The organism is Methylobacterium sp. 17Sr1-1, assembly GCF_003173775.1.
In the GTDB taxonomy this organism is placed as follows: domain Bacteria; phylum Pseudomonadota; class Alphaproteobacteria; order Rhizobiales; family Beijerinckiaceae; genus Methylobacterium.
Genome location: NZ_CP029552.1, coordinates 1,386,644 through 1,440,145, shown reverse-complemented (window position 1 = coordinate 1,440,145; position 53,502 = coordinate 1,386,644). Strand labels below are relative to the sequence as shown.

Genomic DNA, 53,502 nt, shown 5'->3' with positions numbered 1-53,502 from the left:
GGCGATGCCGGCGGCCGGGTGGCCCATGATGGCGGCCGAGACGCCCGATTCCTCGATGATGCCGTTCTGCGACAAGGTCGCGCCGATCCAGCGCACGTCGACGTCGAAGGGCCGGACCGTGCGCCCGCCGACCACGATCGCCCCGAAGGCGGCGTTGTCGGCGATGGTATCGACGATCGCCCGCGGCACCTCGGTCCGGTAGTCGATGATCTCGAGGGCCGGGACCACGAACTCGGTCGCCCGCATCACGTCGTAGATGCGGCAGCCCGGCCCCGACAGGTCCTCGCCCATGATGAAGGCGAGCTCGACCTCGAGCCGCGGCTTGATGAACAGGTCGGTGCGGATCTGCGCCCCGTCGTTGAAGAGTGCGTCGTCGAGGATGCGGCCGTAATCCGGCTCGGTCATCTTCGAGGCCATCTGCATGGCGCGCGAGGTCAGGCCGATCTTGTGGCCGGCCAGCCGCGCGCCCGAGGCGATCCGCGCCTCGGCCCAGAGGTCCTGGACGCGGTAGGCGTCCGCGATCTCCATGCCTGGATAAGTCTTGGAGAGAAGCGGGCAGGGCACCCGCTCGCGCTCGGCCTTGAGGATGGCCTCGGCGGCCTTGCGGTGATCGTCGTCGCTCAGCACGGCTGTTCGCTCCGGAATGTCACTTGCAGAATTTCACTTGATCGGCGGGCGCGGCAGCACGGCCTCGCCAGGCTCCATGACGTAGGTGTAGTCGAGGGAGTACCAGGGCGCCGACGCGTCCGGGGCGTCCGGATGCGGCTCCTCGTGGCGCACGAAGTCGCCGACGAGGGCCTTGGTCACGCCGAACTGCACGTCGGACTCGATGTGCGGGTCGTTGGCGTCGTAGACCTGCGAGATCAGCACCTTGAAGCCCGGCTTGACGATCAGGGCGTGCAGGTGGGCCGGGCGCATCGGGTGGCGCCCTTGAGCCGCCAGGAGCCGGCCGACGACGCCGTCGGTGGGGATGGGGTAGCCGATCATCATCACCGTGCGGAACCAGAACCGGCCCGCGTCGTCGGTGGTGAACTTGCCGCGCAGGTTCATCTCGGCCTGCTCGGGATCCTGGTTCTCGTAGAGGCCCACCGGTGAGGCGTGCCAGACGTCGACCCCCGCTCCCGCGATCGGCCGGCCCTCGCCGTCGAGCACGCGGGCGCTGACGAAGAGCGGATCGCCCGGCGTGTCGGAGCGTACGATCGTGCCGCCATTCTCGACCCGCGGCGCGTTGAGGCGCCAGAACGGCCCGAGCAGCGACTGCGAGGTCTCGGTGTTGCCGTGGTCGCCGTTGTTCAGGAGGCAGACGAGGGACGACACGCCGAGCGAGCCGGCCATCAGCACGAACTCGTTGTGGGTGTCGGAGGCGAGCGCCCCGATCTCGTTGAGGATCGCGGTGGCGTCGCGGAACTCGGCCTCGGTGAGGCGCACGTCGCGAACGAAGCCGTGCAGGTGGGTGATGAGCGAGGTCATGATCTCGCGCAGGCGGGGGTCGCGTGTCCGCGCCATCACCTCCAGTACGGCCGGCGTCACGTCCTGCTGGCGCTCGATGCGCATGGCTTCCGCCTCCCTGAAACCGCGTCCTGGTCCCATATCATCGATTATTCGTCAAGAAGCGATTGTTGTTGTAGGGTGGGAGGCGGTGCCAGCGTGTCACGACGGCTGGTACGGAGGCTCCCTAGGGAACGAGATTTTCACTGAAAATCTCGCTAACACCGCGTTTTTGCGGGGTTATAGCATCTGGAGAAGGCTCGTCCGTGTCCAGGATCCAGGCGCATTCCGGCATTCCCGGTACGGACTGCGCCGTCGCGATTGACAAGAAAAATCGTTTCTCATACGGATCGTCGACGGCGTGCCATGCCGCATTTCTTGGGAGGGAAACCGCCTTGACCGAGGCCAGGAGCCGACGCGCCGCGGCCGACCGGGACGGGGTTCGGCCTCCCCCCGCACCGGCCATGCCGGGCCTCGCCCTGGTCGATGACGGCAAGAACACGATGGCGAGCCAGCTCGTCGACCGGCTGCGCGAGGCGATCGTCTCCGGCCAGCTCGAAGCGGGCAGCAAGATCAACCTGGAGCGCGCCCGCGCGAGCTTCGGGGTCTCGCTCAGCCCGCTGCGGGAGGCGCTCGCCCGGCTGATCTCCGACGGTCTCGTGGTGTTCGAGGACAATCGCGGCTACCGCGTCGCGCCGGTCTCGCTCTCGAACCTGGCGGAGATCACCCGGTTGCGCGAGGAGTTCGAGATCCTGGCCCTGCGCCAGGCGATCGCGATCGGCACCGTGGACTGGGAGGGCGACGTGATGCGCGCCCTCCACCGCATGAACCGGGTCGCGCGGGACCCGGAGCAGCCCGACACGCTGGAGCGGTGGGAGGCGTATCACCGGGAGTTCCACCTCACGCTGATCGCCGGCTGCCGCATGCCGCTGCTGCTCAACTTCTGCGGCGTGCTGCTCAGCCTGAACGACCGCTACCGGCGCTCGTTCCTGCGCCGCCCGCCCGGCGGCGACCGGAACGTCGCCCAGGAGCATAGCGAGATCGCGCAGGGCGCGGTCGCGCGCGACGCCGACTTCGCCTGCGACCGCTTGCGCGAGCACATCCACCGCACGGGCACCAACCTCCGGCGGCACCTCGCCGACACGCTCGCCCCCTGAGCGGACGAGGATTTCCGATCTGTCCACGCGCGACCGCGCCGCGATCCTTCGAGCGATTCCCACCTTCGAGCGATAACCATGCACGCCTCGTCCGACTGGCCGCTCGGCCTCGCCCACTTCACCTGCATCGGGGTGCCGCCCGTCGATCTCGTCCGGCTCGGCGCCCGGACCGGCTGCGCGTCGGTGGGCCTGCGGCTCTACCCCGCCTTCCCGGGGGCGCCGTCCTACGCGCTGCCGACCGGGAGCGACGCGTTCCGAGAGATGCGCCGGGCGCTCGCCGACGAGGGATTGCGCGTCCACGACATCGAGTTCGTCACGCTGTCTGAGGATTTCGTTCCGGCCTCGCTCGCCGGCATCCTCGAATCAGCCGCGGGGCTCGGCGCCCGGCGCCTGAGCGTGTGCGGCGACGACCCCGATCGCCCGCGCCTCGTCGCCCGCTTCGCCGAGCTCTGCGACCTCGCGGCCGGGTTCGGCCTGAGCGTCGACCTCGAATGCATGGCCTGGCGGCAGGTTGCCTGCCTGCCCGATGCCGTCCGGGTGGTCGAGGCCGCCGGCCGGCCGAATGGCGGCGTCCTCGTCGACGCGCTCCACCTCGCCCGGACCGGCGGCTCGCCCGAGGATGTACGCGCCGTGCCGCCCGGCCTGATCCGCCACGCGCAGCTCTGCGACGCTCCGGCCGAGGCGCCGCGATCGACGGACGCGATCATCCAGGAGGCCCGGGCCGGGCGCTTGGCCCCGGGAGACGGGGCGCTGCCGCTGCGGGCGCTGGTCGCGGCGTTGCCGGCAACGGCGTCCCTGTCGATCGAGGTGCCGATCACCGGCACCACCGCGCCCGAGGACCATGTGCGGGCGAACCTGGCGGCGGCCCGGCGGGTCCTCGCGGGCTGAGAGCCCGCTGTCTGTCCTTGTTGCAACCGTCGACGAACAGTTCTCGATCTGGCGCGGGGAGAGGGCCGAGCCGCCGTCCAGGTGGCTCGGCAAGCCCGAGCAGCGAACCGCAGGTTCGCCGCGAGGGTGAGGGGTGTTTCCGGAGGAGCCTTATCCGGCACCACCCCCTCACCCTCGCTCCGGCTGCGCCTGCGCTTGCTGCATCCCCTGGACGGTGACGCAGCCCTCTCCCCGCCCGCGGAGAGAGGGGAGATCCCGCGCTCAAAAACTTGACTGTAAAATCAGCCGCTTGAGATCGGATCTCTGTGGATGTCACCGGCAGCGCCGGACGACGATCCGGACGCGGCGCGGTGCGGCACCTCAGGCGGCACGATGGCGGGACCGCGCGAGGCTCTGCCACGCCGGCACCAGAACGAAGCCGGTGATCGGGATCAGGAGACCGCCGACGACCAGCCCGACGAGCCCTGATGCCGTCGCCGTGACCAGCCACTCCACCAACCCCCCGGCCGCCGGAAACAGCGCTGCGACGTATGTGGCGGCCCCGTGGATCGCATGGGCCGGACCCGACAGGCCGTAGCCTTCCAGGCCGTGGATCAGGATGCCGCCGCCTACCCAGATCATCGCGGCCGTGCCGACGACAGCCAGCAGCTTGAGCAGGCCGGGCATGCCCTTCACCACGGCGCGTCCGACGCCCCGGCTGAGGCGTCCGAGAGGCGAGGGCGAGGCATTGCCGGCGAGCGCGAGGCCGGCATCGTCGGCCTTCACGATCAGGGCGACGGTGCCGTAGACGGCCGCGGTGATGCCCACGGCCACGATCGCCAGGACGGCGGCCCGCGTCCAGAAGCTCCCCTCCGGAATGGCCGCGAGGGTGATCGCCATGATCTCCGCGGAGAGGATGAAGTCGGTCTTGATGGCGCTCGCGACGCGCCGGTCCTCCAGCGTCCGGTCCGCTCCCGGGCCGGCTCCGAGCTGGTCCTCGTGGGCATGGGCCTGGTGGGGGACGAGGGCTTCGTAGACCTTCTCGGTGCCCTCGTAGCAGAGATAGGCGCCGCCCAGCATGAGCAGCGGGGTGATCGCCCAGGGCGCCAGGGCGCTGAGCGCGAGCGCGCCGGGCAGCAGGATCAGGAGCTTGTTGCGCAGGGAGCCCACCGCGATCCGGCCGACGATGGGCAGTTCCCGGTCGGCCGCGAAGCCGACGACGTAGCGCGGCGTGACCGCGGCATCGTCGATGACGACGCCGGCGGCCTTCGCGCCCGCCTTGCTGGCCTGCCCGGCGATGTCGTCGAGGGAGGCCGCGGCCGTCTTGGCGAGGGCCGCGACATCGTCCAGCAGGGCGATCAGTCCGATGCTCACAGGTGCTCCGTGGCGTGATGGCGTCTCTGAGGTGACGTGCGAGAGCCTCGTTTAATCCCGGATTCCCGGAACGGCGCTGCCGGACGACGTCGCGAGCGGTGCGCCGGCGCCGCTGACGGACCCGCTGCGTCCCTGTGGGCACTGAGCAAGGCGCGACGCATTTCGGTATCCTCGGACATGATCGTCCTCCCGGGCGGCCCGCGCGTCGGCCCTTCGGTCCTCCTCCGGCGGCCCGGGGGCGGACCCGTCGCGACGACGATCCGGCCCGCCATCCGTTCCGGAGATCGCCGCTGATGTCGAAACGTATCCAGTCGGTGGTGCGCGCCGCCGCCGAGGTCGGCGTCGGCCTGTGGGCGGCCTGCAACCGGCTGCGCCTGCCCGGCGCGCGACATCCCTTCGTGGTCGGCGTCCACGAACCGATGCGCGAGGAGCTGACGCTGCAGGACCTGCCCGTCGCCGGGACGATCCCGCCCGGCCTCGACGGGCTCTACCTCAAGATGGGGGCCAATCCCGTCCGTCCGGCGCGGCGGGGCCACGACTGGTTCCTCGGCGACGGCATGGTGCACGGTCTCGCGATCGAGGGCGGCCGGGCGCTGTGGTACCGCAACCGCTGGATCGGCTCGCGCCACGCCGCCGCGGCGCTCGGACGGCCGGCCGCTCCCGGGCCGCGGCGGGGCGACGACACCGTCAACACGAACGTCGTCGAGATCGGCGGCCGGATCTTCGCGGTCGTCGAGGCCGGCAGCACCCCCGTCGAGCTCTCGCGGACCCTGGAGAACCAGCGCTACAACCCGTTCGACGGGACGCTCGCCGGCTCGTTCACCGGGCATCCGCACTGCGATCCCCTGACCGGCGAGACCCACGCGATCGCCTATGACGGCCGCGTCTGGGACCGCGTCCGCCACGTCGTCATCTCGCCGGCCGGGCAGGTCGTGCGGGACGTGCCCGTGGCGGTCGAGCACGGCCCCTGCATCCACGACTGTGCGATCACGGCGCGCTTCGCGATCGTGCTCGATTTGCCGGTCACGTTCTCCTTCGGGGCGCTGCTCGCCGGCTACCGCTTCCCGTTCCGCTGGAATCCCGGCCACCGGGCCCGGGTCGGCCTGCTGCCCAGGCGGGGCGACGGCGCCGACGTCGTCTGGTGCGAGGTCGAGCCCTGCTTCGTGTTCCACACCGCCAATGCCTACGACGCCGCCGACGGGCGGGTGATCCTCGACGTCGTCGCCTACGACACGGTGTTCACCGCGGCCGGGGGCGGGTTCGACGGCCCGGGCCGGCTCGAACGCTGGACGATCGACCCCGCGACGCGGCGAGTCGTGCGGCGGATCCTCGATCCGGCGGCGCAGGAATTCCCCCGCATCGACGAGCGGCGCCTCGGGCAGCGCCACCACCTCCTCTACACGGTCAGCGTCCCGGCCGACGGCAACACGCAGCTCGCCGGGGCGACGCAGCTCTACCGGCACGATCTGGAGACGGGCGAGCGCCGGGTGCACGATTTCGGTGCCGACCGGATCCCGGGCGAGTTCGTCTTCGTGCCGGCGAACCCTGAGGCCGGCGAGGACGAGGGCTGGCTCGTCGGGCTCGTCATCGACACCGCACGCGACACGACGGACTTCGTCGTCCTCGACGCGCGAAGGTTCGAGGCCCCGCCCGTCGCCACGATCCGCCTCGGGCACCGGATCCCGCCGGGGTTCCACGGCAACTGGTTCCCCGCCCGCGCTCCGGGCGAGAGGGCAGGGCCCGACGGCGCCGGCCCGTGACGCCCGCGCGGTCCCTTGCGCCGGGGCCGGGGTTCCTCAGGCCGCCGGAACCCGGCCGATCACCGCCGTCATCGGGTCGCCGGGACCGCCCTCGGGCCGCAGCGCCCATCCCTCGATGCGGGTGAAGCCGGCGCGTTCGAGATACAGGCCGACGAGCTGGACCTGGCCCGCGACGTCGAGCCCGTGCCAGACGGCCACCGCCTTGGTCGGGAAGCAGCGGTTCGAGAACGAGATCACCACCGGGGCGCCGGGGCGCAGCACGCGGGCGACCTCGGAGAGGACGGCCACCGGCCGCTGCAGGTACTGCACCGAGACGCAGATCAGGGCGGCGTCGACGCTCGCCGCGTCGAGGGGCAGGTGCGGCGCGGCGTTGAGATCCTGCACGAAACGCCGGGTCAGGCGCGGATTGGCGGCGAGTTCCGCGGCGTTCAGGCCATGGCCGACGACGCTGGCATAGGCGACCTCGTCCGGCAGGTGGCTGACCCAGCTCGACATCAGGTCGAGGACGTCGCCGCCCGGCGGGACCACCTCCCGGTACAGGTCCGTCACCGCCGCGATCGCGGCGGCGTCGATATGGGTCACGAAGCGGGGGTGTTCGTAGAACAGCGGATCGGGCGTGCGGTCGCGCTTCGCGAACGCTTCCGGCGGCAGGTCCGGCAGATCCCGGTCCGGGGGGTCGTGATCCGGTGCATTGTGGGCCATCGTCGGGTACGCCTCCGGGCCGGGCGGTGCGCCGGCCGCGGGGGCCGGTGCGAGCATTGCGGGTCGGGACGAGGGTAGGGGGCGCCCGGCGAACTCCCAGTGCGGGCGTCGACGGTGCCGCATTCCCACGATGACGCAGACGGGGCCGGCCTATGCCGGGAGATCCGGTTCGGATGCGCGTTTCCCGGGGCGGACGACCGCCGGCGCGCCGGCGTGGCCTCCTGCGCACTCGGCCACGGCCGGGCTGGCGTGGATAGCGCACACGCTCCGGTTTCAACCCCGCCAAAAAAGCTATAGAGACAAAAGAAGTAGGCCGAGAAGCGCCAAGGAGCGCGGGTGCCGTGGTGGGGAGTGCGTTGGGTTCCGAGACCACCATCGTCGTCGCGGACGACCACCCGCTCTTTCGCGGTGCGCTGCGCGGCGCCGTGACGGCGATCATGCCCGGCGCCCGGATCATCGAGGCGAGCGGGCTCGAGCCGCTGACGGCGATCCTCGACCGGGAGCCCGAGATCGATCTCGTGCTGCTCGATCTCACGATGCCGGGGGTGCAGGGCTTCTCCGGCCTGATCTACCTGCGGGCGCAGCACCCGGCGATCCCCGTGGTGATCGTCTCGGCCAACGAGGACCCGGTCGTGATCCGCCGCGCCCTCGATTTCGGTGCCGCCGGCTTCATCCCGAAATCCCTCGAGGTCGACCGCATCGGCGAGGCGATCGGGCAGGTGCTGGCCGGCGGCAACTGGTCGCCGCCGGACATCGAATTGTCGGCCTCCGAGGACAAGGAGACGGCCGACCTGATGCGCCGCCTCGCCACCCTGACGCCGCAGCAGGTGCGGGTGCTGATGATGCTGTCCGAGGGCCTGCTCAACAAGCAGATCGCCTACGAGCTCGGCGTGTCGGAGGCGACCGTGAAGGCCCACGTCTCGGCAATCCTGCAGAAGCTCGGCGTCGAGAGCCGCACCCAGGCGGTGATCGTCTCCTCGCGCATCGGCGCGACGCTCAAGCCCCCGGCCGGGGTCGAGTAATACGAATTCCGGACGATTCCTTCCGGAATTCGTATCATCAGCTCACGCGGCGTCTGAGCGAAGCCGAAATCCGCATTGCGTGAGCGATCCGACAGGATCGCCTGAAGCGACCGATCGGATCTCGTATGAGGTCTCCCGGCCGGTCCCGCCGGCGATATCCCGCGCGCTGCGTGTGACGTTGCGCGTCCGGCAAGGCATCGACCCGCCTGCGCGGGTGGCCCTCGCCGGCTCGGCCGGGCCGAGGCGGCGCGCGGCGAGGTGGGCGTAGATTCCCAGCAGGTGCAGCCCGGCCCGGGCCTCCTCCGACAGGTCCATCCGCGGGGCACCGAACGAGGCGACGCTCTCGGTGCCGTCGACGTCGTGGATCGGCACGCAGAAGCCGTCGCCGAGGCCGAAGGCGCGCGCCTCGTCCATGATCCGCCGGGCCAGGACCGCGCCGTGCTCGATCGCGACCTCCGACCACAGGAACGGCGTGGTGGTGCGCCGCACATGCGCCGCCACCGGGTCGTGCCGGATATAACCCTGCGCGACGTAGCGCGCCGCCCATTCCGCCGGCCAGTGCATCAGCAGCAGGTCGGGCAGGGTCTCGCCGGTGCTCCGCGGCAGGCCCGCGATGGCGAAGTGCTCGTAGCCGAAGATCCCGCCGGCGCGGATCAGGATCGCCGCGATCTCGGCCGTGCTGTGTGCCGCCTTCACCGCGTGGACCAGGTCCAGCGTGACCTGCCCGATCACCGTCATGTCGCCGCGTAGTCCATTCCGACACAGGTCAAGCAACGACCCGCGGGAGCGCGGGCGAGCCTCCTCGTCTATCAGGAAAAGGTACGGGCGGCGACGATCCGCAGGGTCGGGGCCGTGTCGGATCGTCGCCGTGGGCATGCGGCTGGTCAGGCCGCCCGCTTCTTGAACACGCCCACCAGCACGGCCGTGATGACGGTGCCGGCGACGAGGGCCACCACCGCGCCGAGCACCGGGGTGATCGCGTTCGGGATCGGCAGCACGAACAGGCCGCCATGGGGGACGCGGAGCGCCACCCCGAGGGTCATCGACAGGGCGCCCGCCACCGCCGAGCCGGCTACCAGGGCCGGGATCACCCGCAGGGGATCGGCGGCCGCGAAGGGGATCGCCCCCTCGGTGATGAAGGCCGCGCCCAAAACCGCCGCGGCGCTGCCGGCCTCGCGCTCCGCTTCGCTGAAGCGGCCGGGGAAGAGCCGGGTGGCGAGCGCGATGCCGAGCGGCGGGGTCATGCCGGCGAGCATCACGGCGGCCATCGGGGCGTAGATGCCCGAGGAGATCAGCGCGGCGGAGGAGGCGTAGGCCGCCTTGTTGATCGGCCCGCCCATGTCGACCGCCATCATGGCGCCGAGGATCAGGCCGAGCAGCAGCGCGCTCGCGCCCTGCATGCCCTTGAGCCAGCCGGTGAGCGCGGCGAGGAGCGCCGCCACCGGCACGCCGACGACGTAGACCATCAGCAGGCCGGTCACGAGCGTGCCGAGGAGCGGCAGGATCAGGACGGGCTTGAGGCCCTCCAGGTTCTTCGGCAGACGGATCGTACGGCTCAAGGTGGACACGGTGTAGCCGGCGATGAAGCCCGCCACGATGCCGCCGAGGAAGCCGGCGTTGAGATTGGCCGCCAGCATGCCGCCGATCATCCCCGGCGCGATGCCCGGCCGGTCGGCGATCGAGTAGGCGATGTAGCCGGCGAGCGCCGGCACGATCAGCGCGAAGGCCGCCTTGGCGCCGATCTCGCCCATCGCGAAGCCTAAGCTCCCCTTGTTCTCCGGCGACATCGCGTCGATGCCCCCGAAGGCGAAGGCGAGCGCGATCAGGAGGCCGCCCGCCACCACGAAGGGCAGCATGAACGACACGCCGGTCATCAGGTGCTTGTAGGCGCCGGCCTTTTTCTCCGCGGCGGCCGGGCGGGCGGGGCCGGCTTCGGCCGCGGCCTCGCCCTGCCGCTCGGCGTCCTTCAGGGCGGTGGCGATCAGCCCCTTGCCGTCGCGGATCGCCGCCTTGGTGGTGGTGGCGTAGACCCGCTTGCCGGCGAAGCGCCCGCGATCGACCCCGGTATCGGCAGCGATGAGCACGATGTCTGCCGCCGCGATCTCGTCCGGCGTCAGGGCGTCGCGGGCGCCGACCGAGCCTTGCGTCTCGACCCGCACCGCGTGGCCCAGCGCCTGGGCGGCGGCCTGGATCCCTTCCGCCGCCATGAAGGTGTGGGCGATGCCGGTCGGGCAGGAGGTGATGGCGACGATGCGCTTGGGCCCGCTCGTCTCCGGCGCAGCGCCCGGCTTCGCGCCGGGGCTTCTGCCCGCGAGCGCCCGGTCGATCACCCCGTCGACGTCGGTGAGCACGTCCTCGATCGCCGCCTTGGCGCGGCTCAAGCGCCCGAACCGGCCCTCGCCGAGATCGCCGGTCCCGACGAGGAGCACCGCGTCGGCGCCCTGGATCGCGCCCTCGCTCAAGGGCGCGCCGGTCGCGCCGCGGCCGCGCAGTTCGAGGTCGAGGCGCTGGTTGCGCCGCCCCGCCGCCCGGCGCAGGGCCTCGGCCGCCAGCACCGCGTGGGTGCTGAGATCGCCGCCGACGACGGCCACCAAGTGGGTCATGGGGTGTTCCTCCTGGGATGTGTTGTGGTTGCCGAACGAAGCAGTCTTCGGTTGGCCCGAAACCAATCCTTCCATCCCACCCTCGACCTCATTCTGAGGTGCGACCGTAGGGAGCCTCGAAGGAGGCCTCCAGAAGCCGCGGAGATCCCTGGAGCCCTCCTTCGAGGCCGCTGCGCGGCACCTCAGGATGAGGTCGCGAGTGGAACGGTAACGACCCGTGTCACGCCTCCAGCGCGCGCACCGCGATGTCCTTCGCTATTACCTCGACCGCCTCGCGCCCCGGCAGGTTGGCCCCCGCCCGGGTCAGCTTGCCGGCCGCGAAAGCCAGCGCCAGCCGGGCGGTGTCGGCGAGGCTCGTGCCCGCGCACAGGCCCGCCACCAGCCCGGCCACCAGGGCGTCGCCGGCCCCGACGGTGCTCGCCACCTCCATGCCGGGCGGGAGCGCGTGCAGCGCTTCCCCGTCGCGCACGAACACCGCACCGTCCGCGCCGAGCGACACCACAACGAGCGGGATGCCGCGCGCCACCAGGCCGCGCGCCGCCGCGACCACGTCGGCGAGGGCGGGGAGGGGGCGGCCGGCCCATTCCTCCAGCTCGTGCCGGTTCGGCTTGACCGCATCGGGCAGCACCTCGGCGGCGAGGGCGGCGGCGAGCGCCGGGCCGGAGGCGTCGAGCAGCACCCGGGCGCCCCGGGCCTTCAGCTCCGCCGTCAGCTCGGCATAGAGGCCGGGCTCGGCGCCCGCCGGCAGGCTGCCGGCCAGCACCGCGATTGTGTCCGGGCCGGCGGCCTCGGCGAGGAGCGCCCGCACCGCCCGCAGGGTCGACGGGTCGAGGGCGAGGCCCGGCAGGTTGACGTCGGTGGTGCCGGCGGGATCGACGAGCTTCAGGTTGGTGCGGGTCTCGCCCGGTACCCAGACGAAGCGGTCCTCGATGCCCTTGGCGATGACCAGGGCCTCGAAGGCGGCGGCGTTGCCGGAGCCGAGCACGCCGGCGGCGGCGACCGAAAGACCCCAATCGGCGAGGCAGCTCGCCACGTTGATGCCCTTGCCGCCGGCATCGTCGCGGACCGCGCGGGCGCGGTGGACCTCGCCCGGCGCCAGCCGGTCGAGGGTGACGGTGCGGTCGATCGCCGGGTTGAGGGTGAGGGTGAGGATGCGGGTCACCGGTGAGTCTCCGAACGGTCGAGGGCTCGCACCGACGCGGCGTCCGCTTGCGCGCAGGCCTCATCCGCCAAGGCTTTCAGCTCGTCGAGCGAGGCGGCGCGCAGGCGCGCCTTCACGGCCGGCAGGTCGCGGGGCGTCATCGAGAGCTCGTGCACGCCGAGGCCCGCGAGCAGCCCGGCCCCGAACGGGTCGCCGGCGATGCCGCCGCAGACCCCGACATAACGCCCGTGCCGGGCGGCGCCCTCGCAGGTCATCCGCACCAGGCGCAGCACCGCCGGGTGGAGCGAATCGGCCTCCGGCGCCAGCTCGGTGTTCTGGCGGTCGATGGCGAGGGCGTACTGGGTCAGGTCGTTGGTGCCGATCGAGAAGAAGTCGCAATGGCGGCTGAGCGCATCGGCCTGGATCGCCGCCGCCGGTACCTCGATCATGATGCCGATGGGCACTTGCGGCGCGCCGATCTCAGCCCGGATCCGCTCGCAGGCCGCGCGCAGGGCCGTGACCTCGGGGACCGAGGTGATCATCGGGAACATGATCGAGAGCGGCGCGTCCTTGCCGGTCGGGGCGTCCGCCGGCACGCAATCCTTCGCGGCGCGGTAGAGGGCGCGCAGCTGCGGCTCCATCAGGTCGGGCCGGCGCAGCAGCAGCCGGGCGCCGCGCACGCCGAGGAAGGGATTCTCCTCCTTCGGCAAGGCGAGGTGGGGCACCTGCTTGTCGCCGCCGATATCGAGGGCGCGCACGATCAGCGGGCGGCCGGCGAGCGCCTCCAGCATCGCCCGGTAGGTGGCGTACTGGTCGTCCTCGTCCGGGGTGTCGCCGCGCTCCAGGAACAGGAACTCGGTGCGCATCAGGCCGACGCCCTCGGCGCCCTGCGATAGGGCGAAGGGCACCTGGTCGGGCGTGTTGACGTTGGCGCCGATGGCGAGGGCGTGTCCGTCGCGGGTGCGGGCCGGCAGGCCGCGCTCGCGGGCTTCCGCCTCCTGCGTCGTCCGCAGGGATTCGCGCCAGGCCTGGGCCGAGGCGAGGTCGCGCTCGCTCGGGTCCAGGTAGAGCCGTCCGGCGGTGCCGTCGAGGATCGCGCGTTGCCCGGCCGGCAGAGCGAGCAGGCCGGGTCCGGCCGCCACCACCGACGGAATCCCCAGCGTCCGGGCGAGGATCGCGGTGTGGGAGGTCGGGCCTCCCTGTGCCGTCGCGAGCCCGAGCACCCGGGCCGGATCGAGCCCGGCGGTGTCGGAGGGCGCGAGGTCGGGACTGAGCAGGATGCAGGGCTCGTCCGGCAGGGCGTGGCCGGATCGGAGCGCGGGGTCGATCTGCGCCAGCACCCGGCGGCCGACGTCGCGCAGGTCCGCCGCGCGGGCGGCGAGCACCGGGTTGCCCAGCGCCGAGAGCTGGCCGGCCATCCGCTCCACCGCCCGGTGCCACGCGAAGGCGACGCCGTGGCCCTCGACCATCAGCTGGCAGGCGAGCGTGATCAGGTCGGTGTCGGCGATGAGGTCGGCTTGCGCCTTGAAGATCCCCGCATCGGCCTGGCCGAGGCGCCGGCCGGTATCGTCGGCGAGGGCCTTGAGCTGGGCCGCCGTCGATTCGAGCGCCGCGTGCAGCCGGTCGCCGCCGCGCGTCAGCGGCTCGGGCTCGTCCGGGACCGCAACCTCGGTGGGGCCGAGGACGTGGATCGGCCCGATGGCGAGGCCCGGGCTCGCGCCGATGCCGGGGATGACTTGGCAGGGATCGGCCGGGTTCCAGCCCGCCACCGGGGCGGCGGCCTTGGCGGCGGCCTCCGCCGCGCGGGCGGCGGCCGCCTTCTCGCCGGCCGAGAGGCCGGTGACCACGGCCTTGAGCCGGGCGAGAACCGCTGGCGCGTCGTCGCCCTCGGCGGAGATCACCGCCTCGTCGCCGGCGCGCAGGCCGAGCTGGAGCAGCGAGATGAGGTTCTTGGCATCCGCCACCTCGGCGCCGTGGCGGACCTGGATCCGGGCGGAGCTGGTGCGGGCCGCCTCGACCCAGGACGAGGCCGGGCGGGCATGCAGGCCGGTGGGATAGTCGACGGTCCAGGTAAAGCTCTGGGCGAGGTCGGCGGCCGGGCCGGCGCTGCCGGAGGCGGCGGCGTCCTCGGCGAGCGCCGCGGCGATCTCGGCGGCGTCGGTCGTGGTGCGCAGGCGCTCGAGCCGGGCCTCGTCCTGGATCAGCCGGGTGAGGCGGCGCAGGACCGTGATGTGGGTGTCGGACTGGGCGGCGATCGCCACCACCAGATGGGCGTCCTGCCCGTCGTGCCAGGCGACGCCGCCGGGCACCTGGAGCACGGCGAGGCCGCTCTCGCGCACCAGCGCCCGGTCGTCGACCATGCCGTGCGGGATCACCACGCCGTGGCCGAGATAGGTGTTCGCCACCCCCTCCCGGCGCAGCATGCTGGCCTCGTAGGCCGGGTCGATGCAGCCGGCAGCGACGAGGAGCTGGGCCGCCTCGCGGATGGCGGCCTCCTTGGTCGCGAGCGTGGCGGCGGTGCGGATCAGGATGCGCGGCGTCAGCGGCGGTGTCGGCGCGAGCATGGCGGGCTTCCTCCCGGAAAGCGTTCGGGTTTTCCTTGGCGCCTATGAAAACGTTTTCAGTCGTTGCGTCAAGGCGCAATCTGCGGCCCGCCCCTATCGCGGTCCGTGTCAGGACTTGCACAGGGCGCGCCCGGCTGTCACAACTGATGTGACGAGGCTGAAAACGTTTTCGAGGCGATGACCGTCGGCATCCGTGACGTCGCCCGCGCGGCGGGCGTTTCCACCGCGACCGTGTCGCGGGCTCTGGGCAAGGGCCCGGTCAGCGACGCCCTGCGCGAGCAGGTCGAGGCGGCGGTGCGGGCGACCGGCTACCGCCCGAACCTGTCGGCCCGCCGCCTGCGCTCGCAATCGGCCCAGACCATCGGGCTCATCGTCGCCGACATCCGCAACCCGTTCTTCACCGCGGTCAGCCGGGCGGTCGAGGACGCGGCCTACCAGGCCGGGATGCGGCTGATCCTGTGCAACACCGGCGAGGATGCCGAGCGCGAGGCCCTGTACCTGCGCCTGATGCAGGAGGAGCGGGTCACCGGCGTCGTCTTCGCGCCGACCCGCCGCACCGCCGAGCGGCTGCGGCCGGACGATTTCGCGTTCCCTCTGGTGCTGATCGACCGCACCGGCCCGCCCGGCGGCCATGACGGGGTGGTGCTCGACAACGTGGCGGCGGGCGCGGCCCTCGTCGACCACCTGGTGGAGCAGGGCTATTCCCGCATCGCCGGGCTGTTCGGCTCCACCAGCTCGACCGCGGAGGAGCGCCGCGACGGCTACCTCGCGGCGATGCGCCGGCACCGGCTCGCACCGCAGATGCGCAACGTGCCGCCCGAGGCCGAGCCGGCTCAGGCCGAGGTGGCGCGCTGGCTCGCCGAGCCGGCGAGACCCGAGGCGCTCATCGTCTCGAACGGCCTGATCCTGATGGGGGCGGTGCGGGCGGCCCGTGCGGCGGGAGTCGCCTGGCCCGGCGGGATCGCGCTCGCGGGGTTCGACAACGAGCCCTGGACCGAGCTGGTCGAGCCCGGCCTGACGGTGATCGAGCAGCCCGTCGCCGAGATCGGCGCCCAGGCGATCGGGCTCCTGTTCGACCGGCTGAAGACCCCCGGCCAGCCGGTGCGCAAGGTGGTGCTCAGCGGGCGGCTGATCGCCCGGGGCTCGACGGCGCGGCGGTGATGGCGGGCGGCCTCAGCCGCCCTGCGCGCCTCCCGGCACCGGCCCCAGGCGCCGCGCCAGCCGCTCGATCCGCTCCGCCGTGCGCTGCACGGTCTCGGCGAGGCGCGCCTCGGAGGCCTCGCGCTCGGCGCTGCCGGCATCGGTGGATTCGCGCAAGGACGCGGTCTCCCGCTCCATCGCCTCCATCCGGCGCTTGGTCTCGGCCAGCTCGTCGGCGAGGGTGAGCGCCGCCATCACGTGCAGGCGCATGTCGCCGATCTCGCCGAAGGCCTTGCGCATGTCGCCGATGCGGGCGTCGAAGCTCGCGGCCAGCCCTTCGAGGTGGCGCTCCTCGCCCTCGCCGCAGGCCATGCGGTAGGTCTTGCCGGCGATGGTGACGGTCACTTGAGGCATGGGGTCACCTTGGGCACGGGTACCGTCGTCGAACGCGGGGAATGCCGGTGCGGGAGGGGCGGGTTGCGGGCCGTCACCCTTCGCCCCGCTCGCCGGTGCGGCCGAGCACGCCCTCGACGGTGCCGATGGCGCGGCCGAGGCGATGGTCGACGTCCTCGGTCACCGACTGCATCTCGGCGAGGCGCGCCGTCGCGCCGTCGAGCTCCGCCGCGAGCCGGGCCCGGTCGTCGCGCATGATCTCCAGCTCGGTCTCGAGGTCGCTGTGGCTGCGCTCCGCATCGAGCCGGCGCGCCACCGCGGATTCGAGCAGGGCCACCGAGGCTTCGAGGCGGCGCAGCGCTTCCTCCACCGCTGCGGTCATGCTCACCTCCGAAAAAACGCCGCGACGAACGCCGACTGAGAACCACGGATACTCCGCCGAAACCCTAAAGGTCCGGGGCCCGCGTCGCAATCGCCGTGCCGGCCGGCCCGGCGGGAACGGGGACGCCGCCCGGGTGTGGGCGGGAATAATGGGGAGTGCGGGGACGATCAGGCCGCCGCCGCGACCTCCAGCCGGTTCCGGCCGGCGGCCTTGGCCCGGTAGAGGGCACGGTCGGCGGCCGAGAGCAGGGCGAGGAGGTCGCCGCACTCGGTCCGCGCCGCGGCGAGCCCGATGCTGACGGTCGCCGGGATGCCGGGCCCGGCGCGGTCGAGCGCCGCCTCGGCGAAGCGGCGGGCGACGCCCTCGCCGACCTGCCGCGCCGCGGCGACGTCGAGCCCCGGCAGCAGGGCGGCGAATTCCTCGCCGCCGAGCCGGGCGACGAGCGCGTCCGGCCCGGCGGCCCGGCGGGCGGTGTCGGCGAAGAGCCGCAGCACCGCGTCGCCGGCGGCATGGCCGTGGCGGTCGTTGATCGCCTTGAAGTGGTCGAGGTCGAAGGCCAGCAGCGCGGCGGGGCGCTCGGCGAGGAGCCGCGCGCCGTCTTCGAAGAAGCCGTGGCGGTTCTGCAGGCCGGTGAGGTGGTCGGTGCGGGACGCCGCGACGGCCTGTGCCTGCGCCTCCTCGCGCACCAGAGCGATCAGCCCCATCGGCATCGCGACGGAGTAGAGCACGCCCTCGTACATCGTCATCTTGCCGAAGACCGGCAGCAGCCCCTCGCCGTAGATCGCCACGAGGGCCGGCGTCGCGACCCCCCGCACGATATAGAACAGGGCGTGCCCGCCCGCCACCGCGACCGCGAGCTGCCGCGCGCGCAAGGTCCGGGCGGTGCGGCTGCGCAGGAGCCGCCAGGCGGTCAGCCCGCAGGCCAGCGCGATCGGCAGCGAGCCGAGATAGTTCCAGAGCATGCCGGGGGCGCGCACCCCGACCGTGATCCACAGGAGGGCGAGGCCGGCGAGCACGGCGAGCGGCAGGCGCAGCCGCGCCCGCCCGTCGAGGAGGGCGACGCCGTGCAGGATCATCAGGTAGCCGGACACGATCACCAGGTTGGCGAGCGCCGATCCCAGGACGCCCGGCAGGGCGGCCCGGTTGATCGCCACGACCAGGCCCGCCGCGAAGGCCAGGAAGGCACCGGCCCAGATCCCGAGTTCACGGGCCCGCCGCGGCTGGGCCTGGCGCTCCCAGAGCATCGCCGCGCCGGCGATCAGCACCGTGCCCACGATCAGGCAGTAGAGGGTGTGAAGATCGATCTGCATCGCTGCCGTCACCTATGCCTCCCGGCATACAGGTCGGTGGATGCAATTTTCGTTACGGGTCCGACTGTCTCCCGCCCGTTGCGCGAGCATGGTTAAAGGTCTCTCACGCGATGGTCCGGGATCCTTGCGGGCGACGTCGACGCGGCGAACGGATGACGATCACGCGCGTCGCACGGGCGAGAACGGCGTGTCATCCACCGCAAAACCGCGCGATGCTGCCGGATCGCGACCGCGGACGGGGCGGTTTTCCCCAAGGCCCCGCCCGGGTTTGACACCTCCCGGCGCCATGATAGGAAGCCGGCGCCCCCGCCGGGCGGCTGTCGCCGGCGGATTGACAGAAATACGAGCCGCCGTGACGCTTCCCGTGCTCCCCGCCAGTGCCGTCCCCGCCGGGACGGCCGGCGTGTCCGGGACCACGGGCGGCGCGGCGGGCCATGCCGGCGAAGGCCGGCTCCTCTTCAACGTACATGCCGGCGAAGGCCGGCTCCTCTTCAGCGTACATGCCGGCGAAGGCCGGCTCCTCTTCAGCGTCGACACGCGCCGCGCCCGCCGCGCCGCCCGCTCCGCTGCGGGGTCGTCCGGCCCCCATCCCCTCCGCCACGCCAACCCCACGGGAGAGAACACATGACGGTCAAGGTCGCCATCAACGGCTTCGGACGCATCGGCCGCAACGTCCTGCGCGCCATCAAGGAGGCCGGCCGCACCGACATCGAGGTCGTGGCCATCAACGATCTCGGCCCGGTCGAGACCAACGCCCACCTGCTGCGCTTCGATTCGGTGCACGGCAAGTTCCCCGGCACCGTCTCGGTCGAGGGCGATCACATCGTGGTCGACGGCCAGCGCATCCGCGTCACCGCGATCAAGAACCCGGCCGAGCTGCCCCACCGCGAGCTCGGCGTCGACATCGCGATGGAATGCACCGGCATCTTCACCTCGAAGGACAAGGCGAAGCTGCACCTCGAGGCCGGCGCCAAGCGCGTCCTCGTCTCGGCCCCCGCCGACGGCGCCGACCTCACGGTCGTCTACGGCGTGAACCACGACAAGCTGACGGCCGACCACCTCGTGGTCTCCAACGCCTCGTGCACCACCAACTGCCTCGCCCCGGTCGCCAAGGTGCTCAACGACGCCGTCGGCATCGAGCGCGGCTTCATGACGACGATCCACTCCTACACCAACGACCAGCCCTCGCTGGACCAGATGCACAAGGACCTCTACCGGGCCCGCGCCGCGGCCCTGTCGATGATCCCGACCACGACCGGCGCCGCCAAGGCCGTCGGCCTGGTGCTGCCGGAGCTGAACGGCCGCCTCGACGGCACCTCGATCCGTGTGCCGACCCCGAACGTCTCGGTCGTCGACTTCAAGTTCAATTCCAAGCGCGCCACCTCGGTCGCCGAGATCAACGAGGCGATCAAGGCCGCGGCGAACGGCCCGCTCAAGGGCGTGCTCGGCTTCACCGAGGCTCCGAACGTCTCGATCGACTTCAACCACGATCCCCACTCGTCGACCTTCCACATCGACCAGACCAAGGTCATGGACGGCACCTTCGTGCGCGTGCTGACCTGGTACGACAACGAGTGGGGCTTCTCGAACCGCATGGCCGACACCGCCATCGCGATGGCGAAGCTGATCTGACGCGGCGGACGCGACGGGCCGGCTCCGAAGGGGCCGGCCTTCGTTCCCGGGCGGCCCCGTCGCGGGGCCGCCCGCTCTACCCTTGTAAGGATTCGCCCCCGAGGATCCGCCGATGACCGACGCCGCGCCCGCCACCCGCCCCGCGAACGCCGCCGACACCGCCCTGCTCCAGGGACAGGTTCCGACCCCGGCGCAACAGGGGGCGACCCCCGCCGTTCCGGCGCCAGTGCCCCCTGTGCAAGTGCCCCCCACGCAAGGTCCTTCGACGAGTGTGGCTGCGCCGGCCGGCGGTCCCGCTCGGGTCGCCGTCGCGCTGCCCGCCGGGGTCGCCGACCAGCTCGCCCGCATCGAGGACAAGGCCTCGCGGATCGAGGACAAGTACGCCCGCTCCGAGGCTCTGCTCGCCCGCGTCGAGGACCGGGTCGATGCGGCCGGCGCCCGCATGAACGAGGCCGCCCGCCAGGCCGATCTCGCGGCCCTGCGCAACGAGGTCCGGGCGCTCAGCGAGCGCACCCGCCGCCTGCCGGGCGCCGGCGCCCTGATCGTCACGGCCGTCGTCACCGCCGTCCTGACGGTGGCGCTGACCCTGGTCGCGCAGCGCCTCAACCTCCAGGGCCTGATCCCGCTGCGCTGATCTCGACAGCGCCCTTCCCCCCTCGCGACAAGGTGCCCCCGCCGATGACCCGTTTCCGTACCCTCGACGATGCCGGCGACCTGAAGGGCAAGCGCGTCCTCGTGCGCGTCGACTTCAACGTGCCGATGGACCAGGGCCGCGTCACCGACGCCACCCGCATCCTGCGCGTCGTGCCGACCCTCAACGAGCTCTGCGAGGCCGGCGCCAAGGTGATCCTGCTGGCGCATTTCGGCCGCCCGAAGGGCAAGCCGGTCGCCGCCGAGTCCCTGCGCCCGATCGCCGAGGCCACCGCTGCGGCGCTCGGCCGCCCGGTCGCCTTCGCGGAGGATTGCATCGGCGAGACGGCCGCCTCGGCCGTGGCGGGCCTGAAGGACGGCGACGTCCTGATGCTGGAGAACACCCGCTTCCACGCCGGCGAGGAGAAGAATGACGCCGCCTTCGTCAAGGCGCTGGCCGCGAACGGCGACGTCTACGTCAACGAGGCCTTCTCCGCGGCCCACCGGGCGCACGCCTCGACCGAAGGCCTCGCCCACGTGCTGCCGGCCTATGCCGGGCGCCTGATGCAGGCCGAGCTCGACGCGCTGACCAAGGGCCTCGAGGCCCCGGCCCGGCCGGTCGTGGCGATCGTCGGCGGCTCCAAGGTCTCGACCAAGATCGACCTCCTCAAGAACCTCGTCGCCAAGGTCGACGCCCTGGTGATCGGCGGCGGCATGGCCAACACCTTCCTGCACGCCGCCGGGCTCGGCGTCGGCAAGTCGCTGTGCGAGCGCGACCTCGCCGGCACCGCGCAAGGAATCATCGAGGCGGCGCGGGAGAACAACTGCGCCATCATCCTGCCGGTCGACGGCGTGGTGGCGGAGGAGTTCAAGGCCGGCGCGCCCCACCACACCTACGGGGTCGATGCGATCCCGGAGACCGGCATGATCCTCGACATCGGCAGCCTGTCGGTCGACCGGATCGCGGCTGCGATCGACGACGCCAAGACCCTGGTGTGGAACGGCCCGGTCGGTGCCTTCGAGATCGCGCCCTTCGACCAGGGCACGGTGGCGGCGGCGCGTCATGCCGCTTCCCGCACCAAGGCCGGCAAGCTCGTCTCGGTGGCGGGCGGCGGCGACACGGTGGCGGCGCTCAATCATGCCGGCGTGTCGGAGGACTTCACCTACATCTCGACCGCCGGCGGCGCCTTCCTCGAATGGCTCGAGGGCAAGCCGCTCCCGGGCGTCGACGCGCTGCGCCGGCAAGCTTGAGGATTCCGTTCAGGTCGGCAGGGCTATGACGCCCGCCGGCCCGTCCGCTACAATGCGGCAACACTGACGATCCCGGAGGATACGGATATGGCGCGCATCACGCTCAGGCAGCTCCTCGACCACGCCGCCGAGCACGGCTACGGGGTGCCGGCCTTCAACATCAACAACATGGAACAGGGCCTCGCCATCATGGCGGCGGCCGACGCCACCGACTCGCCGGTGATCCTGCAGGCGAGCCGCGGCGCCCGCGCCTACGCCAACGACGTCGTGCTGGCCAAGCTGATCGACGGCCTCGTCGAGATCTATCCCCACATCCCGGTCTGCATGCACCTGGATCACGGGAACAACGAGGCGACTTGCGCCACAGCGATCCAGTACGGCTTCACCTCGGTGATGATGGACGGTTCGCTGAAGGCCGACGGCAAGACCCCGGCGGACTACAACTACAACGTCGAGATCACCCGCAAGGTGACCGAGATGGCGCACTGGGCCGGCTGCTCGGTCGAGGGCGAGCTCGGCGTGCTCGGCTCGCTGGAAAGCGGCCAGGGCGAGGCCGAGGACGGCCACGGCGCCGAAGGCACCCTGTCGCACGACCAGCTCCTGACCGACCCGGCCGAGGCGGAAAAATTCGTGGCGGCCACCAAGGTCGACGCGCTCGCGGTCGCGATGGGCACCTCGCACGGCGCCTACAAGTTCACCCGCAAGCCCGACGGTGCGGTGCTGGCGATGAACGTGATCGAGGAGATCCACCGCCGCCTGCCCAACACCCACCTGGTGATGCACGGCTCCTCGTCGGTCCCGCAGGACCTGCAGGACATCATCAACCAGTATGGCGGCGAGATGAAGCCGACCTGGGGCGTGCCGGTGGAGGAAATCCAGCGCGGCATCAAGCACGGCGTGCGCAAGATCAACATCGACACCGACAACCGGATGGCGATGACCGGCCAGATCCGCAAGATCCTGATGGAGAACAAGGCCGAGTTCGACCCGCGCAAGTACCTGAAGCCCGCGATGGACGCGATGACGAAGCTCTGCAAGCAGCGCTTCGAGGAGTTCGGCACGGCGGGTCACGCCGGCAAGATCCGGCCCGTCGCCCTGTCCGAGATGGCCAAGCGCTACGCCGCCGGCAAGCTCGACCCGTCCTTCGCCGCCACGAAGGCCGCTGCGGAGTAACATCCCGGCACCGGCGATGCGGCCCGCGCCGCATCGCCGCCCCACTCGCGATGCACCAGGGCGGGCGGCCGAGGGGCCGTCCGCCCCGTGCGTTTTCACCCTTGGCGTTTTCACCCCCGCCCGTTCGCCCCGAAGGCTCGACGATCCCGATGGCCGATCCCCAGACCCGCCTGATCCTCCTCACCGCCCCCGAGGCCGGCCCGGACCTTAAGGACCGTCTCGCCCGCGCGGTCGCGGCCGGCGACGTCGCCGCGGTGATCCTGCGCCTGCCGTCGGGCGACGAGCGGGCGCTCGTCAACGCCGTCAAGGCGGTCGCTCCGGCGGTGCAGGAAGCCGGCGCGGCGCTCGTGCTCGCCGGTGGCGGGAGCATCGATCTCGCCACCGTCGCCTCGCGCAGCGGCGCCGACGGCGTCCACGTCCAGGCGACCGAGGCCGAGGCGGGCCGGGCGGAGGCGGAATCCGACGGGGACGACGAGGAGGAGGACACGGGCAAGGGGCCGCTGCACGGCTTGCGCGAGCGCCTGCGCGACGGCCGTATCCTCGGCGTCGGCGGCATCCGCAGCAAGCACGCCGCGATGCAGGCCGGCGAGTCGGGCGCGGACTACATCCTGTTCGGCGACGATCCCGGGCTGCCCCTCGACGACCTCGTCGCGCGGCTGACCTGGTGGGTCGAGATCTTCGAGACCCCCTGCATCGCGCTCGCCCACGATCTCGCTTCCGTGCCCGATCTCGTGGCGACGGGGGCCGAGTTCATCGGCCTCGACGCGGCGCTCTGGGCCGGGGAGGGGGACGAGGCCGCGGTCGCCGCGGCGCAGGCGCATATCCTGAACCGCCCGGCAGGCGGGGAGGGGTGAGGATGCGCCGCTCCCGCCTCGCGACGCTGGCGCTCATCGGGACGTTGTCCTTTGGACTGGCGAGCCTTGCGGCCGGGCCGGCCGCTTCCCGGTCCGTCCCGTCCACGACCGAGCCCGCCGCCACCCCGCCGGGTGCCGCCGCGCCCGGGTTCGGCTCCCCCAACACCTTCGGGGCCTCCAAGTCCACGACCCTGCCGGGCGCCGCCACGCTGCCGCCCGCGCCGTCGAACGACCCGAATGCCGACCTCGCCTACGGCGCCTACCAGCGCGGCTTCTACGTCACGGCGTTCCGCGAGGCGACGAAGCGGCTGGAGAAGAACAAGACCGACTTTCCCGCCATGACCCTGCTGGCGGAGCTCTACAGCCAGGGCCTCGGCGTGCGCCAGGATCCGGCGCGGGCCGCCGAGTGGTACCGCCTGGCGGCCAATCTCGGCGATCCCCACGCTGCCGCGACCCTCGGCATGATGCAGATCGAGGGCCGCGGCGCGCCGAAGGATCCTGCCGCCGGCCGCGCCCTCCTGGAAAAGGCCGCCGCCCGGGCCGACGCCGCCGCGAGCTACAATCTGGCCCTGATCCTGCTCGGCAGCGGCGCGCCCGCCGACCTGACCCGCGCGATCGAGCTCCTGCGCCAGGCCGCCCATCAGGAGCTGGCCCCGGCCCAGCACGCCCTCGGCGTGCTCTACCTCCAGGGCCGTGGCGTGGCGAAGGACACCACCAAGGCCGCCGGCTGGTTCCGCCGCGCCGCCGACAACGGCGACCTCGCCGGCGAGGTCGAGTTCTCGATCCTGCTGTTCAACGGCGAGGGCGTGCCGAAGGACGAGGCCCGCGCCGCCCGCTACTTCCGCCACGCCGCCTTCCGGGGCAATGCGGTGGCGCAGAATCGCGTCGCCCGGCTCTATGCCAGCGGCCGCGGCGTCCAGAAGAACCTCGTCGAGGCCGCCGCGTGGGACATGGCCGCCCGGGCGCAGGGTCTCTCGGATGCCTGGCTGACCCAAGCGGTGTCCGGGCTCACGCCCGAGGAGAAGGCGCGGGCGGAACGGCTGGCGGCGGACCGGGCGGGGCCGTGAACAGGGGCACGGATCGCCCTCGGACCTCGACTTGGCCAGGCCGCACCGCGCCCGTGCAAGGCTGCGTCACCCGAAAAGTGGTTTCCTCGCCTCGGGTTGATGCTCTAGAGCCAATCACCAGCGAGGCGCCCCGCTCGGATGCGGGTGCGCGCCTCTCCTTGCGTTCATCTCGCGCGGGCGCCTCCGCCCGCCCTCGAAGGATCGTTCCATGACCCCGACCCGCATTCCGGGAGCCGCCGCCCGATGATCGTCTCCCCCCTGATGACCGTGATGGTCGACGCCGTGCGCAAGGCGGCGCGCGGGCTCAAGCGCGATTTCGGCGAGATCGAGAACTTGCAGGTCTCGCGCAAAGGGCCGGGTGACTTCGTCTCCGCCGCCGACCGCAAGGCCGAGGCGACCTTGCGCGAGGCGCTGATGAAGGCGCGGCCGGGCTACGGCCTCGTGATGGAGGAGAGCGGGATCATCGAGGGCCAGGACAAGACCCATACCTGGCACGTCGATCCCCTCGACGGCACCACCAACTTCCTGCACGGCGTGCCGCATTTCTGCATCTCGGTCGGCCTCGAGCGCGAGGGCACGATCGTCGCCGCGGTGATCTACGAGCCGATCAAGGACGAGCTCTACATCGCCGAGCGCGGCAAGGGCGCCTTCCTCAACAACAAGCGCCTGCGGGTCGCCGGCCGGCAGGACCTCGCCGACAGCCTGGCGCTCTACGGCTCGCCCTATCTCGGCCGCGGCAGCCATCCGCGCCTGCTCAAGGAGCTCGCCGCGGTGATGGCGGTGACCGGCGGCGTGCGCCAGACCGGCTCGGCCGCCCTCGACCTCGCCGCCGTGGCCTGCGGCCGGGCGGACATCTACTGGGAACGCGACATCAAGACCTGGGACATGGCGGCCGGCCTGCTCCTGGTGCGCGAGGCCGGCGGCTTCGCCACCAGCGCCGACGGCGGTGCCGACCCGATGACGGCCGGCTCGGTCGCCTGCGGCAACGAGGTGCTGCAGCGCGAGCTGGTCGCGATCCTGCGCAAGGTCGGCGGCTGATCGCGCCCGCCCGGGCCGGTGCCTGACCGGCCCGGGCCCCGTCCCGCCCGAATCCCGAGAACCCGAAGGCACGCCATGGACCCGCGCACCCTGTCCGCCCTCAAGGACGCGATCCGCTCGATCCCGGACTATCCGAAGCCCGGCATCATGTTTCGCGACATCACCACCCTGCTCGGCGACGCCCGCGCCTTCCGGCGCGCGGTGGACGAACTGGTGCATCCCTTCGCGGGCGGCCGGATCGATCAGGTCGCCGGCATCGAGGCGCGGGGCTTCATCCTCGGCGGCGCGATCGCCCACCAGCTCTCCTCGGGCTTCGTGCCGATCCGCAAGAAGGGCAAGCTGCCCCACACCACGGTCTCGATCGCCTACGCGCTCGAATACGGCACCGACGAGATGGAGATCCACTCGGACGCGGTGAAGCCTGGCGACCGGGTGATCCTGGTCGACGACCTGATCGCCACCGGCGGCACCGCCACCGCGGCGGTCGAGCTGCTGCGCCGGATCGGCGCCGAGGTGGTGGCGGCCTGCTTCGTCATCGACCTGCCGGAGCTCGGCGGCGCCGACCGCCTGCGTGCCCTCGACCTGCCGGTGCGCACCCTGGTCGAGTTCGAGGGACACTGAACGCGCGAAGGGCGGGCCTTTCGGCCCGCCCTTCGCGATCCACCCCAGGCGATGCCGCTCAGGCAGCTTTGGCCAGGCTCTCGAACAGCCCGCGCCCGTCGGTGCCGCCGACGAGGCCTTCCACGAAGTTCTCCGGGTGCGGCATCAGCCCGAGCACGTTGCGGCCCTCGGAGTAGATGCCGGCGATCGAGTTGAGCGAGCCGTTGCGGTTGGCCTCGACCGTGAGCTGGCCGGCCTCGTCGCAGTAGCGGAACGCCACCCGGCCCTCGCCCTCGATCCGCGCCAGCGTCTCGGGATCGGCGAAGTAGTTGCCCTCGCCATGGGCGACGCAGACGTCGATCACCTGATGCTGGCTATAGGCCCGGGTGAAGGCGGTGTCGGTGCGCTCGACCCGCAGGGTCTGACGGTGGCAGATGAAGCGGCGGTTGACGTTGCGCATCAGCACGCCCGGCAGCAGGCCGGACTCGCACAGGATCTGGAAGCCGTTGCAGATGCCCAGCACCAGGCCGCCGCGGGCGGCATGGGCCCGCACCGCGTCCATGGCGTGCGCCCGGCCCGCGATGGCGCCGCAGCGCAGGTAGTCGCCGTAGGAGAAGCCGCCGGGCAGGACCGCGAGGTCGGTGCCGGGGGGCAACGCGGTCTCGGTGTGCCACACCGAGGTCACCTCGGCGCCGGCGAGCCGCAGGGCCCGGGCGACGTCGGCGTCGCGGTTCGAGCCCGGGAAGACGACGATCGCGGCCTTCATCGGGCGATCTCGACGCGGTAATTCTCGACCACGGTGTTGGCGAGCAGCCGGTCGCAGGCCGCCTTGACGGTGGCCTCGGCGGCCGCCTCGTCGGCGGCGTCGACCTCGACCTCGAAGAACTTGCCCTGGCGCACGCCGGCGATGCCGGTGATCCCGAGCGAGCGCAGCGCCCCCTCGATCGCCTTGCCCTGGGGGTCGAGGACGCCGGTCTTCAGGGTGACGGTGACGCGCGCTTTCATCGGCCAGACCTTCGGCAGCGGAGGGCTTCTTGCCGCTCCCGATAGTGCGGAACGCGCCCTGAGGCAACGCCGCTCGCGGCGGTCGCGCCGGTCGCATTGATCTTTGCTGGCAGGATTCTAATACTGGCTGTGCTGGCGGGCATCGCAACCGGGCGGGGCCGCGTCGCGCGAGGGCGGCGCGGGGTTCAGGGGTGGGTCATGTCGGACGCCGACGACGCGTTCATTCGCCAATCATTCGACCTGATCGACGGCCTCGACGGCATGTCGGACCCGCTCGACGTGCAGAAGACGATCTTCGATCTCGTCGCCCGCTGCGGCTTCTCCTACTTCGTGATCACCCGGCTGCCGCAGCCGGGCGAACGGATCGGCCCCAACCTCCTGCTCAGCGTCTGGCCGGAGGGCTGGCTGGCGCATTACGACCGGGTCGGCCATTACCGCCACGACCCGGTGGTGCATCACTGCCTGCGCACCACCGAGCCCTTCGCCTGGAGCGAGGTGCCGTACGCGCCGGATGCCGCCCCCCAGGCCCGCCGGGTGATGGAGGAGGCCCGCGAGCACGGCATGGGCGCGGGCTATTGCGTGCCGGTCCACGACGCCGGCGGCTTCCAGGGCGGCATCTCGCTCGCCGGCGAGCGGGTCGAGATGACGCCGCGGGTGCGCCGCGCCATCCACCTGCTCGGGCTCTACGCCTGGTCGGCCGCCGCCCGCACCACGGCCCGCCGGCCCAAGGTGGCGGCCGGACTCAAGCCATCGGTCGGCCGGCTCCTGAGCGCCCGCGAGCGGGACGTCCTGTCCTTCGCCGCGCAGGGGCGCACCCGCGAGGAGACCGCCGACCTCCTCGGCGTCTCGGTCGAGACCGTCTCCACCCACCTGCGCAACGCCCGCAGCAAGATCGGCACCCGCAACACCACCCACACGGTGATCGAGGCCCTGCGCCTGCGCGAGATCATGCTCTGAGACGCGGAGGCGGATGGTCGCCTCCGGACATCGCACGGGGAGCCCGAAACAGGCAGCCGGGGCATCCCTGCCGCGTATGCCCGCGCGACGCTCCGCAGCGCTCCGCCAAAGTTGCACCGCCCCTACCGGTTTTCGGGGATACCGGAGCGCGTCCGCCTCTGGCCTTATGAGGCCGGACCGAGGGACGTCAGCGCATGATCCGCCTCCACGTCATCGACCGGGCGAGCCGTGGCACCTACGCGGACGCGCTGGCGCAGCACCACGCCCTGCGGCGGGCCGCCGCCGAGGAGAGCGGCTGCCGGACCTTGCGCGCCGTCGACGCCGCCGGGCGCGACCGGTTCGACGGCGAGGCCACGCGCTACCTGCTCGCCATCGACGGGGACGGACAGGTGGCGGCCGGCACGCGGCTGCTGCCCTCCGACGCGCCGACGCTCCTGAGCGAGATCTTTCCGTACCTCGCCGACATCCGCGGCTTCGCGCGCGGGCCCGGGACCTGGGAATGCACCCGGTTCTTCGCCTCCGCGCGCTTTCGCGAGGACCGGCCGCTGTCGCGGGCGGCCGGGGTGGTGGCGGTGGGCATGATCGAGCACTGCCTCGAGCAGGGCATCCCGCGCCTCAACCTCGTCATCGAGACATATTGGATTCCCCAGATGGCGGAGATCGGCTGGAATCCGCGGCCTCTCGGCCTGCCGGCCGTCTCCGCGGGCGTCTCGCTCTGCGCCGTCACGATCGCGATGACCGAGGAGGCGCTGCGGGCGACCCGGGCCGCCTACGGCGTCGACGCCCCCGTCCTGGCCCGGTCCCGCCCCCGCATTCCGCCGGACCGGGCCCGGCCCGGGCGCGGCCTGACAGCGTGAGGTCGCCAACGATGCCGCGCCACGACGACACTCACCTTTCCGCCCCGATCCTGCGCAGCGTGCGGCCGCCGGTCCGCCCGCCCGTGCCGGCCGACCGCCTGGCCGAGCACCTGATCGAGGCCTACCGGCACGCCGCGGCGTGCGAGGATCCGGTCGCCCTCGACCTGATCCGGCTCGCGCTCTGGCATGTGGGCCGGACCTATCCCCCCGCCGACGCGACGGCGTCCGCGGAGGAGCGGTGGTCATGACCCTCGGCGCATCCCCTTCCGCCCGGTCCCGCCCCCACTGCGGGCCGACCCGTCCCGAGATCCGCTCCGAACCCGACCAGGCACGCACCACGATGGCGACCGCTTTTCCCTCTCCCCTGTCGTCTCCCGGCCTGTCCCAGGCCGCCCGGGCCGAGATCCAGGCCCTGCGCCTCGCCGCCGGCATCCTCGACCTGCAGCGCACCGCGAGCCCGGACATCCGCGACCTGCCCTCCGTGCAGGCGATGATCCGCGCGGCTGCGGCGGTGTTCGACGAACTCGGCTTCGGCGAGGAGGGCGAGGTGGATCGGGCGATGCCATCCTGAGCGGCGGGGGTGCCGCTCCTCTCGCTCGATCCGGATGACGCGCTGGAAGAACCCTCCCCCATCCCAGGTCGGGCTTGCCCGACCTGGGCACTTGGGTGCGGAACTCGGGCAAGCCCGAGTTCCGTTGGGGGGAGGGTTCACCCCGCGCGCGTCAGTACGCCACCCGCTTCTCGACGTAGCGGAACTGGATCGCCGTCAGCCCGATCACGATCGCCATCAGCACCACCGATTGGGCCGCCGAGCCGCCGAGGTCGGCGCCGATGCGGCCGTCCTGGTAGACTTTGTAGACGAGCGTCTGCGTCGCCCGGCCCGGGCCGCCATGGGTGAGCACGTCGATGACGCCGAACGTCTCGCAGAAGGCGTAGACGACGTTGACCACCATCAGGAAGAACGTCGTCGGCGAGAGCAGCGGGAAGACGACGGTCCAGAACCGCCGCGCCGGCCCGGCGCCGTCGATCGCCGCCGCCTCGATCACGCTGCGGGGGATCGCCTGGAGGCCGGCGAGGAAGAACAGGAAATTGTAGGAGACCTGCTTCCACGCCGCCGCCATCACCACCAGGATCATCGCGTGGTTCCCGTCGAGCAGCGGGTTCCACGGGATGCCGATCTGGTTGAGGCCGCGGGCGATCAGCCCGAGGCCGGGCTGGAACAGGAAGCCGAACAGCACGCCGGCCACCGCCGGCGCCACCGCGTAGGGCCAGATCAGGAGGGTCCGGTAGATTCCAGACCCCCGGATCTCCCGGTCCGCCATCGTGGCGAGGAGGAGCGCGAAGCCGAGCGAGAGCCCCGCCACCGCGGCTGCGAAGACCAGCGTGGTGACGAGGGCCTGGTAATAGGCTGGATCCGTGAACAGGGCCCGGTAATTCTCGAACCAGACGAACTCGGTCGAGAGCCCGAACGCGTCCTGCATCTGGAACGACTGCCAGACCGCCTGCACCGCCGGCCAGTAGAAGAACAGGCCGACGATCAGGAGCTGCGGCGCGATTAGCGCCGCCGGCAGCAGCCGGCCTCCGAAGGTGATGCGCTCGGGACTCATCGATTCAGGATCCGCTCACTCTCCGGCGTTCGCTGATAGGATCAGCGTCCGGCCTGCTTCTCGAACTGGCGCAGCATCGCGTTGCCGCGGGTCGCCGCCTCGTCGAGGGCTTGCTTCGCCGTCTTCTTGCCGGCGAGCGTCGCCTCGATCTCCTCGGCCCATAGGTCGCGCATCTGCGGCAGGTTGCCCAGGCGCAGGCCCCTGGAATTCTCGGTCGGCGTCTTGTTGGTCAGCTCCTTGATCGGCACTTCGAGCGCCGGGTTCTTGGCGTAGAAGCCGTCGGCCTTGGACTTCTCGTAGGCCGCCTTGGTGATCGGCATGTAGCCGGTGGTCTGGTGCAGCTTCGCCTGCCGGTCGGTGTCGGACAGGAAGCTGAAGAACTTCGCCACGCCCTTGTATTCGTCGGGCTTCTTGCCGCCCATCACCCACAGCGAGGCGCCGCCGATGATGCTGTTCTGCGGCGCGCCCGGCACGTCGGGATAGTAGGGCATCGGTGCCGAGGCCCAGGCGAACTTCGCCGCGCCCTTGACGTTGCCATAGGAGCCGGACGACCCGAACATGATCGGGCACTCGCCGGCGGTGAAGCGGCCGAAGCCGCTGTCGTAGCGGCCCGAATAGTCGAAGGACTTGTCCTTCTGCGCCTCGGCCAGGTTTGTCAGGTGCTTGACCTGGAGCGGGCCGTTGATCTCGAGCGTGGTGTCGAGGCCGTCCATGCCGTTGGCCTTGGTGGCGACGGGGACGTTGTGCCAGGCCGAGAGCTGCTCGATGTTGAGCCAGGTGACCCAGGTGGTCGAGAAGCCGCAATTCGGGAAGCCGGTCTGCGTCAGCTTCTTGGCCGCGGCAAAAAGCTCCGGCCAGGTCTTCGGCGGCTCGGAGAGGCCGATCGCCTTCAGGGCGTCGAGGTTGGCCCACATCACCATCGACGACGAGTTGAACGGGAACGAGAGCATCTCGCCCTTCGTCGTCGAGTAGTAGCCGGTGATCGCCGGCAGGTAGGCGTTCGGGTCGAACGGCTCGCCGGCATCCTTCATCAGCTGGTAGACCGGCTTCACCGCGCCCTTGGCCGACATCATCGTGGCGGTGCCGACCTCGAACACCTGCATGATGTGCGGCGCCGTGCCGGCGCGGAAGGCGGCGATGCCGGCATTCAGCGTCTCGCCGTAATTGCCCTTGTAGGTCGGCACGACCTTGTAGTCGCTCTGCGAGGCGTTGAACTCCTCGGCGAGGCGGTTGACGGCGTCGTTGTTGGCGCCCGTCATCGCGTGCCACCATTGCAGCTCGGTCACGGCGAGCGCCGGGGTCGCCGCGACAGCGAGACTGAGGCCGGCGAGCGCGATGCGGATGGTCGTGGTGGGGGCCATCGGGTGTCCTCTCCTCGTGTGCGGCCCCTCATGCGGGGCCCGCGTGACACTCCGACGACAGGAGCGCCGGGGGCACGCGGCCCGCACCGTCTCGGCGGCGGGCGCTTGTTAGTAGCTGGCTAAGCACAGCCGTGCCCGCCGGACAAGAGACGTCGTGACGGCTACGGCCGCGGCCTGTTGCGCAGGGCCTGGATGGTCGTCGTCGGGGTGATCGCCTCGGGGTCGATCGGGCAGTGCAGGATCGCCGGCAGGCCCGATTCGATCGCCCGCGCCAGCGCCGCCGGAAAATCCTCGGTCCGCTCGACCCGCTCGCCGTAGCCGCCGAAGGCCTTCGCGTAGGCGGCGAAGTCGGGGTTGCGCAGGGCGGTGCCGGAGACGCGGCCGGGATATTCGCGCTCCTGGTGCATCCGGATCGTGCCGTACATCCCGTTATCGACCAGGATGATGATGACGGGGAGGTCGTACTGGACCGCTGTGGCGAAGTCCTGGCCGTTCATCAGGAAGTCGCCGTCGCCCGACACCGCCACCACGGTGCGCTCCGGCAGGAGCCGCTTGGCGCCGATGGCGGCGGGCACGCCGTAGCCCATCGAGCCCGAGGTCGGGGCGAGCTGGCCGTCATGGGCGCGGAACGGCCAGAAGCGGTGGACCCAGGTGGCGAAGTTGCCGGCCCCGTTGCACAGGATCGCGTCCGCCGGCAGCACCTCGCGCAAATGCGCCATCACGCCACCCATCTGGAGCGTGCCCGGCGTGGTGATCCGGGTCGGGTCGCTCCAGGTCAGGTAATCGGCGTGCAGCGCCTCGGTGCCGGCGGCCCAGGGCAGGGCGCGGGGCGGCTGCACCGTCTCGATCGCCGCCGCGAAGGCGGTGGGACTCGCGTTGATCGCGAGGGCCGGGCTGTAGACGCGCCCGAGCTCCTCCGGGTCCGGGTGGACGTGGACGAGCGTCTGGCGCGGGCCCGGAATGTCGAGGAGCGTGTAGCCCTGCGACGGGATCTCGGACAGCCGGCCGCCGACGAGGAGCAGGAGGTCGGCTTCCTTGATCCGGGCGAGCAGCTTCGGATTGACGCCGAGGCCGAGGTCGCCGGCATAGCAGCGGTGGTCGGCCGGGATCATGCCCTGACGCCGGAACGAGCAGGCGACCGGGAGCGAGAACAGGTCGGCGAAGCGGGCGAAGCGCCGCACGGCCTGCTCCGACCAGCGGCTGCCGCCGAGGATCGCGAACGGCCTCTCGGCCTTGGCCAGGAGGTTCTGGAGTTCGACCATCTGGGCGAGCGCCGGATGGGTCTCGACCGGCTTGAAGGCGGGCGCGTCCGGCACGCTCGCGGTCTCGGTGAGCATGTCTTCGGGCAGCGCGATCACCACCGGGCCGGGCCGGCCGGCCGTGGCGACGTGGAAGGCGCGGGCGATCAGCTCAGGGATGCGGTCGGCGCTGTCGATCTCGGTCACCCACTTGGCGATGGTGCCGAACACCGCCCGGTAATCGAGCTCCTGGAACGCCTCGCGCTCGCGCGCCGCCCGCTCGATCTGGCCGACGAACAGGATCATCGGGGTCGAATCCTGCCGGGCGATGTGCAGCCCGGGGGATGCGTTGGTGGCGCCGGGGCCGCGGGTGACGAAGCAGATGCCGGGTTTGCCCGTCAGCTTGCCATGCGCCTCCGCCATCATGGCGGCGCCGCCCTCCTGTCGGCAGACGGTGAGGCGGATCTGCGCATCGTGCAGCGCGTCGAGCACCGCGAGGTAGCTTTCCCCTGGCACGCAGAAGATGTCGCCGACGCCGTGGCGGGCGAGCTGGTCCACCAGGATCTGCCCGCCGGTGCGGGGGCGGGGGGCGTCGGTCATGAGTGTGTGCTCCATCTCGATCTCGGCGCTGCTTAGCGCGAACGGCGGTAAGGAAGGCACAGGATCCCCCCTCTCCCGTGTGGGAGAGGGGCCAGGGGTGAGGGTGGCGCGCTTCCGCAGTAAAGCTGTGACTGTCCTGCTGACAGCTCAACCGTCGAGCTTAATTCCGAACCGTCTCCACCCTCACCCCTACCCCTCTCCCACACGGGAGAGGGGATCCCGCGCGATCTTGTCCCTGTTCCAGCCAACCTACATCAATATGAAAAACGTAATCACGGCGACATTCACGACATATTGGACGATGACCAGACCGGCGGTCGTCAGGACGATGTCACGCTTGACGGCGTCGATCCGACGTGTCAGGCGGGCTTCCATCTCGCGACAATCTTGCGCCCAGGACCCGGTATCCGCCGGATTCGTAGCGGAAGGCGCGGTGCCGCTGCGGGCATTCTCGACGCCAGCGATCATAGTCCGTCACCCACCCCAGGCCGGATCCGCCAGCACGCTCGAGGTATGATCCCCCACCTGAGGCGAGGCGGTCTCCGCCGCCATCGGCACGCCGTCGATAACAATCGGCGAGCGTACGCTCGGGATCGTGCCGCCCTTCGCCCGCGGATCAGCTAAGTCGACGCGCAGGCCGCGATGCACCACCTGCGGATCGGAAAACACCTCGGCGAGGTCGTTGATCGGGCCGGAGGGGACGTTGACGGCGCCGAGCCGCGCCAGCAGATCCGCCTTGGCGTGACGCCTCGTCTCGGCCGCGATGAGCGGGATCAGCACCTCGCGCCGCGTGACCCGGCCCGGATTGGTGGAATAGTCCGGGTCGAGGTGCCAGGTCGTGCCGAGCACGGTGCAGAACTTCTGGAACTGGCCGTCATTGCCGCAGGCGACGATGATGTGACCGTCCGCGGTCGGAAAGACCTGGTAGGGCACGATGCTGGTGTGCTCGTTGCCCATCCGCGGCGGCAGCATTCCCGACACCAGGTAGACCAGCGCCTGGTTGCCGAGCACCGAGACCTGGGTGTCGAGGAGCGCCATGTCGATGTGGCAGCCCTTGCCGGTGGCGTGTCGGCCCTGGAGCGCGGCGAGGATCGCGACGGTGCCGTAGACCCCTGTGAACACGTCCGCGAAGGCGACCGCGGTCTTGACCGGCTCGCCCGCCGGCTCGCCGGTGAGCGACATGATCCCGCCGAGGCCCTGGATCATGAAGTCGTAGCCGGCCCGCGGCGCGTAGGGCCCGTCCTGGCCGAAGCCGGTGACCGAGCAGGTGATGAGCCGCGGGTTGAGGGCGCTCAGGCTCTCGTGGTCGAGGCCGTACTTCTTCAGCCCGCCGACCTTGAAGTTCTCGATCACCACGTCGGCATGGGCGGCGAGCTTGCGGACGATCGCCTGGCCCTCGGCGGTCTCGAAATCCGCCGCGACCGAGCGCTTGCCGCGATTCGCCGAGTGGAAATACGAGGCCGAGAGTGTTTCGCCGTCGGCGCCCTCGACGAAGGGCGGGCCCCAGGAGCGGGTGTCGTCGCCGACGCCCGGCCGCTCGACCTTGACCACGTCGGCGCCGAGATCCGCCAGGAGCTGGCCGATCCAGGGTCCTGCCAGGATGCGGGCGAGTTCGAGCACCTTGATGCCGGCGAGCGGTTTGTGCACGGAAACGATGCCTCCCGTCATGCGCCTCCCGTTCGCGGGATGGCGCCGTCGGATTCCCTCGACCGGAAATCCCGTCCCGCTTGCATACGACGCGGCTGAGGGAGCGGGAAAGCCCGTCCGCCTCCGATCAGCCCTGCGCCAGCCGCTTTCCGGTGGCGGGGTCGAACAGGTGCAGGGCGGCCGGATCGATCGCGAGGCGCACCGTGTCGCCCTCCTGGGGCGCGGAGCCCGCCGGCACCTGCACCGCCACGTCGGTCCCGGCGAGCGGGCCGTGCAGCAGGCGGGTGGCGCCGAGCTCCTCCACGAAGGCGATCCGGAACGGCAACCCGTCCTCGGCGATCCGCAGGTCCTCGGGCCGGATGCCGGCCTCGACCGCCGTGCCGGGGGCGATCCCGGTGACGGGGATCACCGCGCCGTCGATCCGCACGCCACCGTCCAGGGCTTGCGCCTTCAGGATGTTCATCGGCGGCGAGCCCATGAAGGTCGCGACATAGCGGGTCGCCGGGCGGCGGTAGATCTCGATCGGCGTGCCGACCTGCTCGATCTGGCCTCCGTTCATCACCACCAGCCGGTCGGCCATGGTCATCGCCTCGACCTGGTCGTGGGTGACGTAGACCGTGGTGACGCCGAGCTGGCGCTGGAGGCGGCGGATCTCGACCCGCATCTGCACCCGCAGCTTGGCGTCGAGGTTCGACAGCGGCTCGTCGAACAGGAACACCTGGGGTTTCCGCACGATCGCCCGCCCCATCGCGACGCGCTGGCGCTGGCCGCCCGAGAGCTGGCGCGGATAGCGCGTCAGCATGGCGTCGAGGCCGAGGAGCCGCGCCGCCTCCTTCACCCGGGTCTCGATCTCCGGCTTCGGGGTACCGCGGTTGCGCAACCCGTAGGCAAGGTTGTCGTAGACGCGCATGTGCGGATAGAGCGCGTAGTTCTGGAACACCATCGCGATGTCGCGGTCGGCAGGCTCGACGTCGTTGACGTTACGGCCGCCGATGGTGATCGCCCCCGAGGTCACGGTCTCGAGGCCGGCGATCATCCGCAGGACCGTGGACTTGCCGCAGCCCGACGGGCCGACGAGGACGCAGAAGGCGCCGTCCGGGACGTCGAGCGAGACGCCGCGCACCGCGTCGACGCCGCCGGAATAGGTCTTTCGCAGGTTGTCGAGGGCGAGGCCGGCCATCAGGGCGATCCGATCGTGCGGAAAGAGGTCACTTCTCGGTCTCCACCAGGCCGCGCACGAACAGCTTCTGCATCGCGAACACCACCACGACCGGCGGCAGCATCGCCAGCACGGCGGTCGCCATGACGATCTGCCATTCGGTGAGCTGGTCGGTGATCGAGGTCATCTTGCGCAGGCCGATCACCACCGTCTGCATGTCGTCGCGGGTGGTGACGAGGAGCGGCCAGAGATACTGGTTCCAGCCGTAGAGGAACTGGATCACGAACAGGGCCGCCATCGTGGTGCGCGAGAGCGGCAGCAGGGTGTCGAGGAAGAACCGCACCGGCCCGGCCCCGTCGATGCGGGAGGCCTCGACGAGCTCGTTCGGCACCGTGAGGAAGAACTGGCGAAACAGCAGCGTCGCGGTCGCCGAGGCGATCAGCGGCAGGGCGAGGCCCGCATAGGTGTCGAGGAGCTGGAGATCGGCCGCGACCTTGTAGGTCGGGTAGATCCGCACCTCGACCGGCAGCATCAGGGTGACGAAGATCGCCCAAAACGCGGTCTGCCGGAACGGAAACTTGAAGTAGATCAGCGCGTAGGCCGACAAGAGCGAGATGAAGATCTTTCCCAGCGCGATGGCGAGCGCCATGATCGTGCTGTTGAGGAGCATCAGCCCGACCGGCGCGCCGGCCATGCCGGATTCGGTCAGCGCGCGCCGGTAGGTCTCGAATCCGTGGCCGCCGGGCCAGAGCGGCATCTGGCCGTTGGCGATGGTGGCGGCGTCGTGGGTCGAGCCGATCAGCGCCAGGTAGACCGGGAAGACGACGATGCCGACCCCGAGGCAGAGCACGAGGTGCGGGATCAGGTTGCCGAAGCGGCGGTTCTCGACCAACGGGGCCGCTCCCTGGCGGATGGTTTCTTGACGTCGGTGCCGCACGCGCGTGACGGGCGTGCGACGCTCCTAGCACCGGTCAAGCTCTGACGAAAGCGGGGGCTTTTACAGGCCCGCCTGCTGCGCCAGCGCCTTGAGGTCTCCCTGCGGCCGCGCGCCGAGATGCGAGATCACCTCGGCGGCCGCGACCGCGCCGAGGCGGGCGCAATCGGCATGGTCGAGGCCGCGGGCGAGGCCGGCGAGGAAGCCCGCCGCGAACAGGTCGCCGGCGCCGGTCGTGTCGACCACCTCGCGCACCGGCGAGGCCGGTACCGCCTTCGTCTCCGCCCCCGACACCACCAGGGCGCCCTCCTCGGAGCGGGTGACGACGCCGAGGAGCCCCGTCTCCTGCCGCAGGGCCGCCAGCGCCGTGTCGGCGTCGGCGGTCTGGTACAGGCTCTTCAGCTCGTGGATGTTGGCGAACAGGATGTCGAGGCTGCCGTCGCGGATCAGCCCGAGGAACTCGTCGCGGTAGCGGTCGACGCAGAACGCGTCCGACAGGGTCAGCGCGACCGTGTTGCCGGCGCCGTGGGCGATCTGGGCGGCCTTGCGGAACGCCTCCTTGGCGGCCGGCGGGTCCCACAGGTAGCCCTCGAGGTAGACGTGACGGGCGCTCCGCACCGTCTCCTCGTCGACATCCGCCGCGGAGAGGCCCTGGCAGGCGCCGAGATAGGTGTTCATGGTGCGCTCGCCGTCCGGCGTCACCAGCACGAAGCAGCGAGCGGTGGCCGGGCCCTCGGTGGCCGGGGCGACGCTGAACGACACGCCCGTCGCGTTGAGGTCGTGGGCGAAGAGGCGGCCGAGCTCGTCGTCGCGCACCTTGCCGATGAAGCCCGCCCGCGCCCCGAGGACGGCCGCACCCACCGCCGTGTTGGCGCCCGAGCCGCCCGAGATGATCGTGGCCGGGCCCATCACTTGAAACAGGTGCTCGGCCCGCGCCTCGTCGATGAGCTGCATCGCGCCCTTGTGCACGCCCTCGCGCACCAGGAAGGCCTCGTCGGTGCGGGCCATCACGTCGACGATGGCGTTGCCGAGGACGAGGAGGTCGAGGGAGGCGGTCATGCAGGGGCCCGTGCGCAAGATGTTGGGCCGCCTGTCGCATTCGCTGCCGGGAGGGTCAAGCCGCGGCCTCAGGGCTCCTCGAACAGCGACGCCACCGGGAGTTCGAGGCCCGGCGGGTCGAGGACGAGGATGCCGTCCTGAAGGAAGGTGCTCTCGATCCCGTCGCCTGACCGGCGATGATGGACGATCGTCCGGCGGTCGGGATCGACCATCAGGTAGTGGTGGATGCTCGGCACCCGGAAGTAGCCGGTCAGCTTCTCGCTCGCGTCAGTGCGGCGGGTGCTGGGCGACGAGACTTCGACGACGATGATCGGGCTCTTCACCTCGACTGCGTTCGGGTCGATCCGGGGCCCGCGATAGACCAGGGCGTCCGGCTCGTAGGCGGTATATGCGTCGATGCGGACGGTCATTCCATCCGGCATCGCCCGGCACGTCACTCCCGCGGCACGCACCGCGCCTCGCAGAGCGTCGAAGACCGCAACGCGGGTCATGGCATGACGCGCCCGCTCGGCCGCCATCGCGAACATCTCGCCCTGCACGAGTTCGTAGCGTCCCGGATTGTCCTCGCTCCAGGCCAAGTACTCGTCGACGCTCATGCGGGTCTGCGGGAGCGGCTTCATCGCGCTGAACCTGTCGGTGGCGTTCCTGCGGTCGGCATCCTAGCACGCGGCTCCGTGCCTGCCGCAAGGATCTCCCATGCCGGCCGCGTCGTCACCCCCGCAGCAGCGCGAGCAGGTCCTCCGGCAGGTCTCCGCGCCGGGCCCGCTCGGCCAGGCACAGGAGCAAAGCCACGCTCGGCCCGTCGGTGATCGCGCCCGACAGGGCCTCGCCCACCGCCTCGGCGAAGGGCAGGCGGCGCATCCGCAGGCTCTCCTGCGGGTCCGGATGGGCCGGCCCGCGCTTCAGGTTCCAGGCGACGAAGGCCGGCACCCGCTCGCTCGAGATGCCCGGCGAGGCGTCGAGGCGCAGCAACTCGAGCCAGGATTCCGCCTCGTCGCCGGTCTCCTCCGACAATTCGCGCCGGGCGGTGGCCAGGGCATCGTCGCCGACCGGGCCGGAGCCGCGGGGCAATTCCCAGGTGAAGCGGTCGAGCACGTAGCGGTACTGGCCGATCAGGCTGACCCGGCCGGCGGGATCGACCGGCAGCACCGCGACGCCGTACACCTTGAAGCGCAGGGCGACGTGGGGGTGCTCGCGGCCGGATTCGTGCCGCAGCTGGTCGAGGTCGACGCCGAGGTAGCGGTCCTCGTAGCGCCGCTCGCGCGAGAGCGTCACCCAGGGATTGGTGCGGTCGGTCATGCGCGCCTGCGGTTCCTGCCTGGGCTACTTGCCTGGGCTTCTTGGCGATCCCGCATCCGTGCAGGATGCGGGCCGGCAACGCGGGGCACGCGCGAAAGATCGCGCCGCCCTTCGATCTCACAGCGTCTCGAGCAGCCGCTGCATCAGCCGCATCCGCGGGGCGATCGAGGAGATCAGGCCGTATTCCTGCAGGGTGTGCGCCCCGTCGCCGTCGATGCCGAGGCCGTCGAGGGTCGGGATGCCGAGCGCCGCCGTGAAGTTGCCGTCCGAGCCGCCGCCGGTGAGCGGCACCTCGCCGAGCTCGAAGCCGAGCTCGTCCCGCGCCAGCGCCCGGGCATGGGCGTAGAGGGCGGCGCCGGCGTGCGACGCGTAGGGCGGCCGGTTCATCCCGCCGGTCACCGTCACGCGAAAGTCTTGCGCAGCGGAGAGCCCGAGGATCCGGCCCGCGTAATCCTCCCCGTCCGCCGCGGTGACGACCCGCAGGTCGACGGCGAAGCGGCAATGCTGCGGCACCACGTTCTCGGCGGTGCCGCCGGAAATCACCCCGACCGTGGTGGTCACGCCGCGGGCATAATCGGTCATCCCCTCGATTTCCAGGATCAGCCGGGCGGCCTCCCGGATCGCGTTGCGGCCGTCGGCGTGGCGGGTGCCGGCATGCGAGGGACGGCCCTCGACATGGACGTCGAAGCGCCCGACCCCCTTGCGTCCGGTCACCACCTTGCCGCCGTCGCGGCCGGGCTCGGTCACCAGCACCGCGGCGCTCGTCCGCCCCAGATCCTCGATCAGCCCGCGGGTCGATTGCGAGCCGGTCTCCTCGTCGCTGGAGAACAGGAAGGTGAGGGGGCGCCGCGCCTCACCCCCGCGGGCGGCCGCCGCGAAGGCCTGGAGCGCCAGCCAGGCGCCGCCCTTCATGTCGTAGACGCCCGGGCCGTAGAGCCGGTCGCCCTCGACCCGCACCGGCAGATCGTTGGCGAGCGTGCCGATCGGATGCACGGTATCGAGGTGGGACAGGACCAGGATGCCGGGCTCGCCCGTCCGCGGGCCGGCCCGCAGGATCAGGTTGTCGCCGAAGCCGTCGCGGCCCGGCACCCGCTCGGCGGTCAGGTTCAGGCTGGCGGCCTCGTCGGCGACGAGGTCCATCATGCGGTTGACGCCGTCCGCCGAATCCGTCGGGCTCTCCACCGCCAGCCAGCGCGAGATGGCTGCGACGGCGCGCTCGGGCGAGACGTCGGCGGGCAGAGGGGAGGGGGTCATCGGGGGCCTCGGGAACGGTCTGACAACGAGAATGCGCCACCGCTTCGGCGCGCGAAATGCGGCGCAATCAAGAAGCGGGCCTCGCACCGCCACCGTCGGACGGGTTCGTTCGACGGTGGCGGCCAAGCCCGAACGGGCGCCGGCGCTCATGCGCCGGACGTCGTCGCATCGACGTGTCGATGCGAAGACACAAGAGCATCACGTTTCCACCAGCCCCGTCGTGCTGCCCGAGGCCTCCGAATCCGGCCGTCCGTGCGGCAGGGCGAGGTATTCCTCCGAGCGCATCTCGATCAGGCGCGAGACCGTGCGCTCGAACTCGAACGCCTCGCGGCCGGAATCGGCGAGGTAGAGCCCGGTCGGCTCGGCCGCCGCGGAGGCGAGCAGCTTGGTGCGGGTGTCGTAGAGCGCGTCGACCAGGATGATGAAGCGCTTGGCCTCGTTGCGCTGGGGCATGTCCATCACCGGAATCTCCTCGACGATCACGGTGTGGAAGCGCTCGGCGAGCGCGAGGTAGTCGGCGGCGCCGAGGGGCCGGGCGCAGAGATCCGCGAAGGTGAAGCGGGCGACGCCGCCGGCGGCCTCGGGGATCGCCACGTCGTGGCCCTTGACCTGGATCGTCGTCGGCCGGCCCTGAGGCTCGCCGGAGAGCGCCCGGAACGCGCCGGTGAGCGCGGCCTGCGCCGCCGCGTCCGCCGGTACGTGGTAGACCGGGCTGCCGCCGAGCTTTTCGAGGCGGAAATCGGTGCGCGAATCGAGCCGCACCACCGCGACCCGCTCCTTCAGCTGCTCGATGAAGGGCAGGAACAGGGCGCGGTTCAACCCGCCCTCGTAGAGCCGGTCGGGCTCGACGTTCGAGGTCGCCACCATCACCACGCCGCGGGCGAAGAGCGCGGTGAACAGCCGCCCGAGGATCATCGCGTCGGCGATGTCGGTGACGGTGAACTCGTCGAAGCAGAGGAGCCGCGCCTCCGCCGCCAGCGCCTCGGCCACCGGCGGGATCGGGTCGTCGCCTCTGGCGGTCCCCTGCTTCACCGCCTGGCGGTGACGGTGGATGCGTTCGTGCACGTCGCCCATGAAGGCGTGGAAATGGACCCGGCGCTTCGGGCCGGGCGCCGCCTCGTGGAAGAGGTCCATCAGCATGGTCTTGCCGCGGCCGACGAGACCCCAGACGTAGAGGCCGCACGGGCCGGCGACCGGCTCCGGCTTGCGGCCGAACAGCCGGCCGAGGATGCCGGGGCTCGCCGGCGGCGGCGCCTCGGCGAGGTCGCGGATCACCTCGTCGAGGCGGGCGACGAGGCCGGTCTGGGCGGGATCGCGCTCGATCGCGCCTGACTCGACAAGGGCGTCGTAGCGGGCGGCGACCGGGCCGCGGGCGGTGGAAGCGGGGCTTTGGGTCACCGGCGGGGCTTATCGCGCGGGCCCCGTCCACGCAATGCGGCGGGATTTCGGCGGCGGGATTTCGGCAATGCGCGCGGAGCCCGGCAATGCGGTCAGATCATGGCGGGTGCATGCGTCGGCGGCACGGCCGTTGTGCCCTGCAGCATCGGAACGGTGCCCATATCTCCCGCATTGCACAATCCCGGTCGGCGACCGGGATGGGGAAACGCTCGAGATCGTGCCGTCACCGTTCGGAGCACACCTCGAGAATGCAAGATCGCCTCCAGCCTACCCGATTGCCGGCCGGCATCCTGGTCCGGCGCCTCTGGTCGAGCGACCGCGACGCGGTCGTGTCGCTGTTCAAAAGCCTCGACCCGGATTCCCGCTTCGACCGCTTCATGGGCGCGGTGAGCGAGGCCCGGGCCGCGTCCTACGCGGCGCACGCTATCGCCGCCGACGGCCGGATCTTCGGCGCCTTCATCGACGGTGCCCTGCGGGGCGTCGGCGAGCTGCGCCCCGCGGGCCATGATGCGGAGGCCGAGATCGCCTTCGCGGTGGCGCCCGGCCATCGCGGCCGCGGCCTCGGCGCCGCGCTCGGCCGGCGCCTCACCGAGGCCGCCCGCAACGGCGGCATGCGCCGGCTGCACCTGCGCTGCCTGCCCGGCAATTGGCGGATGCGGGCGCTGGCCCAGCGTCTCGGCGCTGAAGCGCGCCTCGGCGGCCGGGAGGTCCACGCCGTCCTGGCGCTCAGCCCGCCGACGCTGTTCTCGCTCTGGCGGGAGGGCGTGGACGGGTTGTTCGACGTCGCGGCGGCCTCCGCGGCGTGCGCGACCGCCTGGCCGGGCCTGCCGGTGATCTGACCCGGTGCCAGAGCCCCTGATGAGGCGGGGCAACGAACTGTGGAGAATGAACAAAGTCTTAATCGGGGCCTGGACCTGCCACGATCCGGCCCCGACCGCGCCGGATTGTCGGGCTCAAACAGAGATCGAGACCAGAGGAGGGGACGTCCCGATGCAGCCCGTCCGTACCCCGCGCGGCGAGGACACCGCCGCCCAGAGCCAGTCGAACCTGGAACGCTCCGTCGCGGCGGCGCTCCGCACCATCGCGGCGGTCCAGGCGGAGCGCAGCGCTCCCCCGGTCCGCTCCGCCCGCCTGCGGCTCGCGACGATCTACGGCGTCACCCGCCTTCAAAGGCGGCGGGAGCGTGAGGCGGGTTAGCCCCGCGCCAGCTCCCAGCCCCGCTCGGCCAGCGCGATGCCGAGCGCGCCCTTCTGGCTCGCCTCGTCGCTCGACGCGTTGCCGGCCTGCGCGCGGGCGAGCACGCCCTCCAGGATCACCGCGAGGCGGAACAGCGCGAAGGCGACGTGGAACGGCGTGATGCCGTCGCTGCGCCCGGTGCGTTCGCAGTAGCGGCGCACGTACTCGTCCTGGGTGGGGATGCCGAGCGCGGGCAGGTCGCGTCCGAGCATGCCGCGATAGGCCGACGGGTCGGTGTTGTAGGCGATGCAGTTGTAGCCGAGATCCGCGAGCGGGTGGCCGAGCGTCGCCAGTTCCCAGTCGATGATGCCGATCACCCGCGGCTCGGTCTTGTGAAAGATCATGTTGTCGAGGCGGAAATCGCCGTGCACGATCCGGGTCTCGTCGCTGTCGGCCGGGATATGGGCCGGCAGCCACTCGGCGAGCCGGTCGATTCCCGGATTCTCGCGGGTCTTCGAGGCGACCCACTGCTTCGACCAGCGCTCGATCTGGCGCTGGAAGTAGTTGCCGGCGCGGCCGAAATCGGAAAGGCCGATCGCCCCGGGATCGACCAGGTGGAGGCGGGCCAACGCCTCGTTCATGCCGTAATAGATCCCCGCCCGCTCCTCGCGCGGGAGCTCCGGCAGCATCGGATCCCAGAACACCCGGCCGTGCAGCCGCTCCATCAGGTAGAACGGCGTGCCGATGACGCTCGCGTCGGCGCAATAGGCCACCGCCTGCGGCACCGGCACGTCGGTGCGCGAGAGCGCCTGCAGCACCCGGAACTCCCGGTCGACCGCGTGGGCGGAGGGCAGGAGCTTGCCCGGCGGCTGCTTGCGCAGCACGTACTCGCCGGCCTCGGCCATCACCAGGAAGGTCGGGTTCGATTGCCCGCCACGCATCTGGCGCAGCTCGCGCAAGCGCCCCAGGCCCGCTTGAGCGAGGAACGCCTCCAGCGCCTCGGTCGGGAAGCGGTGCGCCTCGCGCACCGGGATGGTCTCGGGCAGGTCCGACGGGGATGGGGCGTTCATGCGACCTTCGCGGCCTCTCAAGCGGGCGGTTCCTCGCCAAACCATGCCCCACCGGCGGCCCCGGGTCATTCGTGCAGCGCAGCAATTCCGCGGGGCGTCGCTGTACCCCACTGATTTCGCCGCATTTTCCGGCAATCGGGTGGGCAAGCGCACCCCCCGCGATTAGAGTGCCCGCATGATTCGCGCATCCCTCCTCGCCGTCCTCGGCCTGTTCGCCCTCGCCCTGCCCGCCGATGCCCGGCCGAAGCCCAAGGCGGAGGCCGCGCCCGCGAGCCTCCAGGCCAGCCCGATCGGCACCTTCGGCGACTGGAACGTCTTCGCCGCCGGCGAGGGCAAGTCGCGCATCTGCTACGCCATCAGCCAGCCGCAGGTGCGCCTGCCGAAGAGCCTCAAGCGCGATCCGGCCTACCTCTTCGTCACCGTGCGCAAGGGCGAGAAGGTCAACAACGAGGTCGCGGTGATGCTCGGCTTCGCGCCCAAGCCCGGCAGCGGCCAGGCGACCACGACCGCCGCGGCGAACGGCGCGGTGCCGGCCCCGACTTCCAGCGCCTCCGATCCCAGCCTCGCGATCGGCTCGGCCCGCTACGCCCTGGTGGTGAAGGGCGCCAATGCCTGGGTGCAGAACCCGGCCGACGAGAGCAAGGTCGTGGCCGAGATGAGCCGCGGCAAGAAGGTCGTCGTCAAGGCCGTCTCGCAGCGCGGCAACGCCTCGACCGACGAGTACGCCCTCGACGGCTTCGGCGAGGCGATGAAGCGCACGCGCGAGGAGTGCAAGTAGGCGTAAGGCAACCTGGACGGTGGGGCACGGGAATTCCCCTTTCTCCCCGCCCGCGGGGAGAGGGGAGCGGGGAGGTCCCGCGCTTGTCCATATACCTTGGCATTTTCTGCTCTCAGGGTATTCCCCACCGCCCCATCGCGTTCCGGCCCCAATACCCCTATATGCGGCGGTAATCCGTTTCATTCGAAGGTCTGTAAACTCATGGCGACGGCGTCGTTCGACACCGCCCGGCGCGGGGAAGGCGCCGTACCAGCAGCGCAGGCTCCGGCGATCGAGAAGACGCCCGAGATCCGTCCCGAGGCGCTGGAGACCACCGGCCCGACCTCCCTCGTCGGCCTGACCCGCGAGGCGCTGAAGGGCAGGCTCGCGGCCGTGGGCGTGCCCGAGCGCGAGCAGCGCATGCGCGCCGGCCAGCTCTGGCACTGGATCAACGTGCGCGGCGCCTCGTCCTTCGACGAGATGACCAATGTCAGCAAGGTGCTGAAAGGTCAGCTCGCCGGCATCCACACCCTCGACCGGCCCGAGGTGGTGAGCGAGCAGGTCTCGCGCGACGGCACCCGCAAGTGGCTGATCCGCATGCCGCCGACCGGCCGGCACGACCACAACCGCGGCGCCGAGATCGAGTGCGTCTACATCCCGGCCAACGACCGCGGCACGCTCTGCGTCTCGTCCCAGGTCGGCTGCACCCTGACCTGCTCGTTCTGCCACACCGGCACGCAGCGCCTGGTGCGCAACCTGTCGGCCCAAGAGATCGTCTCGCAGCTGGTGGTCGCCCGCGACCGCCTCGGCGACTGGCCCGGAAAAACCCCGCCGAAGGGCGCCTTCGTGCCGGTCGACGGTTCGCGCTTCGTCTCGAACGTCGTGTTCATGGGCATGGGCGAGCCGCTCTACAACGTCGACAACGTCATCGACGCGGTCGGGGTGATGAGCGATCACGAGGGCCTCGGCCTGTCGCGCCGGCGCATCACCGTCTCGACCTCCGGCGTGGTGCCGCAATTCGAGCGCCTCGGCCTCGAGGCCAACGCCATGCTGGCGATCTCGCTGCACGCCGTGCGCGACGACCTGCGCAACGAGCTGGTGCCGCTCAACCGCAAATACCCGATCCGCGACCTGCTCCAGGCCTGCCGCGACTATCCGGGCGTGTCGAACGCGCGCCGCATCACGTTCGAGTACGTGATGCTGAAGGGCGTCAACGATTCCGACGCCGAGGCGCGCGAGCTGGTGCGCCTGCTCAAGGGCATCCCGGCCAAGATCAACCTGATCCCGTTCAATCCCTGGCCCGGCTCCAGGTACGAGTGCTCGGACTGGGAGCGGATCGAGCGCTTCTCCGAGATCGTGTTCAATGCCGGCTACGCCTCGCCGGTGCGCACGCCGCGGGGCCGGGACATCCTGGCGGCCTGTGGCCAGCTCAAGAGCGAGACCGAGAAACTGCGCGCCCGCGCCCGGCTGATGCTGGAGGAGGGCATCGGCGCCGAGGGCGTCTACGCCGCCGCGCACGACGACGACTGAAGCCGGCGCGATGTCCCTCGGCCGCCTCCTCGCCGTCGCGACCGCGCTCCTGATGGCGGTCGCCTGCGGCGCCGTCGCCCTCGGGGTCGGCGTCGTCATGGACCCGGTCCTGCGCGACCTCATGGGCGCCCTCGGCCTGTCGGGGTTGGAGGCCGTGCTGTCGGACCTCGCCGAGGGCTACGCGCCCGACCCCGCGATGGTCGAGGGAGCGGTGAGCCTCGGGCGCGCCGTCCTGCTCCTCGTCGCGGTGCCGCCCGCCCTGAACGCGGTCGTCGGCGAGGTGCTGGGCTGGCGCTCGCTCGTCTGGTACGGCGGCGCCACCGGGCTCCTCACGGCGCTCCTGCCCTGGCTGATGCGCGGCGGCGCCGGGCCGGCAAGGGCCGAAATTGGGGCAGGGATCGAGGCCGGGGAGGGACGGGTGACGGCGATCCTGTTCTGCGCCGGCGGCGTCGCCGGCCTGGTCTACTGGCTCGGCGCCGGGCGCTTCGCCGGGCGCGGGCCTGCGACGATGTGGGCGGCGCCGCGGCGGTGAGCCGGCGCCCGCCCTACCCCTGGGTTCGCGCCGACCATCTTACACGTTAATCCAGTCGCCGGCCCGGCGTATCTGTGGAAGACGGACAAGCCGAGTGGGTCCGTCAGAATCTCGTTTAGACTCGCGGGGGCACGGTCGAGTTCCTCCCGACGCCTTCCCGAGAGACTTCGTTCGATGCCGTCGCCGCGCCGCCTCCTCGCCGCGATCAAGACCGTCCGGGTCTGGATCGTGCTCGGTGTGCTGGCTCCCCTGGGGATGCTGCTCGTCTCCGGCTTCATGCTCTACGAACTGCGGCGGGAAATGTGGGCCCGGTCCGAGGACACCTCCCGCAACCTGCTGCAGGTGATCGAGACCGACATTGCCCGCAACGTCGAGATCATGGATCTCGCCCTGCAGGGTGTGGTTGCCAAGGTCGCGAGCCCGCACCTCGTCGATGCGTCGGAGCCGCTGCTCCAGCTGGTCCTGTTCGACCGCGTCGTGACCGCCGACGGCATGGGCATCCTGGTGCTGTTCGACGAGCACGGCACCGGACTCCTGAACTCGCGCTATCCGTCGGGGGCCGGTGGCTCCTTCGCCGACCGCGACTACTTCCAGGTCCACCAGCGCGATCCGGATGCCGGGCTCTACATCAGCAAGCCCTACCTGTCGCGGATGTCGGGCGCCTACACGGTCGCGTTCAGCCGGCGCATCACCAAGCCGGACGGGTCGTTCGGCGGCGTCGCGGTCGCGACGCTGAAGCTGTCCCACTTCACCCGGATCCTGTCGCAGATCGACCTCGGCCGGAACGGCAGCATCAACCTGATCCGCCAGGACGGCATCCGGATCATGCGCTACCCCTACGACGTGCGCGACGTCGGCGCCGACGTGTCGGGCTCCTCCAACTTCCAGCGCTTCATCCGGGAGGGAAAGGGAAGCTTCGCCGAGCGGGCGAACCGGGACGGCGTCCACCGGCTGTTCACCTTCACGCAGGTCGGCACGTTCCCCCTCGTCCTGTCGATCGGAATCAGCACCGAGGATGTCGAGGCCGGCTGGCGCGCCCGGGCGCTGATGATCGGCGTCACGCTGCTCGCCCTGTTCGGCCTCGCGGTGCTGCTCGCGCTGCTGTGCGGGCGGGAGTTGCGGCGGCGCGAGGCGGTCGAGGCCGAACTCGCCCGCCTGTCGATGACGGACGGGCTGACCGGGCTGCCGAACCGGCGCCGCTTCGACGAGGCCCTGGCGGTGGCCCTGAAGGCTTCGTCCCGCAGCGGCCAGCCCGTCGGGCTGCTGATCGTCGATGCCGACCATTTCAAGCGCTTCAACGACCGCTACGGCCACGCGGTCGGCGACGAGATCCTGCGCGGGTTGGCACGTTGCCTGTCGGCCCGCATCCACCGGCCGCACGACCTCGTCTGCCGCGTCGGCGGCGAGGAATTCGGCGTGATCCTGCCGGGCACCGACGCCGAGGGCGCCGCGCGGGTCGCCGAGCGCCTGCACGAGGAGGTGGCGACCCTGGCGGTGGCCTCCGCCGGTCTTAGCCCCGGCGCGGTGACGGTGAGCATCGGCCTCGCGGAGGCCGTCGGCGGCGCGCAGGCCGAGCTCTACCAGGCGGCCGACACCGCGCTCTACGCCGCCAAGAGCGCCGGCCGCAACCGCACCTGCCGGGCCGAGGCGCGGCCGACGGCGCCCCGCCTGCGCCTGGTCGCGAAGGTGGACGCCGCTTCCTGACGGGTCGGCGCAAGGGGACGGGTCAGCGCACCGTCAGCAGGATGCGGGCCGCGAAGGTGCCGAACAGGCCGGCGAACAGCCAGTCGATCCCGCGCATCAGCCGCGGCCGCGCCTGGAGCGCGCCGGTGACCCGGGCGGCGCCGAGCACCATCAAAATCCCCAGCGGCAGCGACAGGCCCACGAAGGCGAGGCCCAGGAAGGCGAGCTGGCCGGTCGGATCGGGGGCGCCGGCGCGCACGAACTGCGGCAGGAAGGTGAGGAAGAACAGCACCACCTTGGGGTTGGTGAGGTTGACGCCGAGTCCGAGCCAGAAGGTGCGCCACGGGCCGCCCCGCACCGCCTCGGCCCGGACGGTGAGGGACGAGCCACGGCGCAGGGCGTCGACTGCCAGCCAGCCGAGGTAGAGCGCGCCCACCACCTTCAGCACCGTGAAGGCGGTGGCCGAGGCGGCGATCAGGGCCGAGATGCCGAGCACGGCGGCCAGCGTGTGGACCAGGGTGCCGAGGCTCGTGCCCAGCACCGTCACGATCCCGGCGCGCCGCCCCGACCCGATGGTGCGGGCGAGCATCAGGCTCATGTCGGGCCCGGGCGTGACGAACAGCACCAGGCAGGCGGCGAGATAGGCGAGCAGCGTCGGGGTATCGGGCAGGAAGCTCATCGGGGGAGGGTTCCGCGGGGGCTCGCCCGGTCTGTACCCGCCCGTGGGATCGGTGCAAGCCTGGAGGACGTCCCGGCGCGGGTCGCGGCACGGAGGCACGCCCGGGGCGACACCCCGTCCCGGACCGCCTTCCGCTGACGCCTCGGTCGTCCGGGACAGGACGAGGGTTCGCCATCAAGGCTCCAGACACGACAAAGGCGGGTCCGCGCTCGCGCGCGGCCCGCCTCGTGCGGTGACGGCGGTCTATGAAGCCCGCGAAGCCTCAGTGGGTTTCGCGAACGGCCACGGCATTCGGCGTCAGGCCGAAGCGCTCGGCAAGGTGCCAGCGCAGCTCGCGGGACGAATGATAGCCGTAGCTCTTGTCGATCAGGTGGCTGACGTCGATCGGGCGTTTGCCGTCGCCGAAGCGGCTGATCTGGTCGACGTGGAAAGTCGTGCCGTCATTGAAGACGGACGGCGCGCCGTCGCGCCGGGTGAACTCGAACAACATGGATGTCTTTTCTTCTATCGTTGCGGCGCTCCTCGTCGGAGCGACTGTGCGTGGCAGGCGGCCAGATGGCCGCCGGCGGAGCGTGGTTTGAGCCCGCAGGCTCAAAACGCTCCAGTGCGGCCAAGGTTCCGTAACCTTAACGGGATTATCGTTAAGGCCACGTAAACCCGGGCCGAAGGCCGCCCTCAGGCGACCTGCAGGTTCACGGCCGACATCTTCGTGCTGTCGCGCCGGTCGGCCTGCAGCTCGTAGGAGACCTTCTGGCCCTCGACGAGGCCGCGCAGGCCGGCCCGCTCCACCGCGGAGATGTGGACGAACACGTCCTTGCCCCCGTTATCCGGCTGGATGAAGCCGAAGCCCTTCTGGTCGTTGAACCACTTGACAGTACCAGTATTCACGCGGTCGTCCTCGTCTCGTTAGAAGTCGCAGCGGACCGCCCTCGGGTCGAGAGCAGCGCGGCGCGACGGCGCCAATGTATCCGGGAGGGGGCTCGTGTGCGCAGGGCTCTTGAAGCCCTGCGGGGCGTGATCGCCCGGGCCGCCCGCCCGTTGCCGCTGAGACCCATGTAGGAACCCAGTCTGGCCGGAACAAGGCAGGGGCCCCAAGATCGTCGCGCGTAGCGCGTGTCAGGGGTGGCTGCGCCCGCGCTGGTTGGGATCGATCCCGCCCTCCGGCGTGGTGTCGTTCGCGACGTCGCCCTCGTCGGTGTTGGCCCCTGCGAGGTCCTCCGGGTCGCCGCCGGAGATCGTCATGCCCTTCGAGCTGCCGATGCCGGGATTGCCCTTCAGGTCGGCGTCGGTGGGCGTCGTGGTCTTCGGCTGCTTCGAGGTCATGGGCGGTCTCCTGCAATGAGCCGCCCTAACGATTGAGCGCCTGCTCCAGTTCGCCCCGGGTCATGCGCGAGCGCCCCTTGATGTCGCGGCGCTTCGCCTCGTCGTAGAGCGCGGCACGGGTCGCATGGGACCGCGTGTCGCGCTCCTTGGCCCGGGTGCGGCGGAAAGTCGACCGGTTGTCGGCCGGGCTCTCCTGGTTCGAGGCGCCGGCTTCGCGCAGCGCGATGGCGATGGCCTGCCGACGGTCGGTCACCGGCTCGCCGTCGCGGCGCTCCAGCTCGCCCTCCTTGAATTCGTGCATCACCCGGGCGATCGTGCCCTTCTGGGCTTCGGTGGTCCGGGTGGTCTTGGTGCCGGTGGTGTTGGTGCCGGTGGTGTTGGTGCTCTTGCGCGCGGCCATCGTCGTCATCCGCTCGTTTCCGGGCGCTGGCGCGCCCGCTTCTCAAAGGAATCAACGTCGTCGAGGCCAAGGCGTTTCGGGCCGTGCAGGACGGGTGTGCGTGGAATTCCCTGTCGCCTCCGGGAGATTGCTCCCATATACGGTCGATATCGTACAGTGTCGGACGCTCCATGGCGGGTATCTCGGTTTCCCTCGAAGGTTCCAACATCCAGCTCTCGTTCCAGAAGGACGACCAGGCGACCGCGGTCATCATGGATGCCAGCGCGGCCCGCGCCCTCGTGCGCGCGTTGGGTCAGCTCCTGACGGTCATGCACGAGCCGGACGAGGGCGAGTCCGACGACCTCGGCGACGAGGAGGCGGCCCTGCTGGACGTGACCTCGCCGGCGATCGAGGTCGGCACCGACGAGCAGGGCCAGGCGGTGGTGGCGCTCCAGGCCGGCGGGCTGCCGCCGTTCCAGCTCCGCCTCACCGACGAGGAGGCGCGGCACGTCGCCACCTCCCTCAACGAGATCCTGAACGCCCCCCGCGACGTGCGCAGCTCGCACGGCGGGCACTGAATGCCAGAAGGGCGCCCGGTCGGGCGCCCTTGGTCGTCTTCTACGATCTCCGATCGCTCTCGCTCATGCACCGCGCAGGCCGGTGAGACGCTTGCCGGAAGATTTCCTTCCGGCAAGCGTCTCAGATGCGGATGCCCGGGTTGGTCGGACCGCCCGGCAGGTAGTCCGGCTCCGAGCCCGGCCCGGTCGGGCCGGTATCGGGCAGTTCGTCGGGCGCGACCGGGGGCGGGATGTCGCCGGGAATGCCGCCGCCGGGGTTCGGCTCGTGGCCGGGCAGGCCTGGATTGGCCATGGTCGTGCCTCCTCTGAGGGTGCGGGTATGAGGGTTTAAACCGCCCGACGCGGTGCAGTTCCGTCGCGGCAGGGTCCCGGAACCGGCGTTACCCGGGGTCGTTGGCAGGGCATTCGAACCCCCCAGCGAACCCCCCTCGGAGTACGACCCGATGCCCGACATCAAGCAGGCCAAGGTCCTCATCATGGCGACCGACGGCTTCGAGCAGTCCGAGCTCGAAGTGCCGAAGGCCAAGCTCGGCGAGGCCGGTGCGCAGGTGACGGTGGCCGCTCCCAAGTCCCGCCGGACGCCCGACAGCATACGCGGCTGGGACGAGACCGACTGGGGCCGTCCGGTCAAGGTCGATGCCGACATCGAGAGCATCGACGCGTCCGCCTACGACGCCCTGGTGCTCCCCGGCGGCCAGATCAACCCGGACAAGCTGCGCCTGGAGCCGAGGGCGCTGGAGATCCTGCGCAGCTTCCTCTCGAGCGGCAAGGTCGTGGCCGCGATCTGCCACGCGCCCTGGCTGCTGGTCGAGGTGGGCGCCGCCAAGGGCCGCAAGATGACCTCGTTCGCCTCGATCAAGACCGACGTGATCAATGCCGGCGCCGAGTGGCACGACCTGCCCGTGGTCACCGACAAGGGCATCGTGACCAGCCGCAACCCGGGCGACCTCGACGCCTTCTCGGCCAAGATCATCGAGGAGATCCAGGAAGGCCGCCACGACCGCGCCGCGGCGTGACGGGGACCGGTGGTTCCGACATGACGAAGAAGGCCCGTGCGGCACCCGCACGGGCCTTCTTCGTGAGGTGCGACGGCCGGCCCGGCGCGCCCGGGCCGACCGGTGCTTACCCGATATTGCCGGCGCCGAAAGTGGTGTCGCCGAAGGTCGAGCGGCCTTCCGTCGCGCCGTACTGCAGGTAGTGCTGCATCGGGTCGATCTTGGCCTGCGCCACGTCGCCGTAGGCCCCGAGATACGCCGTCGAGTCGAAGCCCTT

At 71.4% G+C, this 53,502-nt stretch carries 58 protein-coding genes (2 of these 58 only partly in view); 25 read left to right on the top strand and 33 right to left on the bottom strand.

Annotated features, from left to right (window positions below):
* Positions 1-627, bottom strand: the 5' portion of a protein-coding gene (gene hpaH, locus DK412_RS06520) for a 2-oxo-hept-4-ene-1,7-dioate hydratase (RefSeq protein WP_109971287.1). Its footprint begins 156 nt before the window's first position; only the first 627 of its 783 coding nucleotides appear in the window; its start codon is at positions 625-627; its stop codon lies off the left edge, out of view.
* Between the two features lie 33 nt (positions 628-660).
* Positions 661-1,554 carry a dioxygenase gene (locus tag DK412_RS06515; RefSeq protein ID WP_109971286.1) on the bottom strand — a complete coding sequence of 298 codons (894 nt, stop codon included), beginning with the start codon at positions 1,552-1,554 and terminating at the stop codon, positions 661-663.
* A 398-nt stretch (positions 1,555-1,952) separates the two neighbouring features.
* Between DK412_RS06515 and DK412_RS06510 the strand changes: the two genes are divergently transcribed.
* A complete protein-coding gene (locus DK412_RS06510) occupies positions 1,953-2,645 on the top strand; it encodes a GntR family transcriptional regulator (protein WP_109971285.1) in 693 nt (230 codons plus the stop codon).
* A 78-nt stretch (positions 2,646-2,723) separates the two neighbouring features.
* The gene (locus tag DK412_RS06505) at positions 2,724-3,533 is read left to right on the top strand and encodes a TIM barrel protein (protein ID WP_109971284.1); all 810 of its coding nucleotides are present in this window, start codon (positions 2,724-2,726) and stop codon (positions 3,531-3,533) included.
* Between the two features lie 360 nt (positions 3,534-3,893).
* On the opposite strand, the gene DK412_RS06500 is transcribed toward DK412_RS06505, so the two are convergent.
* A complete protein-coding gene (locus DK412_RS06500; RefSeq protein ID WP_109971283.1) occupies positions 3,894-4,886 on the bottom strand; it encodes a DUF808 domain-containing protein in 993 nt (330 codons plus the stop codon).
* Positions 4,887-5,179: 293 nt separating this feature from the next.
* On the opposite strand from DK412_RS06500, the gene DK412_RS06495 reads away from it, so the two are divergent.
* Positions 5,180-6,646 carry a carotenoid oxygenase family protein gene (locus DK412_RS06495; RefSeq protein WP_109971282.1) on the top strand — a complete coding sequence of 489 codons (1,467 nt, stop codon included), beginning with the start codon at positions 5,180-5,182 and terminating at the stop codon, positions 6,644-6,646.
* 36 nt (positions 6,647-6,682) lie between these two features.
* Here DK412_RS06495 and DK412_RS06490 read toward each other — a convergent pair whose 3' ends face one another.
* Positions 6,683-7,348 carry a methyltransferase domain-containing protein gene (locus DK412_RS06490; protein ID WP_109975097.1) on the bottom strand — a complete coding sequence of 222 codons (666 nt, stop codon included), beginning with the start codon at positions 7,346-7,348 and terminating at the stop codon, positions 6,683-6,685.
* Between the two features lie 356 nt (positions 7,349-7,704).
* Between DK412_RS06490 and DK412_RS06485 the strand changes: the two genes are divergently transcribed.
* Positions 7,705-8,370: a response regulator transcription factor gene (locus tag DK412_RS06485; protein WP_093568141.1), complete on the top strand. Its 666-nt coding sequence runs from the start codon at positions 7,705-7,707 to the stop codon at positions 8,368-8,370.
* A 42-nt stretch (positions 8,371-8,412) separates the two neighbouring features.
* Here DK412_RS06485 and DK412_RS06480 read toward each other — a convergent pair whose 3' ends face one another.
* From DK412_RS06480 to ptsP, 4 genes are all read right to left on the bottom strand, one after another.
* On the bottom strand, positions 8,413-9,108 hold the full coding sequence (locus tag DK412_RS06480) for an autoinducer binding domain-containing protein (RefSeq protein WP_162596131.1): 696 nt from the start codon (positions 9,106-9,108) through the stop codon (positions 8,413-8,415).
* 146 nt (positions 9,109-9,254) lie between these two features.
* The gene (locus tag DK412_RS06475; RefSeq protein WP_109971280.1) at positions 9,255-10,973 is read right to left on the bottom strand and encodes a fructose-specific PTS transporter subunit EIIC; all 1,719 of its coding nucleotides are present in this window, start codon (positions 10,971-10,973) and stop codon (positions 9,255-9,257) included.
* 220 nt (positions 10,974-11,193) lie between these two features.
* Positions 11,194-12,135, bottom strand: coding sequence for a 1-phosphofructokinase (gene pfkB, locus DK412_RS06470; protein ID WP_109971279.1), 942 nt, complete (start codon positions 12,133-12,135; stop codon positions 11,194-11,196).
* A complete protein-coding gene (gene ptsP, locus DK412_RS06465) occupies positions 12,132-14,678 on the bottom strand; it encodes a phosphoenolpyruvate--protein phosphotransferase (protein WP_109971278.1) in 2,547 nt (848 codons plus the stop codon). The genes pfkB and ptsP overlap by 4 nt, the downstream gene beginning before the upstream one ends.
* 177 nt (positions 14,679-14,855) lie before the next feature.
* On the opposite strand from ptsP, the gene DK412_RS06460 reads away from it, so the two are divergent.
* Complete coding sequence (locus DK412_RS06460; RefSeq protein ID WP_109971277.1) at positions 14,856-15,839, top strand: LacI family DNA-binding transcriptional regulator; 984 nt, start codon at positions 14,856-14,858, stop codon at positions 15,837-15,839.
* Positions 15,840-15,851: 12 nt separating this feature from the next.
* On the opposite strand, the gene DK412_RS06455 is transcribed toward DK412_RS06460, so the two are convergent.
* From DK412_RS06455 to DK412_RS06445, 3 genes are all read right to left on the bottom strand, one after another.
* Positions 15,852-16,232 (bottom strand): cell division protein ZapA, encoded by a 381-nt coding sequence (locus DK412_RS06455; protein ID WP_109971276.1) that lies wholly within the window; start codon positions 16,230-16,232, stop codon positions 15,852-15,854.
* Between the two features lie 73 nt (positions 16,233-16,305).
* A complete protein-coding gene (locus DK412_RS06450; protein WP_109971275.1) occupies positions 16,306-16,593 on the bottom strand; it encodes a DUF4164 domain-containing protein in 288 nt (95 codons plus the stop codon).
* A 167-nt stretch (positions 16,594-16,760) separates the two neighbouring features.
* The gene (locus DK412_RS06445; protein WP_204165510.1) at positions 16,761-17,915 is read right to left on the bottom strand and encodes a GGDEF domain-containing protein; all 1,155 of its coding nucleotides are present in this window, start codon (positions 17,913-17,915) and stop codon (positions 16,761-16,763) included.
* Between the two features lie 612 nt (positions 17,916-18,527).
* Between DK412_RS06445 and gap the strand changes: the two genes are divergently transcribed.
* The 8 genes from gap to DK412_RS06405 all read left to right on the top strand — a co-directional run bounded on the left by gap (position 18,528) and on the right by DK412_RS06405 (position 26,169).
* On the top strand, positions 18,528-19,535 hold the full coding sequence (gap, locus tag DK412_RS06440; protein ID WP_109959041.1) for a type I glyceraldehyde-3-phosphate dehydrogenase: 1,008 nt from the start codon (positions 18,528-18,530) through the stop codon (positions 19,533-19,535).
* A gap of 112 nt (positions 19,536-19,647) precedes the next feature.
* Positions 19,648-20,169 carry a hypothetical protein gene (locus DK412_RS06435; protein ID WP_109971273.1) on the top strand — a complete coding sequence of 174 codons (522 nt, stop codon included), beginning with the start codon at positions 19,648-19,650 and terminating at the stop codon, positions 20,167-20,169.
* A 44-nt stretch (positions 20,170-20,213) separates the two neighbouring features.
* Positions 20,214-21,416, top strand: coding sequence for a phosphoglycerate kinase (locus tag DK412_RS06430; RefSeq protein ID WP_109971272.1), 1,203 nt, complete (start codon positions 20,214-20,216; stop codon positions 21,414-21,416).
* An 87-nt stretch (positions 21,417-21,503) separates the two neighbouring features.
* The gene (gene fba / locus DK412_RS06425; protein ID WP_109971271.1) at positions 21,504-22,589 is read left to right on the top strand and encodes a class II fructose-bisphosphate aldolase; all 1,086 of its coding nucleotides are present in this window, start codon (positions 21,504-21,506) and stop codon (positions 22,587-22,589) included.
* Between the two features lie 149 nt (positions 22,590-22,738).
* Positions 22,739-23,443, top strand: a complete 705-nt coding sequence (locus DK412_RS06420; RefSeq protein WP_109971270.1) for a thiamine phosphate synthase — start codon at positions 22,739-22,741, stop codon at positions 23,441-23,443.
* 2 nt (positions 23,444-23,445) lie between these two features.
* A complete protein-coding gene (locus tag DK412_RS06415) occupies positions 23,446-24,510 on the top strand; it encodes a tetratricopeptide repeat protein (protein ID WP_109971269.1) in 1,065 nt (354 codons plus the stop codon).
* A 243-nt stretch (positions 24,511-24,753) separates the two neighbouring features.
* The gene (locus DK412_RS06410) at positions 24,754-25,548 is read left to right on the top strand and encodes an inositol monophosphatase family protein (RefSeq protein WP_093568155.1); all 795 of its coding nucleotides are present in this window, start codon (positions 24,754-24,756) and stop codon (positions 25,546-25,548) included.
* Between the two features lie 75 nt (positions 25,549-25,623).
* Entirely contained in the window at positions 25,624-26,169 is a 546-nt protein-coding gene (locus DK412_RS06405) for an adenine phosphoribosyltransferase (protein ID WP_109971268.1), read from the top strand.
* A gap of 58 nt (positions 26,170-26,227) precedes the next feature.
* Here DK412_RS06405 and purQ read toward each other — a convergent pair whose 3' ends face one another.
* Positions 26,228-26,914: a phosphoribosylformylglycinamidine synthase subunit PurQ gene (gene purQ, locus DK412_RS06400; RefSeq protein ID WP_109971267.1), complete on the bottom strand. Its 687-nt coding sequence runs from the start codon at positions 26,912-26,914 to the stop codon at positions 26,228-26,230.
* Positions 26,911-27,153, bottom strand: coding sequence for a phosphoribosylformylglycinamidine synthase subunit PurS (gene purS, locus DK412_RS06395; protein WP_048431902.1), 243 nt, complete (start codon positions 27,151-27,153; stop codon positions 26,911-26,913). Before purS ends, purQ begins: the two co-directional genes overlap by 4 nt.
* Before the next feature lie 198 nt (positions 27,154-27,351).
* Here purS and DK412_RS06390 point away from each other — a divergent pair, with 198 nt between their 5' ends.
* From DK412_RS06390 to DK412_RS06375, 4 genes are all read left to right on the top strand, one after another.
* Complete coding sequence (locus DK412_RS06390; protein WP_109971266.1) at positions 27,352-28,110, top strand: LuxR family transcriptional regulator; 759 nt, start codon at positions 27,352-27,354, stop codon at positions 28,108-28,110.
* A 194-nt stretch (positions 28,111-28,304) separates the two neighbouring features.
* Positions 28,305-28,967, top strand: a complete 663-nt coding sequence (locus DK412_RS06385; RefSeq protein ID WP_109971265.1) for an acyl-homoserine-lactone synthase — start codon at positions 28,305-28,307, stop codon at positions 28,965-28,967.
* 11 nt (positions 28,968-28,978) lie between these two features.
* Entirely contained in the window at positions 28,979-29,215 is a 237-nt protein-coding gene (locus DK412_RS06380; protein WP_109971264.1) for a hypothetical protein, read from the top strand.
* Complete coding sequence (locus DK412_RS06375) at positions 29,212-29,538, top strand: hypothetical protein (RefSeq protein ID WP_162596130.1); 327 nt, start codon at positions 29,212-29,214, stop codon at positions 29,536-29,538. Before DK412_RS06380 ends, DK412_RS06375 begins: the two co-directional genes overlap by 4 nt.
* A gap of 151 nt (positions 29,539-29,689) precedes the next feature.
* Here DK412_RS06375 and ugpA read toward each other — a convergent pair whose 3' ends face one another.
* The 12 genes from ugpA to zapE all read right to left on the bottom strand — a co-directional run bounded on the left by ugpA (position 29,690) and on the right by zapE (position 42,523).
* Positions 29,690-30,574 (bottom strand): sn-glycerol-3-phosphate ABC transporter permease UgpA, encoded by an 885-nt coding sequence (gene ugpA / locus DK412_RS06370; protein WP_093568162.1) that lies wholly within the window; start codon positions 30,572-30,574, stop codon positions 29,690-29,692.
* A gap of 41 nt (positions 30,575-30,615) precedes the next feature.
* Positions 30,616-31,935, bottom strand: a complete 1,320-nt coding sequence (gene ugpB, locus DK412_RS06365; RefSeq protein WP_109971262.1) for a sn-glycerol-3-phosphate ABC transporter substrate-binding protein UgpB — start codon at positions 31,933-31,935, stop codon at positions 30,616-30,618.
* Between the two features lie 161 nt (positions 31,936-32,096).
* Positions 32,097-33,773: a thiamine pyrophosphate-binding protein gene (locus DK412_RS06360; protein WP_109975096.1), complete on the bottom strand. Its 1,677-nt coding sequence runs from the start codon at positions 33,771-33,773 to the stop codon at positions 32,097-32,099.
* Between the two features lie 249 nt (positions 33,774-34,022).
* Positions 34,023-34,241, bottom strand: coding sequence for a hypothetical protein (locus tag DK412_RS30045; RefSeq protein WP_162596129.1), 219 nt, complete (start codon positions 34,239-34,241; stop codon positions 34,023-34,025).
* A gap of 6 nt (positions 34,242-34,247) precedes the next feature.
* The gene (locus tag DK412_RS06355) at positions 34,248-35,420 is read right to left on the bottom strand and encodes a CaiB/BaiF CoA-transferase family protein (protein ID WP_109975095.1); all 1,173 of its coding nucleotides are present in this window, start codon (positions 35,418-35,420) and stop codon (positions 34,248-34,250) included.
* A gap of 127 nt (positions 35,421-35,547) precedes the next feature.
* Complete coding sequence (locus tag DK412_RS06350) at positions 35,548-36,600, bottom strand: sn-glycerol-3-phosphate import ATP-binding protein UgpC (RefSeq protein WP_109971261.1); 1,053 nt, start codon at positions 36,598-36,600, stop codon at positions 35,548-35,550.
* 28 nt (positions 36,601-36,628) lie between these two features.
* Positions 36,629-37,471, bottom strand: coding sequence for a sn-glycerol-3-phosphate ABC transporter permease UgpE (gene ugpE, locus DK412_RS06345; RefSeq protein WP_093571311.1), 843 nt, complete (start codon positions 37,469-37,471; stop codon positions 36,629-36,631).
* A 105-nt stretch (positions 37,472-37,576) separates the two neighbouring features.
* Entirely contained in the window at positions 37,577-38,572 is a 996-nt protein-coding gene (locus DK412_RS06340) for an adenosine kinase (protein ID WP_109971260.1), read from the bottom strand.
* 68 nt (positions 38,573-38,640) lie between these two features.
* Positions 38,641-39,192, bottom strand: coding sequence for a Uma2 family endonuclease (locus tag DK412_RS06335; protein WP_245447451.1), 552 nt, complete (start codon positions 39,190-39,192; stop codon positions 38,641-38,643).
* A gap of 91 nt (positions 39,193-39,283) precedes the next feature.
* Positions 39,284-39,871 (bottom strand): NUDIX hydrolase, encoded by a 588-nt coding sequence (locus DK412_RS06330; RefSeq protein WP_109971259.1) that lies wholly within the window; start codon positions 39,869-39,871, stop codon positions 39,284-39,286.
* A 117-nt stretch (positions 39,872-39,988) separates the two neighbouring features.
* The gene (locus tag DK412_RS06325; protein ID WP_109971258.1) at positions 39,989-41,125 is read right to left on the bottom strand and encodes a M20 family metallopeptidase; all 1,137 of its coding nucleotides are present in this window, start codon (positions 41,123-41,125) and stop codon (positions 39,989-39,991) included.
* Between the two features lie 198 nt (positions 41,126-41,323).
* Entirely contained in the window at positions 41,324-42,523 is a 1,200-nt protein-coding gene (gene zapE, locus DK412_RS06320) for a cell division protein ZapE (protein WP_109971257.1), read from the bottom strand.
* 248 nt (positions 42,524-42,771) lie between these two features.
* Here zapE and DK412_RS06315 point away from each other — a divergent pair, with 248 nt between their 5' ends.
* Positions 42,772-43,362, top strand: coding sequence for a GNAT family N-acetyltransferase (locus DK412_RS06315; protein ID WP_109971256.1), 591 nt, complete (start codon positions 42,772-42,774; stop codon positions 43,360-43,362).
* A gap of 151 nt (positions 43,363-43,513) precedes the next feature.
* Positions 43,514-43,720, top strand: a complete 207-nt coding sequence (locus tag DK412_RS06310) for a hypothetical protein (RefSeq protein ID WP_109971255.1) — start codon at positions 43,514-43,516, stop codon at positions 43,718-43,720.
* On the opposite strand, the gene DK412_RS06305 is transcribed toward DK412_RS06310, so the two are convergent.
* Complete coding sequence (locus DK412_RS06305; RefSeq protein ID WP_109971254.1) at positions 43,717-44,769, bottom strand: phosphotransferase; 1,053 nt, start codon at positions 44,767-44,769, stop codon at positions 43,717-43,719. The genes DK412_RS06310 and DK412_RS06305 overlap by 4 nt on opposite strands.
* Before the next feature lie 175 nt (positions 44,770-44,944).
* Between DK412_RS06305 and DK412_RS06300 the strand changes: the two genes are divergently transcribed.
* From DK412_RS06300 to DK412_RS06285, 4 genes are all read left to right on the top strand, one after another.
* Positions 44,945-45,547, top strand: a complete 603-nt coding sequence (locus DK412_RS06300; protein ID WP_109971253.1) for a hypothetical protein — start codon at positions 44,945-44,947, stop codon at positions 45,545-45,547.
* Between the two features lie 201 nt (positions 45,548-45,748).
* The gene (gene rlmN, locus DK412_RS06295) at positions 45,749-47,056 is read left to right on the top strand and encodes a 23S rRNA (adenine(2503)-C(2))-methyltransferase RlmN (RefSeq protein WP_109971252.1); all 1,308 of its coding nucleotides are present in this window, start codon (positions 45,749-45,751) and stop codon (positions 47,054-47,056) included.
* A 10-nt stretch (positions 47,057-47,066) separates the two neighbouring features.
* Positions 47,067-47,588: a hypothetical protein gene (locus DK412_RS06290; RefSeq protein ID WP_109971251.1), complete on the top strand. Its 522-nt coding sequence runs from the start codon at positions 47,067-47,069 to the stop codon at positions 47,586-47,588.
* Positions 47,589-47,762: 174 nt separating this feature from the next.
* Positions 47,763-49,292 (top strand): sensor domain-containing diguanylate cyclase, encoded by a 1,530-nt coding sequence (locus DK412_RS06285; RefSeq protein ID WP_109971250.1) that lies wholly within the window; start codon positions 47,763-47,765, stop codon positions 49,290-49,292.
* A 22-nt stretch (positions 49,293-49,314) separates the two neighbouring features.
* Here the strand turns inward: DK412_RS06285 and DK412_RS06280 are convergent, their stop codons facing one another.
* The 5 genes from DK412_RS06280 to DK412_RS06260 all read right to left on the bottom strand — a co-directional run bounded on the left by DK412_RS06280 (position 49,315) and on the right by DK412_RS06260 (position 51,682).
* Positions 49,315-49,950, bottom strand: coding sequence for a LysE family translocator (locus tag DK412_RS06280; protein ID WP_109971249.1), 636 nt, complete (start codon positions 49,948-49,950; stop codon positions 49,315-49,317).
* A gap of 262 nt (positions 49,951-50,212) precedes the next feature.
* Entirely contained in the window at positions 50,213-50,440 is a 228-nt protein-coding gene (locus tag DK412_RS06275) for an AsnC family transcriptional regulator (RefSeq protein WP_093566250.1), read from the bottom strand.
* Between the two features lie 185 nt (positions 50,441-50,625).
* Positions 50,626-50,838, bottom strand: a complete 213-nt coding sequence (locus DK412_RS06270) for a cold-shock protein (protein ID WP_048429112.1) — start codon at positions 50,836-50,838, stop codon at positions 50,626-50,628.
* Positions 50,839-51,066: 228 nt separating this feature from the next.
* A complete protein-coding gene (locus DK412_RS06265) occupies positions 51,067-51,273 on the bottom strand; it encodes a hypothetical protein (protein WP_093566252.1) in 207 nt (68 codons plus the stop codon).
* Positions 51,274-51,298: 25 nt separating this feature from the next.
* Complete coding sequence (locus DK412_RS06260) at positions 51,299-51,682, bottom strand: DUF6496 domain-containing protein (RefSeq protein ID WP_245447450.1); 384 nt, start codon at positions 51,680-51,682, stop codon at positions 51,299-51,301.
* A gap of 161 nt (positions 51,683-51,843) precedes the next feature.
* Between DK412_RS06260 and DK412_RS06255 the strand changes: the two genes are divergently transcribed.
* Positions 51,844-52,230, top strand: a complete 387-nt coding sequence (locus DK412_RS06255) for a hypothetical protein (protein ID WP_109971248.1) — start codon at positions 51,844-51,846, stop codon at positions 52,228-52,230.
* 121 nt (positions 52,231-52,351) lie between these two features.
* Here DK412_RS06255 and DK412_RS30565 read toward each other — a convergent pair whose 3' ends face one another.
* Positions 52,352-52,522 carry a hypothetical protein gene (locus DK412_RS30565; RefSeq protein ID WP_204165509.1) on the bottom strand — a complete coding sequence of 57 codons (171 nt, stop codon included), beginning with the start codon at positions 52,520-52,522 and terminating at the stop codon, positions 52,352-52,354.
* Positions 52,523-52,673: 151 nt separating this feature from the next.
* On the opposite strand from DK412_RS30565, the gene DK412_RS06250 reads away from it, so the two are divergent.
* Entirely contained in the window at positions 52,674-53,246 is a 573-nt protein-coding gene (locus tag DK412_RS06250; protein ID WP_109971247.1) for a type 1 glutamine amidotransferase domain-containing protein, read from the top strand.
* A gap of 106 nt (positions 53,247-53,352) precedes the next feature.
* Here DK412_RS06250 and DK412_RS06245 read toward each other — a convergent pair whose 3' ends face one another.
* Positions 53,353-53,502: the final stretch of an ExeM/NucH family extracellular endonuclease gene (locus DK412_RS06245; protein ID WP_348629372.1), read on the bottom strand. Its footprint extends 7,329 nt past the window's final position; 150 of the gene's 7,479 nt are visible here — the last part of the coding sequence; its start codon lies off the right edge, out of view; the stop codon is at positions 53,353-53,355.

What these genes read in the sequence shown, in the direction of transcription:
- DK412_RS06515 (WP_109971286.1), bottom strand. Translation starts at nt 1,554, where the DNA reads ATGCGCATCGAGCGCCAGCAGGACGTGACGCCGGCCGTACTGGAGGTG.
- DK412_RS06510 (WP_109971285.1), top strand. Translation starts at nt 1,953, where the DNA reads ATGCCGGGCCTCGCCCTGGTCGATGACGGCAAGAACACGATGGCGAGC.
- DK412_RS06505 (WP_109971284.1), top strand. Translation starts at nt 2,724, where the DNA reads ATGCACGCCTCGTCCGACTGGCCGCTCGGCCTCGCCCACTTCACCTGC.
- DK412_RS06495 (WP_109971282.1), top strand. Translation starts at nt 5,180, where the DNA reads ATGTCGAAACGTATCCAGTCGGTGGTGCGCGCCGCCGCCGAGGTCGGC.
- DK412_RS06490 (WP_109975097.1), bottom strand. Translation starts at nt 7,348, where the DNA reads ATGGCCCACAATGCACCGGATCACGACCCCCCGGACCGGGATCTGCCG.
- DK412_RS06480 (WP_162596131.1), bottom strand. Translation starts at nt 9,108, where the DNA reads ATGACGGTGATCGGGCAGGTCACGCTGGACCTGGTCCACGCGGTGAAG.
- DK412_RS06475 (WP_109971280.1), bottom strand. Translation starts at nt 10,973, where the DNA reads ATGACCCACTTGGTGGCCGTCGTCGGCGGCGATCTCAGCACCCACGCG.
- ptsP (WP_109971278.1), bottom strand. Translation starts at nt 14,678, where the DNA reads ATGCTCGCGCCGACACCGCCGCTGACGCCGCGCATCCTGATCCGCACC.
- DK412_RS06460 (WP_109971277.1), top strand. Translation starts at nt 14,856, where the DNA reads ATGACCGTCGGCATCCGTGACGTCGCCCGCGCGGCGGGCGTTTCCACC.
- DK412_RS06455 (WP_109971276.1), bottom strand. Translation starts at nt 16,232, where the DNA reads ATGCCTCAAGTGACCGTCACCATCGCCGGCAAGACCTACCGCATGGCC.
- DK412_RS06450 (WP_109971275.1), bottom strand. Translation starts at nt 16,593, where the DNA reads ATGACCGCAGCGGTGGAGGAAGCGCTGCGCCGCCTCGAAGCCTCGGTG.
- gap (WP_109959041.1), top strand. Translation starts at nt 18,528, where the DNA reads ATGACGGTCAAGGTCGCCATCAACGGCTTCGGACGCATCGGCCGCAAC.
- DK412_RS06435 (WP_109971273.1), top strand. Translation starts at nt 19,648, where the DNA reads ATGACCGACGCCGCGCCCGCCACCCGCCCCGCGAACGCCGCCGACACC.
- DK412_RS06430 (WP_109971272.1), top strand. Translation starts at nt 20,214, where the DNA reads ATGACCCGTTTCCGTACCCTCGACGATGCCGGCGACCTGAAGGGCAAG.
- fba (WP_109971271.1), top strand. Translation starts at nt 21,504, where the DNA reads ATGGCGCGCATCACGCTCAGGCAGCTCCTCGACCACGCCGCCGAGCAC.
- DK412_RS06420 (WP_109971270.1), top strand. Translation starts at nt 22,739, where the DNA reads ATGGCCGATCCCCAGACCCGCCTGATCCTCCTCACCGCCCCCGAGGCC.
- DK412_RS06415 (WP_109971269.1), top strand. Translation starts at nt 23,446, where the DNA reads ATGCGCCGCTCCCGCCTCGCGACGCTGGCGCTCATCGGGACGTTGTCC.
- DK412_RS06410 (WP_093568155.1), top strand. Translation starts at nt 24,754, where the DNA reads ATGATCGTCTCCCCCCTGATGACCGTGATGGTCGACGCCGTGCGCAAG.
- DK412_RS06405 (WP_109971268.1), top strand. Translation starts at nt 25,624, where the DNA reads ATGGACCCGCGCACCCTGTCCGCCCTCAAGGACGCGATCCGCTCGATC.
- purQ (WP_109971267.1), bottom strand. Translation starts at nt 26,914, where the DNA reads ATGAAGGCCGCGATCGTCGTCTTCCCGGGCTCGAACCGCGACGCCGAC.
- purS (WP_048431902.1), bottom strand. Translation starts at nt 27,153, where the DNA reads ATGAAAGCGCGCGTCACCGTCACCCTGAAGACCGGCGTCCTCGACCCC.
- DK412_RS06390 (WP_109971266.1), top strand. Translation starts at nt 27,352, where the DNA reads ATGTCGGACGCCGACGACGCGTTCATTCGCCAATCATTCGACCTGATC.
- DK412_RS06385 (WP_109971265.1), top strand. Translation starts at nt 28,305, where the DNA reads ATGATCCGCCTCCACGTCATCGACCGGGCGAGCCGTGGCACCTACGCG.
- DK412_RS06380 (WP_109971264.1), top strand. Translation starts at nt 28,979, where the DNA reads ATGCCGCGCCACGACGACACTCACCTTTCCGCCCCGATCCTGCGCAGC.
- DK412_RS06375 (WP_162596130.1), top strand. Translation starts at nt 29,212, where the DNA reads ATGACCCTCGGCGCATCCCCTTCCGCCCGGTCCCGCCCCCACTGCGGG.
- ugpA (WP_093568162.1), bottom strand. Translation starts at nt 30,574, where the DNA reads ATGAGTCCCGAGCGCATCACCTTCGGAGGCCGGCTGCTGCCGGCGGCG.
- ugpB (WP_109971262.1), bottom strand. Translation starts at nt 31,935, where the DNA reads ATGGCCCCCACCACGACCATCCGCATCGCGCTCGCCGGCCTCAGTCTC.
- DK412_RS06360 (WP_109975096.1), bottom strand. Translation starts at nt 33,773, where the DNA reads ATGACCGACGCCCCCCGCCCCCGCACCGGCGGGCAGATCCTGGTGGAC.
- DK412_RS30045 (WP_162596129.1), bottom strand. Translation starts at nt 34,241, where the DNA reads ATGATCGCTGGCGTCGAGAATGCCCGCAGCGGCACCGCGCCTTCCGCT.
- DK412_RS06350 (WP_109971261.1), bottom strand. Translation starts at nt 36,600, where the DNA reads ATGGCCGGCCTCGCCCTCGACAACCTGCGAAAGACCTATTCCGGCGGC.
- DK412_RS06340 (WP_109971260.1), bottom strand. Translation starts at nt 38,572, where the DNA reads ATGACCGCCTCCCTCGACCTCCTCGTCCTCGGCAACGCCATCGTCGAC.
- DK412_RS06335 (WP_245447451.1), bottom strand. Translation starts at nt 39,192, where the DNA reads ATGAAGCCGCTCCCGCAGACCCGCATGAGCGTCGACGAGTACTTGGCC.
- DK412_RS06330 (WP_109971259.1), bottom strand. Translation starts at nt 39,871, where the DNA reads ATGACCGACCGCACCAATCCCTGGGTGACGCTCTCGCGCGAGCGGCGC.
- DK412_RS06325 (WP_109971258.1), bottom strand. Translation starts at nt 41,125, where the DNA reads ATGACCCCCTCCCCTCTGCCCGCCGACGTCTCGCCCGAGCGCGCCGTC.
- DK412_RS06315 (WP_109971256.1), top strand. Translation starts at nt 42,772, where the DNA reads ATGCAAGATCGCCTCCAGCCTACCCGATTGCCGGCCGGCATCCTGGTC.
- DK412_RS06310 (WP_109971255.1), top strand. Translation starts at nt 43,514, where the DNA reads ATGCAGCCCGTCCGTACCCCGCGCGGCGAGGACACCGCCGCCCAGAGC.
- DK412_RS06305 (WP_109971254.1), bottom strand. Translation starts at nt 44,769, where the DNA reads ATGAACGCCCCATCCCCGTCGGACCTGCCCGAGACCATCCCGGTGCGC.
- DK412_RS06300 (WP_109971253.1), top strand. Translation starts at nt 44,945, where the DNA reads ATGATTCGCGCATCCCTCCTCGCCGTCCTCGGCCTGTTCGCCCTCGCC.
- rlmN (WP_109971252.1), top strand. Translation starts at nt 45,749, where the DNA reads ATGGCGACGGCGTCGTTCGACACCGCCCGGCGCGGGGAAGGCGCCGTA.
- DK412_RS06290 (WP_109971251.1), top strand. Translation starts at nt 47,067, where the DNA reads ATGTCCCTCGGCCGCCTCCTCGCCGTCGCGACCGCGCTCCTGATGGCG.
- DK412_RS06285 (WP_109971250.1), top strand. Translation starts at nt 47,763, where the DNA reads ATGCCGTCGCCGCGCCGCCTCCTCGCCGCGATCAAGACCGTCCGGGTC.
- DK412_RS06280 (WP_109971249.1), bottom strand. Translation starts at nt 49,950, where the DNA reads ATGAGCTTCCTGCCCGATACCCCGACGCTGCTCGCCTATCTCGCCGCC.
- DK412_RS06275 (WP_093566250.1), bottom strand. Translation starts at nt 50,440, where the DNA reads ATGTTGTTCGAGTTCACCCGGCGCGACGGCGCGCCGTCCGTCTTCAAT.
- DK412_RS06265 (WP_093566252.1), bottom strand. Translation starts at nt 51,273, where the DNA reads ATGACCTCGAAGCAGCCGAAGACCACGACGCCCACCGACGCCGACCTG.
- DK412_RS06260 (WP_245447450.1), bottom strand. Translation starts at nt 51,682, where the DNA reads ATGACGACGATGGCCGCGCGCAAGAGCACCAACACCACCGGCACCAAC.
- DK412_RS06255 (WP_109971248.1), top strand. Translation starts at nt 51,844, where the DNA reads ATGGCGGGTATCTCGGTTTCCCTCGAAGGTTCCAACATCCAGCTCTCG.
- DK412_RS30565 (WP_204165509.1), bottom strand. Translation starts at nt 52,522, where the DNA reads ATGGCCAATCCAGGCCTGCCCGGCCACGAGCCGAACCCCGGCGGCGGC.
- DK412_RS06250 (WP_109971247.1), top strand. Translation starts at nt 52,674, where the DNA reads ATGCCCGACATCAAGCAGGCCAAGGTCCTCATCATGGCGACCGACGGC.